The sequence below is a fragment of the Micromonospora sp. NPDC005806 genome (assembly GCF_042871425.1).
In the GTDB taxonomy this organism is placed as follows: Bacteria; Actinomycetota; Actinomycetes; order Mycobacteriales; family Micromonosporaceae; genus Micromonospora.
The window spans coordinates 1-41,902 of the sequence record NZ_JBIAIL010000051.1 but is presented as its reverse complement, the minus strand read 5'-3'; the positions used below and the strand labels follow the sequence as shown (position 1 = coordinate 41,902).

Here is a 41,902-nt window from a genome sequence, read left to right as displayed (position 1 = left end):
CACCAGGGGCCTCCTTCGTCGTAGACGTGAGCACTCCCAGCATCCCGCCGGGAGGTCACGAGGAGCGGAGGCCCCGCTCCTTCATCGCATCAGAGCCGGTGCAGCGTCCTGCTTCACACCGAAGAGGTCACTGGTTCGATCCCAGTATCGCCCACGCAGGTCAAAGGCCACTTCCCGGGCTCGGGAGGTGGCCTTTCTGCTTGCGTACAGCAGCTAAGTACAGCAACGGCTCAGCCGAGCGAATCGCCGAGGCGCTTGAGGCTGGACGAGACCTGGGTGTAGATCTCCATGGTCACGGAGAAGCGAGCGTGCCTCAGCACCTGCATGGCGACTCTCGGATGGACGTCGAGGTCAGCGAGCAGGGTGGCGCAGGTGCGCCTGGCGTCATGGACGGTGATTGGGCGGACCCCTGCTCGGTCGCACCGGGTTTGCCAGGAACGTTGAAAGTTGCGCGGCTCGATGGGTGTGCCATAGCGGGTGGTGAATACGAGGTCGGTTTCCTGCCAGGCGTTGCCGGCGGCTGCTCGTGCCTTGTCGCGTTGTTCTTGTCTGACCTTGATCGCGGTCAGGCAGATGTCGGGCAGGGGAAGGGTGGCGTCGGACGCCTGGGTCTTGGTGTCGCGGTGGAGGAGCTGCCCGCGCACGCGTTGCAGTTGGCGGCCGATGGTGAGCTCTCCGGCGTCGAGGTCGACGTCCTCCCATGTCAGTCCGAGGGCCTCGCCCTTGCGTAAGCCGGTGACGAGGACCAGGGCGTAGGCGGCGTAGAGCAGGTCCTCGTCGGCGCGGGCGGACTCCAGGAACTTGCGTGCCTCATCGCTAGACCACGACTTGCCCCGCCGCCGGCGGACAATGGCGAGGGTGACCGCGACGGCTGGGTTCTTGGCGATGAGGTCTTCGGCCTGGGCGTGAGTGAGGGCGGCCCGCAGCGCCGCCCGGATGTCGCTGACCGTCCGCGTCGACGGGACCGCCTGGCAGCAGCGACCGACCGCACAGCAGCGCCGGCACTGGCCCCTGTTTCGCCTGCTGGTGCAACTTGATCCACTTGTCGTGAACGGCCTCGCGGGTCTTGCCGTAGACGTACTTGCGGGTACGCCGGCCGTCGGGCTTGGTGACCCAGACGTAGGCGGCGAAGCCGTTGCGGTAGGGGAAGATGGAGCCTTCGCCGTTGGCTCGTGCTCGTCCGGGCATCAGGCGGCCTCCTGGCGTTCGACCTGTTCGCGGATGTAGTCGTCGACCCATTCGGGGAGGATGCGGCGGTACTTGCCGTCCTTGATGGAGCGCAGCTCGCCGGTGGCGATTTTCATCTTGACCTTGGAGATGCCGAAGCCGAGCAGCACGGCGACCTCGGCAGGTGAGTACCAGCGAGGAGTGAAGTCATGGCTCATGCGGCGGCTCCGAGAAGCCAGGCTTCGTGGGCGAGCTCTTCTCGGCCGATGCGTCTGCTCTCGCGTTGCTGCCGGGCGGCGGTGTTGGCGAGCAGGGCGTCTCCCTCGGAGAGCCAGCCGGAGCCGATGTAGGTGAGGGTGCCGACGCTGATCGTGTCGGCCGGTTCGTCGTCTTCTTCCCGGCGGTAGGTGGCGCGGGTGTCGCGGAGCAGGGCGAAGGTGACGGAGTAGCGGCGGGCTTTAGTGAGGAAGTTCCGCCGAAGCCGAGCATGTGCGCCCAGCGGCGCAAGCCGCCGTAGATGTTGGGTTTGGCGTCAAGGCTGGCTTGACGGTCGTCGGCTGTTGCGGCGCCGCTGGCGGTGTCGGTGGGGGTGGGGCGACCGAGGTGCCAGCAGGCGTCGATGAGGCGGGCGGTGTGGTCGCCTTCGGGGTCGGCGTAGTCGTCGATGGTGGCGGCGGTGAGTCGACTGGAGCAGTGGCCGGTGACTTCAGTGGCCTTGGTGGCGTACTTGGCGAGGTAGGCCGCGACCTTGCCGTCGGTCAGCTCGCCGCCGGCGGTGTTGATGCGTCGGACATCGACCTGCTCGCCCCAGGCGATCAGCCAGCCTTCGGGCCGGTCGGGGTGCGGAGGTGTGGTGACGGTGATCTGCCGAGCAGCCGCGTGGACGGCATCCTCCAGGTCGTCGACGGTGATGCCCGCGGGTGGCGGCACGAGGGCGTCTGGGTCGTCCGGGTCGACGCCGTCGAGGCGTAGCAGGACGTGGAAGTGCACGGCTGCGCGGCGTTGCATCTCGGCGACCTTGCCGTGGGACACCCGCACGGGCGGCACCCAGCGGACATTGCTGGAGGCGGTGACGACCCGAACGAGGGGGATGCCGCGCTTGCGGCAGAGGGCGGCGAGGCGGCGTTCGATGGCCTGCTTGGTGCGCCGCCACAGCTCGCCGGAGAAGTAGTTCCAGACGACCTGGTGGTCGTGGTCGTAGCAGTCGAGGCACAACGGCCGCCCGAGCCGCGGATCGTCGGCGTCATGGCGAGCGAAGCACGCCGCGGGCTGCCCGTGCGGGCAGATGCCAGCGTTGCTGCGGGCGTAGCAGGGGGCGGGTCGGCAGTCGCAGCGTTGCCGGTTGCGGCAGGTGTGGCGGGGGACGTGCCGGTGGTGGACCGGGCCGAAGGACGGCGCGGTGAAGGTGGCGAAGACGACTGGGTGCCGGGCGACCGAGTCGGGGATGCCCTTGCCGCCGGTCAAGCCGCGACAGACGACTTGGTAGGCGTCGCCCCGGTAGACCCAGGCGCAGTCCGGGCAGACCGATTCGCGGCGGTTGCCGCACGCCTTGTAGAGCGTGCGGTCGGGCAGCTCGTCGGTGTGCGGCTGGCGGGTGATGCGGCCGGTGTTCCGGTCGACGGCGGCGATGGTGCCGGTGAGGCGGATCGGGCGGGAGCAGCCGCCGGCGGGGCGGGTGTGCTCCAGCCAGCCGGAGAACTCCGGCGTGGCAGCGCGGTGCAGGACTTGGGCGTCACGGCCGACCGCGAGGCCGGGCCGGTAGATGGTGAGCGGGGTGGTGGACACGACTGTCTCCTCAACAGGGGGTGGCAGGGACGGGAGACGAAGCACCACCAGCCGTGGACGCCTGTCCGCTGGTGGTGTTCGTCGTGTCTCCTGGCACCGCCGAGAGGGCGGCTGACGCCGGAGGGCGGAATCGTGGTCGTGCCACTTCCCGCCGATGGGTCATGTCCTTTCGCGCTCGTGGACTCGGTGATGCGGGCCGGCACGGGTGGGGAGCCTGGGATATCGGCATCCGGAGGGTTGCCGCAGGCTGCCCCCACCCGTGGAGATGTGTGAGTCCGGGTCATCGTCGACGGAAGGGAAGACCGTGCTGGGCCGCTCAGTGGATTCGGGGAACCGGCACGGGGCCGGTGCGATCGAGAGCCGGCGGGATGTGGCCCGCCTCTGCGGCAGGAAGGCCGCTCGGCATCTCCGAAATCGAGTCCAGCGATCCGGCGGGAAGGCCGCGCTGGTGTGCTCGACGAGGGCCAGAGTAGCACCGGGTACCGACACGTCAACGTGCCGTGAAACTGCTGTCGAGCCAATCAGGCCTCGGCGCTGCCTACAGAGCGATGCGGTTGACGACCGATCGCTGAACCGGACCGGTGTACTCGATGAGGCTGAAGCGGCGATGCCCGTCGGCGGGATGCACGGTGACGGCGACAGCGCTCTCGTCTTCGAATCGCAGCGTGAAGACCGGATCGAGTTCGCACAGGAATGCAAACGCGTCGCGGTCCTCGTCGCTGTCGCTGACCAGGCGACCATCGGCCTCCCAGCCGCCGGTGGCGGCGGCAATCACGACGACCACCTCGACGCTGCCGAGCAGAGTGGACGAGTTCGCCCACCAGTCCACCCAGCACCGGCCCTCGAAGCGGTCCATGCCGTCATCCTTTCAGGGTGAGGCCAGGCCGGCTGCCAGCCGGCTGCCAGCCTGTCGGGCTCCACTTGATGCGTTACGGATTGGTGTCAGATGTTGGGTGACACGTCCGGCTAGACGATCTTGTTCTCTTTAGTGTTTGCGTGTGGCCTTAGCAGGGCGGCTTGAGCCGGGTCTGGATGGCGGCGAGGGCCTCGGCGGGGCTAGAGGCGTCAACGCGGTCTTCTGCTTCGATGACGAACGGTGGTTGTCCATCCGGGCCAGTGTCAACCTGCACGATGTTGGCGACGTGGCCGAGGCCGAGGAAGTAGACGTTGTCGTCGTCGGCGGGATGGGTTTTGCCGAGCCGCTCCACGGCGAGGTCCGGGTGTTGTTGCCGAAGCGCGTCGAGCAGGTCATCCAACGGGCCACCGGTTCGGTCGCTGGCCTTCCAGGCGCGGCTATGCAGCGGTTGATCGGGCACGGAGTCAGCATGGCATCAGCCGAGTGGGAGAACTTTCCTTACATCCATCAAGGCGGCCCTGGACGGGCCGCACGCGCCGCCGCCTGGGCGCGCGCCGGCCGCTGCCGCTCTGGTCCATCCGCCGACGCCGTCACCAAGCCCGAGCCAAGACCAGCCACTACACCCGACGAGCCCTCATCGAGCCATGATCACGATCCCCGGCTGGAGTACTAGGATCGCTCGTGAGAGCAAATCGACTTCCGCCTGGTCAGGCGGCGAAAATCCGAGGTCCACCAGCCAAGGTGCTGGTCGCTCTGGGTACGAGGCGAGCGCTCTAGCGACGGACTGAGGCAGGAGGCCGAACTCTGGGGCCCGGTCCCTAACGAGGCCTTGTGCATCGGGTACCTGCTCGACCAGCCGATCAAGGCTTGTGAGCCTCCCGTCGAGTCCATCAGCTAGAACCTTGGGTTCCGCCCGTCCTGAAAGGTCACGCGCTGTACCGCCCCCTGCCACCGAACGAATTTGAGTGCCGCAGATGATCCGAGCTCGGCCAGTGTCAGGACTGGCCACAACAGATCGGGGAGATCGTCCCGCACCCAGTCGCCGAGATGCAGTACGCCGGTCGCGGCGAGCGGTGAGAGGTACCGGCGGCCCTTCCGTACATGACCCGAAAGGGGGCCGGAGGTCTCGGTACGTTGCTGGCGCTTCACCCGCATCACAGTAAAGACGGCCTCCGACAGACCGGGACAGACGACATGGCAACCCATGTTTTGTGACCGCCGGCTGTGTCGGGTCTCAGGACCTCGCTGCTGGGCATCCATTGGCAGCTCGTTGTAGCCCTCCCCGAGCTCATCCCAAGGCCAGCGTTCGAGGCGCGGGTTCAGGCGTCTGGCCACCACGGTGCAGACCTGGTGGCCGCAGATCCTCGTGTTCATCCGTACCGGGATCACCAGTGCCGGCTCGGAGGCACCAACCGCGTGATCAAGACTGTGGCCCGCGACGCCTACGGGTTCCGTAACCCCGCCAACCAGCAACTACGCAGCCGCTGCGCCACGTCGCGGCGCCATCGCGGCCAGCTCAACCCCCGCTGACTTCACGTTGAGCCGCCAGCCACTCATCGAAGGTCGTGGGGGCTATCTCGGCGTCGGCCGCGGGCAGCAGGGCGTCGCCGGCCGCGGTCTCGTCGAAGATGCCGCCATGCCAGGTCGGCACGAGCCGGATGCTTCTGCCTTGGACAGCGAGCGTGCGGTGAGCCATGTCGATCAGGTCCTGCGGCTCGGGTCCGGCGATGTCGCGGTGGCGGCCCTGGGGGGCACCCACGGCGACCCGGGCAAGGATGTCGGCGACGTCGGCGGGGGCGATCGGCTGCATCAACAGCGGCGGCAGCTGCGCGACCCCGTCGTGTTCGACCCACCCGGCGGCCATCGCGGGGAAGTCGTAGAACTGCGTCGCGGGGACGATGGTGTACGGGATCGGCCCGGCCTCGACGGCGGCCTCCTGGGCGCGCTTGCCCGCCATGTGGGGGTTGCCGGGCACCGTGCGCACCCGGACGATGGACAGCACGACATGGTGGACGACCCCGGCGCGCTGTTCGGCGGCGAACAGGTTGGCGGTGGCGGTGGTGAAGAAGCCGACGGCCTCGGCGTCGGTCGCGGCGTTGATGCTGGTGGTGTCGATGACCGCATCTACCCCGGCCAGGGCTTCGTCGAGTCCGGTGCCGGCGACGACGTCCACGCCGTGAGTCCGACTTATGGGCACGACGTCGTGTCCATCGCGCTGCAGAGCGGCGACGGTCAGAGATCCGATCCGCCCGGTGGCCCCGACCACGGCTACTCGCATGCTGGCATCTCCTCGCACATTGCGGACAACAGAGTCCATTCCGGCAGCAGTCAGCCTGGCAGGCCTCATCGACCCGCCGCCCGCCGCCAACCCGCCGCCTGTCCCCGCATGTAAGCACACGCCATTAGCCGCAGCTCACCGGACGTCTCGTCCGCGTTGAGTGACTACGCCTAGGCAGGCGACCGATACCGCTGAAGTTAGTCGCGGAGACCGAGCCGTGTCAGCGGGTGCCCGGAATGTCCTGCGTCCGTTCGAAGCCACGCAGACGGGGTAACCGCCGACGGCTCCCGAGTGGGTCGGGGCTTTGAAACGAAAGGGCGGTAATGACCAGAATCGGCATCATCATCGGCAGCAGCCGTCCCGGCCGTAACGGGGAGGCGGTGGCCCGCTGGGTGTACGACGTCGCCAGCAAGCGCGGCGACGCGGAGTACGAACTCGTTGACATCAAGGACTTCAACCTGCCGCACCTCGACGAGATGGCGCCTCCGTCGATGGGGCAGTACGCGCAGCCGCACACACTCCGGTGGGCCGAAAAGATCGCCTCGTTTGACGGGTACGTCTTTGTTACGCCGGAGTACAACCACTCCACGTCTGGGGCGCTGAAGAACGCGATCGACTTCATCTACGCCGAGTGGAACAACAAGGCGGCCGGGTTCGTCAGCTATGGCAGCGTCGGCGGCACCCGGGCGGTGGAGCACCTGCGCCTCGTGGTGGCCGAGTTGCAGATGGCGGATGTACGGGCGCAGGTAGCGCTCTCGCTCTTCACCGACTTCGAGAACTTCAGCGTCTTCAAGCCGGGCGCCCATCAGGAGGGTGCGGTGAACACGATGCTCGACCAGTTGGCGGCCTGGAGTGGTGCGTTGGCAACCCTGCGGGCTGGCACGACGATGGCGACAGCCCAGTCCGGTACGTAGCTGAGTGCGGCACTGCCGACGGCGGGATCCTCGGTGGTGGCGGTGGTAATCATCTTCAGCGTCGAAGCGAGGCGCAGGATGACGGTGGACCTCGCGCCGCGCGCCGACGGTGTCTGGCGGTCCGCACCCCCGTCGTCACCGTGCTTCGCGAGTTGCCCGATCGGTTCGCGATCGGCACGGCCGCCGCCGACGGCGGGCTGGCGACCTGGTGCCTGATCACCGCGTTCAGCGTCTCCTTCGGCCCCCTCCGCGCAGGGGATCCCGCAGGCTCCGATGATCCTCGTGGCCTGTGCGACGGCCTTCACGCAGATGGTGCTCGTCCCCCCGGCGGCTCTGATCGCCGAGCGCTTCGGGCGGCGCATCCCCATGCTCGTCGGCGCCGCAGGTGTCGCGGTCTGCGTCGTGCCCGCGTTCGCGCTGCTCGAGACCGGCAACGCGCTGCTCGTGGGCGTCGGCTTCCCGCCCACCGCGCCGTGCTGATCAGGTGGAACGGGTGAGGTCGGTCCTGTCGCCCGCGTACACCTTTGGTGATGCCGAGGAAGCCGACCACGTCAATCCCCGGAGTGCGCGCTACGCCATGCTCGACGCCGGCCTGGTGGGAAGGGACACCGATGGTGGGACTGCCTGACGAGATGCTGGCGGCGTACCTCAGCGAACTCGGGGGCCATGATCGTCCGGTTGCTGGATAGCGCAGCTATGAGGCCAGACACGAAGCTATGAGACCGAGCCGGGCCAGTGCGCCGTGATCTGAGGGAAGTGTGATGATATGGGCGCGATGTTCCGGTTGACGGGCAAGCCCGCGGCCGACATTCTGCTGGTCTTCCTGTGGTGGCCGATAGCGGCGTCGATTCTCATCGTGGTCGGGCTGTTCCGTCTGATCTCTGAGGCGAACCAACGAGTGGACGAGACCGACCGCCGCCGGGCGGAGGAACGGTCCCACTTGCCGATGGACGACGGCGAAGAGTCATCCGACGCAGGTGCGGCTCGTGAGAACACCGAGCGGCTTCCGGTCACGGATGATGACCGGAGAGCCGCAGTTGCCGTGCTAACGCAGCCCCTGTCCTCCGACGGCGGGATCACGAACGACAAGCTGGACCATCTTGTCGACCTGACGCTCGCAATGGGCGCGGCGACGACGCGAGGCGAACTTGCCGCCATCGCCAACGTCCCGTTGGAGACCTTCGGTCCAGTCAAGGCCGCTACCGGGCTCATCCTGATGCGGTTGAAGCGCGCTGGTCCACTCGTTGCGGCCACGCTCGGCGTTCTGCTGGTGGTCGCCGGCGGCATTGCCGGGGAGTTCGGCATAGCGTTCGCCGGCTGCCTATTGCTCGTCGCAGTTGCCGCATCGTGGACGTGGCGGCAGGCGCAGGGCTCGAGGGTGTGGAAAACCGTGGGGACCGGGTTCCTCGTATGGACTATCAGCGTGCCCATCGCCGCAGTCGTTGCGCCGCCGCCGCAGACCGGGCCGAAGGTCGCCGCCCTGGCCACCTCCATGCCGGACCCCGTGAGAACAACCATGCCCGATGCCGTGAGAACAACAGAGCCGGCCAGACAGACGGCCGTGCCGAACGTGGTGGGGATGGACCTCCTCAGCGCCCGCATTTCGATTGACGCTGTTGACCTACGTCCGGAGCAGGCGGACGTGTCGCCCCTTTGCAGGAGCATCCTGGTCGAAAGCGACTGGACTGTCATCGGGACAGACCCACCCGCGGGCACCATCACGCCGTCGGGCCGGAGTGTTTCCCTGCAGGTGCTGAAGAGTGCGGAGGCCGCTTGGTTCGCCGCCCACCCGAAGATGCCGAAGCTCCCAAAGCGCCCCACGGCGCGGAACTTGACCGACGACGGTGGCCCGCTCGCCGGCCTGCAGGAACTGGTCTTGCTCCGCTATGCCAAGCGCATGGCACCACAGCATGCGCTGACCGCTGACGAACCATCCTGCTCCAAGTACAGAATCGAGCCGTCAGAGGAGGTGGCGGCGCGGGACGGACTGAAGCAGGCCTACTCCATCTCCATCGTCGCGGGCAGCATCCCGGCGGCAGGGCAACCGGTACGACGGGGGCGACTCATCGTCGTACTGGTGCGCGACGAGGAGCAGCGGCAGAGGCCGACAGGCTCCGACGGCGGCAATTTGCCCGTCCCACCGCGCCCCGACAACGACGATGACGACGTCAACATTCCCGGCTGGCTTTGCCCCACCCGGTTCTGCTGACCGGCAAGCGCGGACCGGCCGGTAGCCCCAAAACCAGCTACACCGCTAGACAGGCGACCGGCGTGGGCTGCTGGTCTCAGTTGTGGTCTCTTTCATCAACATACGAGGCGGTCCGTCGGAGGCCGGAGTGAGTTTCCCGCCCTGCTCATGGCCCCTGTCGGTTGAGGCTGAACGTTAGGTCGCAGACCTCGAAAGCATGTGAGGGCTGCAGTCGTCTCATTTGTCGTCTCGTTCGGCCGCGTTCAAGCTCATCCGGCAAAGTCCCACGGGCGGTCAGCCCTGCTGCTCCGTACGGCTACAGGTCCCGATGAACACCAGACGACAGACTTGGAAAGCGTGCCTGGTCGCTGTCACGCGGCCCTGGCTCTGCTGTCCTCAGTTGCCGGCCCCATGCCAAGCGGGTGAATATGCCCTAACCGACACTTTTGTCGCGCAGAACCGGCTCAGTATTGTGCTCGCTACTTTGGGGGGCGGGACGCGGACTCACAGCCTCATCCCCACTCGCGCGAAGCTTGATCCACTCTTGCATGTTGTCGGCGAGAATTGCCCCGAACTCGTTGAAGTAGAGGGCTGCGTTGGAGACGCTCAAGTCATGGTCGTCAAGCCCGGTAGAATAAAACACGATCCTTCGCTTAAGGTCTTGCAGGCGTGCGATGAAGATCGTGCGACGCACCCATAATCCGCGATAATTGAAGAATGCGTCGTATGCCCCGAAGAAGACGATTAAGGCGCTTAACGTCAGCGCAGCGTTCGTTAGAAGTTCGTTGGTCTCGGCAGCAACCCGCAACCCAAGTAAGACTGTGACCGTTGCTGACAACGTGACAGCGGACAGGCGGAGTAGCAGAGCCATCCGTTTGTCATGCCTTCGCAGCGGCTCCTCTCTGGCAAGCACGGCATCGATTTCATCGACAAGTAGCTTGAGCTTTGCAGCCGCCTCCATGCCATAACACGATCGCATAGAGCAGCTTGCTCGGCCAGCCCCGTCCATCCCACCTGGCCAGTTGCCTAGCCGCAGTGACGCAGCAATAGGCCAGTGTGATCCTCGATCAATGGCGACTCCAGACGTCAGGGGCTTAGGTGCACCAGGTTCATCGCGACCCGGTCCAGCGAGCCGCGGCAGTGGTTGACAGCGTGCGTCCACATCCCGGCGCGGAGGTGGTTGCCGAAGCCGGAACCTGGACGGCGAGGGATGGACTGGCGAGATCATCGGGCACAAGCCGGGCACAACTGACGCCGACAAGAGCTGTCAACCGTCGTAAGGCAGCGGAAGAACTCGCCCGGGTCAGGCGGCCGATCCGCCCGATTGGAGTTGGTCGGGAGCACGCAGGAGGGGTTCAGGGTTCGAGTCCCAAGGGCTCACCTGGCGGCTGAGTGATCTACTGCCCTGGTGGGCAGCTCGGACATGGACTGCCGCGGATCTGGTTTCTGGGTCAGAAGGTAGCGGCGCTCCTGGGGCGGAGGGATGGTCGGCAATAGGCAGGCGTGCTTCCATGACTGACCGGGTCGTCCTCGGTTGCCCGCGGCACATCGTGCCGTCCCAGACATTGGCGCATTCACTATGTAAGCCACCGCCAAAGTGGATCAGACGCCCAGTTCACGAGGAATCCTGTCAGGACGCCCACGGTGAGGAACGTCAGATCGCGACGTACTGCCTTCTTGCCTTCCTTAGCAAACTGAGCCGCGACCATGCGTTCGATAGCTTCGCGCTGCTCGGGCGTGAGCGACGCAACCTGCTCGTACTCCTCAAGTTGCTCTTGGCGCTCCTGAAGCAGCTGCATTCGAACTGCCAAGTCCCGTTCAAGATCCCCGAGAATGCTTCCGACGTGTGCAAGCGAAGTCCGAACCTCACCGAGTCGCGCCCTAAGTGTCGGTGGCCTGGCCAGCCAGCGTCGCCATGAACCAGTAAGCGGGAGCACTACCAGGGACGTAATGCATGCGAACACCAAGCCCATCGCCCGCGCTGCATCCTTATGGAGGCCCGCAGCCTGCAACCCGGATATGACGAGTGCGAGGAAGAGTAGCTCAGTTCCCCCGATGATCATCGCCCCGCCAACGATCCTGCTTGCTGCTCGCAGGTCGAGTCTTGTGCCCTCGGTCTGTTGCATCGCAACAGTGCACTCGATGCTTCTGCGGCTGTCCATCGGACACGTTGGCAGATCCTGGGCTCCGCCCCGGGCCCCCCTCGCGGAGGAGAGGACGGCCGGCAGCTCGGCCGCTGGCCCCGGCGCAACGCCACCGGCCGCTATCGCAGCAACGTCGGCCACGACCTGGCGCGAGGCAAGCCGGGTGCCAGTGGAAACCGGACGCTCTCACGGATCAGAAGGGAGCGATTGACGGGCTGGCCCGGCGTAAGCCGCTCGCCTGTGCCGAGGAGCGAGAGGCAGCCGAGGCAGCAAGGAGGCAGCGAAAGGCGTAGGAATGACGGCAGCCAGGTGTCACCGAACGCTCGATAGCCCGTGCCCATCGGCATTGGCTGACACCGAACCGCAGCCGTTGGTAGGCCGAACCCGGCTCCCCCCGACGGGGTTATGCACGGATCGCAGGCGAGGTAGGGCGGTGCGAGGGCACGGGGCCGGCACCGCCCTTTCCTGTGAGTGCTAGAAGGCGCGGACGACGGTGATGGTGACGTTGGAGCATGAGTTCGCCCAGCTGGTCAGGGCGTTCTTCTCGGCGGTGTCGACGGTGAGCCGCCAGCGGATCTTGGTGGCCACCCATTCGTTGATGTAGCGGCAGCGGGCCGAGCTGTACGGGGGCATCCAGGTGGCGGGGTCCTGGTCGCCCTTGGCCTGGTTGACGTTGTCGGTGACGGCGACAAGGGGCCGGGAGTCACCGAGGTCGTTGGCGTAGGACTGGCGCCGGCTGGTGGTCCAGTTCCGGGCGCCGGAATCCCACGCCTCGGCGAGGGGCACCATGTGGTCGATGTCCAGGTCGCTGGTGATCGTCCAGTAGGCATTGTCGTAGTAGGAGTACCAGCGGCCGCCGGAGAGGGAGCAGCTGGAGCCGATGGTGGGTTTGGTGGTGGCTTCGGCGATGAGGACCTCGTTGCGGGTGTTGCAGCCGTCGCCGTCGGCGTCAATCCAGTGGGGGGAACAGGCTGCGGTCGTAGCCGGTGCGGACTTCGGTGGCGACGGACAGGTTCGCCACGGCGGTGCGCAGGGCGGCGGAGTAGGTGTCCGCGTGGGCGGGGGCGGCGGTCAGGGCGGTGGTGGCGGTGACGGCGGCCAGCAGGGTGGCGGCCCAGCGCAGGGTACGGGTCACGGTCGGCTCTCCCGATCATCGAAGATAGCGGTACTTCGATATACGCAGGGACCGAGCGACATTGCAATGGTCTGCAAGCAAACAGCGGCAGAACAGCCACCCGAGGCGGTAGCGGTTAGTCTCCCGCCTCCGACGGAGCTCGATGGCGAGGATCGGCGTCATTACCCAAAACTGATCAATATAAGCACCCACATCGGTTTCCCGCTTCCACTGTCAGATACATGACAGTCATCGTCCGATCGACGACGATGATGATCGAATGCACGCGGGACCGAGCGATGCCCTAGGAGATGGGCTTACGGGATGGAGGAGGATAAATGAAGGCGACTCGACTGATGGCTGCATCTGTGGTGCTGGTGACCACAGTAGGAGCTGGACTCGTAGCATCGGCGACCCCCGCGCTGGCGACACCAAGTGGTTGCCAGTTGGTCAAGCACTTTAGCGTCCCCGGCCAGGTGATGACCTACTGCAGCAGTGGGAGTGGCTATTTCCGTTCTGTTGCGTACTGCTCAAGTACTCCCGGAGGTTGGGGTGTATACAAGTGGGGTAACTGGGAAGGCGCCGGCTACAACACTTGGTCTACCGCCTTTTGCGATTACACCTATCCTTATCTTGTGGATGGCGGAATCGAGAAAAAGTAGACGCGGCTAGCCTCAAATAGTGGCGGCGCCCTCACTGCTGCCAGGTTTCCGGGGCCACCATCACGTCAGAGAAGATGGCGCCGGGGAGGGTGTTGCCGCATGGCAAGTAACAGCCAAACTTGAGGTGCTCCACCGATCGACGTTACGCCCGGCCCTCGGCTGCGCCAGCGGGCCGGGCGTTGTCGTGTCTGTCGGTCTTGGCGCCGCTGACTCTGTGCGCGCCGGGGGCTCGCCTGCCTCCGGAGGCGCCTGCTCCGGGGCGACAGACGAGAGCAGACTGAGGTCGTCTCAGTTCCCGTCTCGTTCATGACCGGCCGGTGGCAGCCAGCAGTGTCCACCCCCTTGTTCGCGCCTGCGACACGAACGCTTTCGACCGGACACGCACCTCACCGGGCAGACTTGGAAAGCGTGCCTGGCGGAACGGCTGTCGACAGCAACGCCGACAGCGACCGCGCCGGACGGCAGCGTACTGACGAGCACGCGCACGGATGGCGCCCCGAGCGTGCAGCCGTTGCCGGACGAGTGCGGACGCGACGCACAGAGCTTGTAAGCGAGACGCCCGTGCCAGGCGCAGTCAGTTGCGGTGGCACAGCCAGCAGGCACCGCCGGTGATGGGCCTGGTCGCCACCTCCAACGCGGCGAACAAGGTGATCGCACGATACAACGGTGAGTCCGCCGTTCGACCGAGCCAAATGGATCTATCTGGGATTTCCCCATGCCGTACACGGCCCTACCCACACGACGTGACAACACAGCGACTGTCCTCGGAGGACGTCATCGGCCTCCAACTGCAGCAATCCTATGAGTCGATCCGCTTTGTCTTCGGGTTGGCAGTGCAAGGTGTCGGCATCCTGGTTGCGGCGGATTCAGTCTTACTCGGCTATGGCCTTGCCCAGCGTCAGGCTGAATTCTTGCTGGCCGCAGCCATCATGCCGATCTTGATCGTGCTTGTAGGACGAGTCACGATCACCAACGCCGTCCCGCTAGCCTACGTCGCATTGCGCCTCGAACGACAGAGCGGCGACGCTGACACGCCAACACTCGGGGCGACCTACTTGAGGTCGAAGAGCCCGCAGCTTCTCCACCTGTTGGAAGAGCACCTTGCAGCCGAGCATGCCAATGAGGCACCGAACCTCGCTAGAGATCCTCTCGGTCATCGTTGGTATCGCTGGCACACCATGCCAAACGTCATCCTCGTAGTTGGATCTCTTGCGCAGGTGGGGATCTTCGTGGTTGCGCTAACGGTCTTCCGATACCCGTTCATGTAGGTGCCCGACCACATCCGGGGTGACGTAATGAGCGCGTCCTGGACAAACACAGCGGTGGCGGCTGCGCCAGCACGCGAGCCGGCTTCGCCCTGAAGAGATCGCCGACGCCGAGGGCGCGTGGATCCTCGGGCTCGTCGACTTCATCGTTACCACTCTGCTTTGCCTGCTGGCCGGGCGACCCATTCGCCTGACGTCCGCAGCCGACATCAACGAAGCCGAACGCCGGCGGAAACCAGCGCTCCGACCACTCGCTGAAGCAGCAAGGAGGCAGCGAACCTGCCACCTCCGGTCGGCACGTCACGACAACAGGCGTGGCCATAGCCGAGCTGAGAGGCACGGGATGCTAACCGATGGCAACAGGCGATGCACCGCTGCCGCGTTCACACCGAAGAGGTCCACGAGATCCGGCACCGCCGCGATGGCTTTACACGGAACGCGCCACACAAGGTAGGTTTCCCGCCATGCAGGAGAGGCCCGAGCCAGTCCGTGAAGCTGCCGTCGTTCACGCCGACGCGATCAACGCGCTGGGAAGTCGCGCGTTCGGGGTCACCTGGAACACTGCGTTCCCCCGCCCAGGGAACTTGCACAGGACGATCACACCGTCTCCAGGCCGTCCGACGTAGACCCGTGGCGACTACGGATGACAACCGTTGACGTGTCTCGGCCCAGGTCATAGGGCGGCTCGCCCGGTTTAAGCGACAACCTCGAGGCCTGCGATCAATACAACGCCAAGTGGCGACCACATGGGAGAATGCGGCTACCTCGCAGGCGTACCTGAGGGAGGCATCGTGTCGAGATGGCAAATGCTGCGGTTCGAAATTGTTCGCCTCATTTGTCAGCCATGGAGGCTGGCAGCTGTCGCAGGAGTCGTTGTATATGCGACCTGGCTGGATGGGCAGATTCCAGAGCATGGGTTAGGCCGATTCGTCCTCCAGTTACTGCTTGAAGTTCCGGCGATGATTCTCGCCGGCGCGTTCATATTGTTGCCTCCAGTTCAGGCCAGTTCGACCGAGCAGAATCCGAACCTTGAACACGGTGGCGCGTCGGCGGACCGATCGTCGGGCAAGTGACTGCCCGAGTGACAATCGCCCCGGACGCTGGCAGACAGAGGACGCCGGCCGGAGGGTTGCACCACAGCTTCCTCGGCTGGACCAGGCAGGCCGAGCAATCGAAGGCGGAAGACTCGCCATCGTCTGACCTCCGGATCGAACCCGCCACAAGTGCCTCCGGCGGGGCGCTCGTGGGGACCACCGGGGGACCACACGCCATCAGCGCGGGCGCACCGGCTGCGGGCTCTTGAACGGTCCAAGACAACCCGAAGCGCGCTTGACGTGCAGGAACACCTGACCCCATGTCCTGGGGGTCAAGGGGTCGTCGGTTCAAATCCGGCCGTCCCGACGCAGCTCAGAGGGCACATCCAATAGATGGATGTGCCCTCTTGTCGTAGCTGGGTGTCTAACTGAGTGACTACGCCTCAGCGCCGAAGATCCGATCCATGGCGACCGCGCCGCCCAGGAGCACCGGCCGGAGCTGGTGCCGGTAGACGGTCTCGGTGACGGTCGTGCCGGAGTGGCCGCAGAGGTCGGCGATCTGCTCGATGCTCATGCCGCTGTCGGACAGCAGGGATACGAAGCTGTGCCGCAGCTCGCGGGGGGTCCAGTCGCGCGGGTCAAGGCCCGCCTTGGCGACGACCGGGCGGAAGGCCCGCAGCACGTTGTGCCGGTCGAGGGCCGTGCCGGCCGTGGAGGGGAAGACGAGGCGGTCGGCGGCAGGCCGGCCCTGGCGCTCGCGGTGGACGGTGAGCGCGGTGACGGCACCGGGCCGGCAGGGCCAGGGTGCGACGCGACTTCTTGGTCTTGGTGTCCCCTCGGCGCGGACCGAGCACCAGACCTGGATGGACGGTGGCACGGGTGGGTCGTGGTCCGGCCAGGACCGGTCGGTCGCCGCGTCAGCGACGGCCGCGCGGGTGCTGCGGCGGCTTTGGATCCTCCGGTGGTGGCGGTGGTAACTCGTGGCCCACCTTGTTTGCCGGCGTCGGCTGCTTCGGGCCGCGCCCGTAACGCACTACCCAAAACGCGATGAACGCCACAATCACGACAACAAAAAAGAAGCATGCTATCCCCCCGGTGATGCCCATGTCGCGAAATTATCGTGTTGTGCACAGCGGGGACTCGGTTTCGAGGATGCTCGATCAGGTGGGCGGCCGCCTCGACCAAAGGGCGACGACCCGGCCACCGGCGGCCGGCCCAGGAGGCGAGTGCCCGACAACCGGGTCCGCGCCCGTTGCGTGCCCGATGTTGAGGTCTCCCCGGCAGCTGGGTGACTATTTGGTTGACGATCGGGACGGACGCCAGCGGACCGTCGCGGACACTGGGGGATCGTCCTGGCAGCTCAGCGGCTTCGGAGCCGCAGGTCAGCGTCCGGTGTTGGTTGCCTGGGGGTCAAGGAGTCGGGCCATCCTGAAGCCCGTCGCCGTAAGCGGATAGCCGCTCAGGCTGGATGGTCGCGAAGAAACGACTGCGCCGTCGCCTTCATGGCCGCTACCGCCGCTTCCGCCTGGTCATACATTGCGCCCCAGCCGGCGTACAGCTCTAAGAAGCGATCGCCCACCGCTCGCAGCTCCGGCAGTCCGGAGTAGCACGCCTGCCAGTAAATCTGGTGTGCCAGGTCTTCGGGGTCGCCCTTTCCAGCAACGAGGTTCGCCGCCGCCTTACGCATGAGGTGTAGCCGGGCGCCGCTCTTGTCCGGGACCGGACAGCCGAGCTCATCCATTGCCTGCCGGAACAGGTCGACGGCTTCCCGCGATTGGCCTTTCGAAAGGCCGGCGAGCTCACGCAAGCTCGGAGAGTCGACGCCTCGGGTCAGAGCGTGAGCAGCCGCCATCGACAGGTCATCGCCGACCGGCTCGTCCATCGCCAGCCGGATGGCAAGGTCGCGCAGCTGCTCCATGCTGGAGAGGCTAGGCGGTGCGCGGATCGCCGGCCAAGGTGTCAACGATGGATCGCAGGTTCGGGGACGCGGGCAAGGGTGGACAGCCCTCGACGAATGGTCTGGGGCACAGGCGGGGCACAAGACACCGTGAAATGTCGTCAACCAGCGCCGAACCGTGGCAGTCCGAGACGCCGCATGAGCAGGCGTCGAGGGCCGATCCCGCTGGTTGCGCGCTAGCGGCTCTTAGTTCCGCTTCAACTCCTCGACGTAGCCTGACACGGTGCTGATCAAGGTGATGGACGACTACGGATGCTGGCCCCTGTGGGTCCGCCACGAGCACAGTGACGTCTACGAGTCGTGCGATCCTGCCACGCTCGGCCTGTCCGCCAGCCTCGTCGGGCGGTTGGCGTCCTGGCGGCAATGGTCCGAGTCCATGGTCAACATCGCCGTTCCAAATGACAGCAGACCCATCAGGCGGAGGAGGACGCAGCCTTCGCCGCAGAGGGACGGCTGCTGGCGGCGCGCGTTGCGGAAGAGCTACCCAAGGTGGTGGTCAGGTTTTACCAGGAGCAGCCAACGGAGCAACCAAAGCGGCGAGCGTGAGCGGACGACCGCGAACAAGGACGCCATCTCGCGAGCTAGGACCAGGTGGTGGACCTGCGGCCGGGAACGGACACGTAATGCGTCGATCAGCGGCCGACGCGGATGTGGTCGGCTGGGTACAGCTCGCGGGAGCCGTCGGCGCGGAAGACCACCAGGACGGGGACGCCTTCGCCGATGTCCAGCTCCTTTCGCTCGGCGGGGGTGGGCATCCGGGCTGAGGCGGTGTCGCCCTTGCGTAGGGTCACCGTCTCGGTCGGCTCCATGCTGCGAACGAAGGTGCCGCGCGGGGGTTGGACGATCACGAGGCCTTCCGACCGGAGTAGCGAGATGGCCTGCCGGACGCTTGTCCGGCTCATTCCATACTCCTGAGCCAGTCGCAGCTCGCTGGGCAGCGACGCGCCGGGCGCGAGGTCGCCGGACGTGATCCGGTCACGCAGTAGGTCGGCGAGCTGCCGAAACACTGCGCGATCCGCGCTGGGGTCGATCACGAATGTGACGCTACGTGTCCAACAGCTCTACGGTTTATTGTATCTACAGTCCTACGTATGTACGGTGGGCTTGCAGGTGCGGCGGTCGGGTGAACCAGCCAAGGCCCGGCCGCCGTGCCGTCGACCAGTCCCGAGGGGAGATCCCGTGCGGCGTGTCTCGTACGAGGAGTACCTGCTCGCCGCCGCGATGACCCTCGCGAGGCGGCATCGGCCGGTCTGGTGTTGGCGGCGGTGGCGGCGGGTCTGCCGGTGCGGAGCCGACCTGCCGTGCCGCGCCCGGCATCGGATTCCGATCAATCGTGGCCACTGGCCGGGGGAGGGGGAGCAGTGAAGGAGGAGCAGGCGCAGATGATCCTCGCGGCGCACGTCCGAGGACTCGACGGCATGTGCGCCGGCTGCCGCGCCTGGTGGTCGCGGCTGACGCCGTACCCGTGCTGGCAGGTGGAGTGGGCGACCAGCCGGCAGGCCCGCACGATCACCGCCCGATTCCTCGGCGGTGTGCGGTGACCACCCACGGCCCGGTGATGCCGATCTGGAGCTGCGGAGGCTGCGACCTGCCCTGGCCCTGCCCGACGCGGAAGCAGGAGTTGCGAGCGGAGTACGTTGATGCTCCGGTGTCGCTGGCCCTCTACCTCGGCAGCTATCTTGTCCAGGCCACCGAGGATATGCCCTGGACACCGGCCGGTGTGCTGCACCGCCGCTTCCTCGGCTGGACCAGGGCGGCCGACCAGGCCATGTCAGCAGTACAGCAGTGAAGTACAGCAACCGTGCCAGCCAAACCGAGCCGAGAAGCGCCTCAGCAGGCCGTTTGACCTCGCATCAAGCCCGATCCGACCCGCTCGCCGAGAGTTCACACCGAAGAGGTCACTGGTTCGATCCCAGTATCGCCCACCGTAAATATTTGCAGGTAAGAAGCCCGTTGCCGGAGTTGCCGGTAACGGGCTTCGTCGCTTGTACCCCTTATTTGGGAGCAGTTTGGGAGCACCGGTTGTGGTGCTACGTGTGCCGGCTCGGAATGTGGTGGGTAGGCGCGCTGCCGCGCACGTCCGGTCGGCCCAGCCTCGCGCGCCGCCCTCGGACGCGCTCAAGGGGTCTGTTGCGTTCAGCGTGAGCATCATCGGAGAAGGCTTGACCGGCATGGTCAGGCTGGACCTGTGAGGTCACCATCTCATGCCCCGTCCTGGTCGCCACCGAGGTCGGCGTTCGCGTCTGCCGATCTGTCAACGCAATAGCGCCGCGGCTACTCCACTGCGCAGCTGATTCAACGGCTGTCGACGTGGTGAAGGGGCAGCAGGCTCGCACAGCGAACGTCGCCGCCCCTTCACCAGCCACCGCCACCGACCCGGGTGGTCCCACATGGCACCGTTTGCACGGCCGCGGCGGACGATCACTGTGGCGCGATGGCCACGCCGTCACGTGCCCACATCTGACTGCCGTCCGGCCAAACGACTGCCGGTTCGCGGTCGGCATGGAGCTGGCCGTCCGCGCTGACCCGCAGGAGGGTGGGTCGTCCGCTCATGACGGCCACGTCTTCGAACGGCCACCACAGCCCCGCCGCCAACGCCACATCCCGGCGCCGCTCCCGGGCGAGATCAGGCGTGGTTCCGAGCACCTCTCGGTACGTGTCGATGGTGGCGAGCAGGACCCAGTCGGGGTGGTAGCACCAGGCCGGCGCGAAGAACCGGTCGTCGTGATCCAGGCAGTAACAGAGGACAGCATGTCCCTCGTCGTCCTGATCCACGAAGCTGCGCTCGGCGTCCCAGGACCAGGCGGGCTGCATGGTGTAGCGAGCGGTGATGCTGGGGTCCATGGTCGCGCAGATCGGGCAGTGCACGAGGTCGTACACGTTTCGTCCGGACCATGATCGCGTTCGACGCCAGCCGCTTCGACCTGAAGTACGGTATGGGGCCGATGGCCGCACGGCGTCCTCATGGAGAACATCCGACTCTTCAGCACCGAGGTCGCACTGCGGGTGCGTGAGCAGCTCAAGGGGGCGGGCGTTGGTTGGACGGGCGAAAATCGATGCCGGTCAACGTCCAACGCTTTCCGTGCCGCGGTTCGTTGGGCGGGACCGGGAGGTCGCTGCGCTCGGCGAGGCGCTCGGGCAACCGCCTGCCGTGGTCCTCATCGACGGTGAGGCGGGCATCGGCAAGACCCGGCTGTTGCGGGAGTTCCTGGCGTCTGGGGCCGAGCATGGGCGTCGCGCCCTGGTCGGGGCCTGCCCGCCGTTGCGCGTGCCGTACACGCTCGGCGCGGTGGTGGACGCGGTGCGCGAGGGCGTCGGCAGCGTGTCCGGGCTGCGACTCAGCGGTCTGGGCGGCGCGCTACGGCCGCTGTTTCCCGAATGGGCAGCCGACCTGCCTCCCGCGCCGGAGCCGCTGGAAGACGCGACCGCGGCCCGGCACCGGCTGTTCCGCGCCTTCGTCGAGGTGCTCAGCCGACTCGACGTGGGGGTGCTGGTGCTTGAGGACGTGCACTGGGCGGACGAGGCGACTCTGGAGTTCCTGCTGTTCCTGGTCTCCCGCCGGCCCCAGCCGGTGAGCGTGGTGGTGACGTACCGGCGGGAGGAGTTGCCACCCAATTCGCTGCTGTTGCGGCTCTCCTCCCGGCTGCCTGCCGACGCGCACCTGGTCAGGCTGACACTGAAGCGGCTGGGGATCGGCGAAACCGCCGCGGTCGTCTCCTCGATGCTGGCCGACGAGCATGTCTCGGCCGAGTTCGCGGCCTTCCTGCATGCACGAACGGAAGGCATACCGCTGGCGGTGGAGGAGTCGGTGCGGTTGATGCACGACCGGGCCGACCTGATCCGCCAGGCCGGCGGGTGGGCGCGCCGCCGGTTGGACCACATCGAGGTGCCGCCCACGATCCGCGACGCCGTGCTGGAACGCGTCGGGCGGCTCCGGCCCGATACACGGACGATCCTGTACGCGGTGTCGGTGCTCGCCGTCCCGGCTGACGACGTGACTCTGAACGCGGTCACCGGGCTGCCGGAAGACCGGTTCACTGCGCAGGTGGCCGACGCGCTGGGTTGCGGCCTGCTGGGTGAGGACGGGCGCGGCCACTGGTCGTTCCGTCATGCCCTGGCGTGTCACGCCGTGTATGAGGCCATCCCGGCCCAGGAGCGGCGTGCCATGCATCTGCGCGCCGGTCGGGCGTTGGAGGATTCGCCGCTGCCGCCGGTGGCGCAGTTGGCCCGGCACTTCCGGCTGGCCGGCGACGTCGAGGCATCGTGCCGGTATACCGAGCAGGCGGCCGACCTCTCCGCGCAGTCCGGTGACGTGGCCACCTCGGCACTGCTGCTACACAGCCTGGTGACTACCGTCGCCCTGCCGGTGGAGCCGCTGGTACGGCTGGTGATGAAGATCCAGTTTCACTCGCTGCCCGGCGCCGACCCGTACTCGAAGATCATCGAGTCGTTGCGGTCGGCCCTCCAGACGCAGGCGCTGACGCCGAAACAGGAGGCACTGGTCCGCTTCCAGGTCGGCCGGGTGCTCATGGTGGCGGGAGCCATGGAGGCGGGCCGGACTGAGATATTGAGAGCGGTGCCCCACCTCGCGCCGGACTCGCTGGAGGCGGCACGAGCCCGAAACCTCCTCGCCATACCTCTCGGGGACGCGCGGCCGGCCTCGGAGCATCTGCGGTGGCTGCGCGAGGCACCTGCGGTGGCGCCGTCGATCGCGTCCTACGAGCGACTGCGCCTGTTCCTGGACCGCGCCTTTGCGCTGCTCATGCTCGGTGAGGAGGCGGGGTGGGCCGAAGCCCGGCAGATCCCGGACGACAGGGCCAACCCGCGGGAGGCCGCGCTCGTCGCGCTAGGCCACATCAACGTCGGCGAAGCAGCGATGCGGTGGGGACGGTACGACGAGGCCAGGGCGCGACTGGCCAAGGCCCGGGCACTCGCCGAGCGCTACGAGTTGCTCGGTGCCCTCGACGGCATCGCCTCGACCCGGGCCCACCTCGACTGGTTTACCGGCGCCTGGGCGGGACTCGCGGATCGGGCGGTGCGGCTGGTCGACGATGACGATGGGGTGCGGCTGCAGGACCGGTGCGAGGTGGCCCTCGTGGCGGGCCTGATCCAGGCCGCCGCCGGAGACCGGGAAGGAGCGGAGCAGCGTCTGCGCTTCGCCGGGCTCGACGACCAGCAACGCATCGAGGCCGCGGCGGCGCTGGCGCAGCTGTGCCTGCGCGACGGCAACGTCGACGAGGCGCTCCGCCTCACCGACGAGCCGGTTGAGATCACCGTCGGCAGTGGAATCTGGCCCCGGGCCACCGAGGTTGCCCCGGTACGGGTCGCCGCCCTGGCGGCCGCCGGTCAGCCCGGCCACGCCGCCGACCTGGTGACCACATTCGAACGGGCCTTGGGCGGCAAGGACGCTCCGGCGCCGCAGGCGTCCCTGGTCCTGTGCCGCGCGATCTTGGCCGAAGCCGACGGCCAGCTCGCCCGCGCCGCGGCGCTGTTCGCCCAGGCGGCCGCCGCATGGCAGGCACTGCCGCGCCCGTACGACGCCCTGCTCGCCCGGGAGCGTCACGCCCGCTGCCTGCTCGCCGCTGGCCAGCACGAGGCTGGCCTGCCGATACTGTCCGAAGTCACGCGGGCGTTGTCGGACCTCGGCGCCCACCACGACGCCGATCGGGTGGCACGGTCCCTGAAGGAGCGCGGGTGGGACACCCGCGTGGCGCGGGGCCGGGGCCGGCCCAGCTACGGCAACCAACTCTCCCCGCGTGAGCTGGAGGTGGCTCGCCTGCTGGTCGGCGGCCGGACGAACCGGCAGATCGCCGACGCGCTGGTGGTGTCGACGCAGACCGTGGCCAGCCAGCTGAAGTCAGCCATGCGCAAACTGCGCGTGACGTCGCGGACCGCGCTCGCGATCAGAGTCGTGGAGTTGGGCCTCGTCGACGAGCAGGGGCAACCGTCGGCGGGCGACGAGTAAATTCACCGCCGTCGCCGGGCACGAAGAAAAGCGCATGAGCGAGCGGCGGGTTTAAATCCCGCATCTGACCAATCGAGCCGGGGCCGGGCTCGATCGCACACTCGTCACCATGCACTCCGCAGAACCGCCGATGCCCGAGGTGGCAGGTAACCCGACCGAGCCGGCACGCCGTGCCAAGGACGAACCGGTGCCGGCAGGACCGCCAGCCAACCCGGCAGCTGCCCCGACCGCGCAGAGCACAGGCGGTGCCGACGGTGCCGGCGAGTACGAACCGCTCTAGCGAGGAGGCCCATGGTCGGACCGTGATCGCCAGTGGCGAGAGGCGCCGTCCCGCCCCCCTCCGGACTGCGCCGCCCAAAGCGCCATACCCCGACATGTTTGTAGTCATCAATCTGGCAGGAGGCCGATAGATGAGGCGAAGCCCGGCAATGAAGCGTCTCGGGCGACGCTTGGGCGCGGTGACCGTTGGTCTGACCATCTTCGGGATGGTTGTGTCGACCACGGCGGCACACGCTACCGAGCCAACCCAGCAGGCGCCACGTCCCGATGTCGCACAGACAAAGAACGTGACCGTGACCCCCAACGACGACCTGCGGCGGGTCATCGCCGCGTCCGGCGGGTCCGTCCCGGTGACGCTGATCACCGGCGACAAGGTGTACGTCGGTATCAACGCCGACGGCAAGCCGGTCGCCCGCGACTTCGAGAGCGCGGCGCGGCCCGATGGATCCTCCGTCGTGTTCCAGACCATCACTCGCAAGGGCAACGTGTACGTCGTGCCGAACGACGCCCTCTCGCTGCTCGGCAACGGACTGCTCGACTGGGGGCTGTTCGACCTGACCCAGCTGGTGACGCTCGTCGCGGCGGGCAAGGTCGGCGAGGTGCCGGTGCTCGTCACCTACACCGAGAACGCCGCGGTGCAGAGGGTGCCGAAGGTTGCCGGGGCTTCCGTCGGCAGGGAACTCCCGAGCATCAACGGCCGCTCGATGGACATCGCCGACGGCGGCCGGTGGTGGCAGGAGGTACGGGGCAAGAGGGACTCTGGCTCCGCCGCCCGGTCCGCCGGTTCCCTGGCCGGGGTCAAGAAGGTGTGGCTCGACGAGCTGGCCAAGGCGAGCCTGGATTCCTCCGTACCGCAGATCGGCGCGAATGTCGCCTGGGACCGCGGCTACGACGGCGCCGGCGTGTCCGTGGCGGTGCTGGACACCGGCATCGACCCCAACCACCCGGACGTGGCCGGAAACCTCGTCGAGCAGGTCGACTTCACCGGCAATCCCAGGGGCGCCCGGGACGGGCACGGACACGGCACTCACGTGGCGGCCACGATCCTGGGCACCGGAGCCGCGTCCAACGGGCTGCGCAAGGGCGTCGCGCCCGGCGCCAAGCTGCGCGTCGGCAAGGTGCTCGACGACGGTGGCTCCGGCTCCAACTCGTCCATCATCGCGGGCATGGAGTGGGCCGCCCACTCCGGCGCGAAGGTCGTCAACATGAGCCTCGGTGGTGGCGCCACCGACGGGACCGATCCGCTGAGCCAATCGCTCAACCAGCTCAGCCGCACCACCGGGGCCCTCTTCGTGGTCGCGGCGGGCAACAGCGGCCCGCAGAGCGGGACGGTCGGAACCCCGGGCGCCGCCGACGAGGCCCTGACCGTGGCGGCGGTCGACAAGCAAGACAAGATGGCCGACTTCTCCAGCCGCGGACCGCGGGTCGGGGATGGCGCCGCCAAGCCGGACATCGCGGCTCCGGGTGTCGCCATCGTCGCGGCACGCGCCGCCGGCACGGCGATGGGTAAGGTGGTGGACGAGCACTACACCAGTGCCAGCGGGACGTCGATGGCCACACCGCACGTGGCCGGCGCCGCAGCCCTCATCGCTCAGCAGCACCCGAACCTGACCGGCCACGAGATCAAGGCGTTGCTGATGAGCACCGCCACCGACCTGGGGCACGACACGTTCGCCCAGGGCGCCGGCCGGGTGAACCTTGCCACTGCGGTCGACCCGACGGTCACCACGAACGGGAACCTGTTCTTCGGCCGCCTGGCCTACCCGCACGCGCCGTTGACGAAGAAGGTCACCTACACCAACCACACCGACGAGGCGATCACGTTGAAGCTCACGACGTCGATCTCCCACGGTGAGAAGCCCGCTCCGGCCGGCCTGGTCACCCTCGGCGCGGATGAGGTGGTCGTGCCCGCCAACGCGTCGGCCGAGGTGCCGGTGACACTCGACGGCAGGGCGCTCGGCACCGACGGGCCCTTCGGCGACTACCACGGCCGGCTGAACGCCCGGGACTCCTCAGGTGTGCTGCGGGCGACCTCATCGGTCAGCACCTTCCTCGAGCCCCAGAAGTTCCCGGTGACCGTGAACGTCATCCGCCCGCCGGGCGCCAGCGACTTCCGGTACGACGAGTCTCTCTTCCTGCCGGTCGACGACAATGCGTTGCACGAAGGCCCGGTTGGCCCCGTAGCGGGTGGAGTCACCGTATCGCTCGTCCCCGGCACCTATTCGGTCAGTGGCAAGGTCGGTTGGGTGGACGAGGTCGGCGAGTGGAACAACGTCCTGCCGGTTGCGCCAGAGGTGAGTGTCACCAAGGCGACCACGGTCACGTTTGACCTGCGCAAGCTCAAGCCGCTGAAAGTGCAGGCTCCGGAGCCGACCGAAAACTACAACAGCCGACACGTCATCAATCGGGTCTCTGCTACTGGCGCGTGGGGGATGACGACACACCTCGCCAGCGGCTACTCGGCGACGAAGTGGTGGGCGATACCGACCGCCAAGGTGCGCACGGGCACCCTCACGCACGAACTCCACAGCGTGCTCACGACTCCTGTCGTCACCATGCAGGCCGTCGGCGGCGGTGCCCCCTTCCGCCTGTCCCCGCGCTACCACACCCCGGACGCCTCGGCTGGGTTCGGAGAACATAAATGGCAGGAGAACGGCAAGACGGTCAGGGGCCAGGTCAGGTTTTCGATTCCGCGACTGCCGATCAAGGGACACGTGCCGGTGGTCTACGCGGGCACCGGGTCCGCCGCCGAGTTCGCCAACGTGGACGCCCGCGGCAAGCTGGTGCTGTTGACGCCGACCGACATATGCAGCGGTTCCTACGTATGCGAGTTCCAGAAGCTCCGGGACGAGCGGGTGGCGGCCGCTCACGCCGCCGGCGCCGCCGGCGTGATGGTTGCGGTGCCGGGCCTCGTCTCGCTGGGCTCTCCAAGCGCGGGGATCACCGCATGTACGGGCGGGCTGGAGAGCTGCCCGGCGGTCAAGCCGTACGCCGCACTGCCAATCGTGCAGGTGCCCTATGGCGAGGCGGACCGCCTGATCAAGCGGATCAAGGCCGCCCCGTCGGAGGTTGAGATCATTCTCGGTGGCAGCGCCACACCGACGGTCTACGCCGCCAGGTACGCCTCCGACGGTCAGATCCCGTCGGACCTGCCGTACCAGCCCAAGAAGGAGGATTTCGACCGGGTCGACCACTACTTCCACGCCGACCGGCCCCAACAGGTCACCAACCTGACCTGGGAGCAGCATTCCGAGTCCGGTCCGACCACGGTATCCCTGAACCTGCCGCGCATCACCATGCAGCAGACGCTGACCACCTTCGTCAAGCGGCAGGACGACACCATCGACCGGTTCTCCACCGACTGGGCCGACTACGCCCAAGCCTCCGTCCTGGTTCGGGCTAGCGGCGAGAGGCAGGACGTGGTCCTCGGCAGCAGGAACCAACTCCACTGGAACCAGGGACCGACCGTACCGGGGGCCGTGCCGCAGGTGCGGACCAAGTCCGGCTTCACACTCGCGACCGGAACGCCGTGTGTGGGCTGCCGGCAGGGCAACACCTTCCACCCGAACTTCTTCCTGACCGGCAGCGGCGGTGCCCGCCAGGCGGCGGTCGGCGTCGTCACCGACTGGTCGTTCGCTGAGGTCCTCTTTGGGGCCCCGCCCTGCATGTCGCCTGCCTGCAACTTCAGGTTGTTCAACCAGTCCGGCGACGAAGTCGAACGTCGCACGGAATGGCTCGTCTTTCGCCCTACCGGCAAGTCTGACATTACGCCGGATCTCAGCCCCGGGAGCCCGCGATGACGGTCCAAACAGCTAAGGAGATCAACGCGATGAACACGAGCGTGCCATCGCCGCGGTGCCGAAAGGGGACCCTCGCGGCGTTCGTAACCGCAGCGGTGTTCGCTCTCTCCGGCTGCGGCGTCGAAGTCGCCGCCTACGACCTGCCGGCGGAATCGGCCCGGTACACGTTCGAGGCGGAGACCAACGGGGTCAAGACGGTGTGGCAGTACAACTCCGCCAAGCCGACCAACGGGGATGCTCCGGAGCACCAGCCCTGCATAGGCGCGGCGGCCGGCAACAACCAGGCGGCCTGCCGGCCAGAGCCGCTGATCTTCCTGCGGTACGACCTCGGTCTGGCCTTGGACAACACTGCCAAGGCCGGGGGCACCCACGAGATCACGGTCGTCGGCTATTACCAGGAGCGCCTCACCGCCCTGCCCACGGTGACCTCACTGCAGGCCGAGGTCAGCTTCGACGGGGGCAAGACCTGGCACCCGGCGACCACTGAGGCCGCCGGGACGAACACCTTCACTGCGGAGATCAAGCACCCGAACCGGGACCAGGCCGCCGAGGGCGTCGGGCTCCGGATCAGCGCGACCGACAGCGAGGGCAACACCGTCAAGCAAACCCTTCCCACGGCGTACAAGCTGAGCTGACGGGTGCCGCTGCAACGGTGAACTGACCTGGAGGTCGCGGCCGGGGCGAGGCTGAGCTCTCGCCCCGGCCGTCCGCGGTCGCCTCGACAACCATGTCGATCCTGCCAGGCGGTGTCGTTCATCTTTGTGCTTCGCCGTCCAGACGGCAGACGCCGGCTCGAGGAGTCGGCGGGCGGTAAACCGGGTTGTCTGTCGGTAACTCGGTCGTGGCTGCGGCCTGGAGGAATCGGCTCATGAGACGACACCTCCTCGCCGCTGCCGCCCCCGTCGCGGTGGTGGCCGGCGGCAATCCCCGCCGCCGCGAGCGTCGCCCCCGCCGGCAGTGGTCCGGCCGGAACGGCCGCGTCGGTGACTTCGCCGTCCTCGGCGCGACACCCCGTGTGGCGATGCCCAGCGGGCGGCCTTCCCCGCCTTCCAACCCGGCTGAACACCCGACTATCGGAGCGCCCACCTAGCCGCGCCCGCCCCGCGTCCATCCGGCTGTCCCGTCAAGCCGAACCGCCGCAACGTTGAGCGCCGACGGCCAACCGACAGATGATGGGGGAGCGGATTGGGAGCAACGGGCCGCGCTGAACGGCGCCGAACAGCACCCAACGGCGCCCCGCTGCACTCAACGGCACCCCCACCCACCTGCGGCTCCACGTTACCGCAGCCCAGAGGCGATGCGGCGTCCCGTTTCACACCGAAGAGGTCACTGGTTCGATCGTTGACTGGTTCTCCAAGTGGGTAGAGGGCACGCTGTACCAGCCGTGGCTGGTCCAGGACTCGACGACCGGCGAGTGGCGCGGCGCAACCGACGCCGAGTACGCGGAGATGCTCGAGGAGGCGTTTGGCTCCATCGGTCGGATGACTGACCGCCGGACGCTGAGGGCCACAGCGTGCCCGTGTGCCGAGGCCCAATACCGGGCACGGTTCGATCCCGGGCCGCACGCACGCTCAGGCCGTTGATCGGGCGTTGGCGAGCCACGTGGAAGACGTCCGACTGTGCCGATGACAGGGCGTTGGGGAGAGATGGTCATGGATTGGTTGGCGGATGCGCCTGTAGTGATATGTCGGGCACAGAGTGCTTATTCGAAGCGCGCGGTGTGCGGTGCGGTGAGCTTGGTCATGAGTGGGATGGTGGTGAGGAGTGCGACGGCGAGGGATGTTGCGACGCCGCCGGCGAGGGTCCACCAGTAGCTGGCCGGCGGGGGACGCCAGGGCGTGTGGCTGGCGTGGGTGATGTCGGCGGCCACGGCGAAACCGATGCCGGCGCTGATGACGGTGGCTGCGATCATCGGCAATGCGGTTTCGATGATCATGACTCGGTGAAGGTCCGTCGGGCGGGTGCCGGCGAGGCGTAGCAGGGCGAAGGGGCGTTTGCGTTCGAGGAGGCCACCGGCGGTCGAGACGGCGAGGCTGAACCCGGCGACGAACAGGGTGACCAGCAGGACGGCCGTGCTGATCCGATTGACTTGCGCGGCCTGCTTATCGGCGTGGAGTTTGGTCTCGTCAGTGGTCCATGGCAGCCAGGCGGTCTGGTCGGCGAACGACTCGATGGCCGTCCGCACCGTTTCCATCGTGGATGGTCGGGCATCGGTGGCGACCAGCAATGCCAGCATGGGCAGGTCACCGGTCGGCACATCGGTGGCTGGCTGGCCGATGTTCTGAACGAGGCCGTTGCCCAGCATTCGGGCGTCAAGTTCGACGGGTGCATCCGGGTTGGGACAGGTGCCAAGGCCAGTGGCGCGCAGGGCGGCGCAGCGGGCGAGAACCGGTACCTTGGTCGCGCCGGTGTCGGGTGGGGCGGGTGCGGCCCAGCGCAGGTCGAGTACTGCATGCACGCCGGGGATGGCACGCACGCGTTGAGCGAGTGCGGTGGCTTGAGCGGCGGGCAGCGGTGGCGTGTCGCGGGAGAGGAACTCGGCTCCGACGGTGCCGGCCGGGATGAGGACCTGTCCCCGGTCGGTCACCGGTACTGCGGCGCTCGCGGTGGCTTGGGCGGCCACGGTGACAAGGAGGACGGCCAGCACCAGGCCGCTGATGGACCGGAACCCGGCGGTCGGGTTGGCCGCCAGCCGATGTCCGGCGAGCAGGGTCGAGGCCCGGCGCGAGATGCGGACGAGGAGCCGTCCCACGCCTATGGTCAGCCATGGCCCGGCAACGACGATGCCGAGGATGACCGCGCTCATCACGGCGGCTAGGAGCCACAGCGGCCCCTGCCCCTTGGTGGTGGCCACGGTGGGCAGCGCGACCGCGAGGCTGCCCAGTCCGGCGATGAGCAGGATCAACCGCCGCCAGGTCGGCCGGCCAGGCTGTGCCTGCCGGGTGACGCCGAGCGGCGAGATCTGCACCCGGCGCAGTGCGACCACGGCGGCGGAGACGGCCAGCACCGGCACGCCGATGACAACCAGCAGCGCGGACGCCCACGATAGGCGCAGGTCTGCCGGGAAGAACGGGGAGCCGTCGATGCTCCACCGTGCCGCGTAGGGCCGGACCAGGGCGAAGCCGCCGAAGCCCAGGACGGTGCCGGCGACCGCCGCGAGGGCGGCTTCCACCGCGGCCGCCGTACGAACCTGTCGGGGGGTGCCACCAACCAGGCGGATGGCGGCCAGCCGCTGCTCACGGCGGACGGCGGACAGCCGGGTGGCGGTACCGACGAGCACCAGAATCGGCACGAGCAGCGCCGCCGCGGCGATGCCGACGATGACCCGACCGAACCGCGTCAGCGACACGCTGCTCGGGTACGTCTCAATGCTGTGCACCTGCTCCACGGCCGGCTGACCACGCAGATCCGCCGGGGCGTATCCCACGACGACCACCAGTTCATCCGGGTACCGCAACGCCGCATCGCCGACGGTGGCGACGGCCCGGCCGGGGTACCGGTCGGTCAACTGCTCGGGTGGCACCGCGGCCAGCAACCGCGCAAGCGCCGGGGACACCGCCTTCTCCCCGGGACCCGGTAGCCGCGACAGCCCGGGAGGCAGCGGCGCCCGCGGCCCGAGCGCGGCCACGTCCAGCCGCATGATGTCCTGACCGCGGTAGGTATCGACCCGGACGCGCCACAACAACGGGTCGGTGGCCGCCTCGTTCTGCGCCGGTCGCACATTGTGCGCGGCGGTTGTGGTCCAGGCGGCCCGGGCTTCGTGCGCGCGGATGGCGGGCAACGCCACCGCGGCGAGTAGCAACAGGCCGACGCCGAGCCCGACACCTGTAGCGGCGATGAGTAACCGGGCCAACTGCTCGCGTCCCCCGACCGCGAGCCAGAGCGCGACGCGCAAGATTGACAACCGTCCCCGACGCGTGCCTGCCGCGATGTTGCCGTTCACGCCGCGGCCAATGCCGAGGCGACACCATCACGGACCACGACCACCCGGTCGGCGAATGACGCCACCCGCGCGTCGTGGGTGACCAGCACGACGGAGGCGCCCTGGTCACGAGCCCGGTCGACGAGAAGGTCCATGACCATCTCCCCGGCCAGAGTGTCTAGCGATCCGGTGGGCTCATCCGCGAAGATGACCGTTGGTTGAGCCACCAGGGCTCGGGCAACCGCTATCCGCTGCGCCTGCCCACCGGACAATTCGCCGGGGCGCCGCCGCTGCAGGCCGGACATCTCCAGCCGGTCCAGCAGGGTGCTCGCCACCGCGCGAGCCGGGCGTATCCGATGACCGGCCAGCAGGAGCGGCAGCATGACGTTCTCCAGGGCGGGCAGTTCGGGCACCAGCTGTCCGAACTGGAACACGAATCCGAACCGGGCGCGGCGCAGTTGGCTGCGTGCCGGCTCCGGCAGGCTGTCGATCCGCTGGCCGTCGAACCAGACCTCTCCAGAGTCCGGGAGCAGGATTCCCGCGAGGCAGTGCAACAGCGTCGACTTGCCCGATCCGCTGGGGCCCATCACCGCCACTACCTCGCCTGCGGCGACCGTGATGTCCGCTCCCCGGAGAGCGGGGGTCGGACCAAACGACTTCATGACCGCCTTGCCGATCAGCAATGGTTGCGTCACCGCTTGACCTCCGTGGCGAGCTGGTCGAGCCGGGCCGCGGTCACGTCGATCCACCGCAGGTCCGCCTCCAGATGGAACAAGCCATAGTCGGCCAACAGCGCTTGACTGAGCGGGCCGCGCCGGCGCATGGCCGTCAACTCCTGCATCCGCGCCAGGTGCGCCGCCCGCTGCGCGTCGAGAAAGGCCGCGGCCGGCCGACCGGACAGCAACGCGATCACGACCTTGCCATACAGCACCGGCTGCAGGTGCGGCTCCGGCGACTCCGGCCGGCTCAGCCACCGCTCCAAATAGGTCATGCCCGAGTCGGTGATCCTGTAGCACTTCCGGTCTGGACCGCCACCGGGCACCGGCCCCTCCACCAGCACATGACCGTCGCGCTGCAGCCGGGTCAGCGTCTGGTACATCTGCCCGAACGGCAACGGGCGCTCGTGGCCGAACAACGCGTCGTACTCCCGCTTGAGCCGATAACCGTGGCTCGGCTCCGGCTCGATCAACCCGAGCAACGTCTGAGGCACACCCACGACGACACTATAACCTGAGGGTGTAACCCGAGGGTATAGCTGTTCGATACGGATTCACTTCCTCCTGTTGCTGCCAAGGCACGAATCTGTTCGCACTTCGGCGCGTCCGCTCACTGCCGCGATCCGCGCGCCACGCAGCGTCACCACACAGATCAAGTCAGCGCCCGGTCATGTCGAGTACAGGATGTGTGGGGGATCCCGGGTCAGGGCCCACGACAAGGCGATTCGCGAGCTCGTGCTCGACGACCAGCGGTTACGGAACGACATCTGCTGGTCGGTGTTTGACTGCTGAGCGGGCTGCGAGCCCACCCCAGCGCTCGTCCGAATCTGCCGCTGGCCAGCGCGGCGTGCGCGAGGGGTTCGCACCGTCCGTACCCACTGCCGGATCGCTCGCGTCGTGCCGCGGGCCCCGCGTTAGGCAGACTGACCCGGCCAACCGTGGGTCCAGGTGCGGCCGCGATCGGGGGAGCACCTTTGGAGCAGTCGGGTGCGCTGAACGGCATTGAACTGCATTCAACGGCACCGAACGGAGCCGAACGGCATAGACCCCGACCTGCGGTCTTGTGTTCCCGCGGGTCAACGTCGGTGCAGCGTCCTGCTTCACACCGAAGAGGTCACTGGTTCGATCCCAGTATCGCCTACCATCGATATAGCGCAGAAGAGCCACCCTCGGGAGAGGGTGACTCTTGCTGATTCCATCGTCAGTTGTCGTTGGGCGTCAGCGAATCGTCAGCGAACGCGTCGCGGATGCGTTGATCCCTCCCGTCCGATCGGTGGGTGTAGAGGTTCAACGTGGTCGACGGTTTCTCGTGGCCCATCACGGCCTGGACGTCGTTGACGGGCACACCGCGCGACACCAGCTCGGTGGCGTAGGAGTGCCGCAGATCGTGGAACCGCAGCCCGCCGGGCGCCATCTTCGCCACGTGGGCGACGGCTTCCCGCTCGGTGGTGAACTCCGCGGAATGCTTGGTGCCGTCCAGGTCGACCCAGGCGGCGCGCCACTTGAAGTGGCCCAGTCGGCTCACGTCTCCGAGCAGACCGGCGCGGACGAGCGATGGCCGCCAGACGCGAGCCCGGAACAGCGTCCGCCGCAGCGGACCTGCGGATGAGTTGGTGAATACCTCGCCGCGCGGACCGGCCGCAACCGCCTCCCGATGGGCTGCCAGGAGGTCAGCCGCGAATTCTGGCACCGGGACGGCACGCCGACCTGCCCGAGACTTCGGGAGGGCTTGATCGTGACCGTGCCCGCAACCTCGACGGCGACCCGGACAACCTCGACCGTCTTCGTGGTCAGGTTGAGCGATTCCCAGCGAAGACCCGTGCACTCGCCCCACCGCAAGCCAGTACCGCCGGCCAACGCGACCAGGGCGCGGTACCGATCTGGGACCGCCGGTAGGAGCCGGCCGATCAGGTCAGCGCGGGGCAGGACATGACCATCGGAGTCCTTCTTCCGGCGGGATGGCACCTTCACGCCCTCGCATGGGTTGACGCCTATCAGCCGGTCGAGGACGGCCGCGCGAAGAATCGCGGAGAACAGGCGGAAGCATTCCGCCACGGTGGCGGGCGAACGCCGGGCGCCCAGCTCGGTCACCCAGGACTGAACCGCCAGGTGATCGATGCGGAACAGCGGCACATCCGACCAGCGCGGAAGCACATGGGTCCGAAGGATCGAGGCATCCCGCGCCCGTGTGGTGAGTTCATCGTTGCGCGACTCCCGCCACCGCTGCGCGTACTTCCCGAACAGCAGCCGGCCGGCGTGTGGATCGACATAGCCACCGCGGGCGACGGCCGTCTCCGTCTCGGCCAGAAAGGACGCCGCCTGCCTGCGCGTCGGAAACGTCTTGGCCTTCTGGCGCCCAGTGGCGTCGCGCGAGTTGGCCCGGAAGGTACCGGCAGGGGTCTTGACGATGTGTCCCATCAGGCCCAGCCCTTCGCGTCGTCAGTGGCCGTTTCGGTGCATTCGTCGAGCCAGGCGCGGAATCGCTTCTTGGGGATGACCCAGCGTCCGCCGAGCTTGCGGGCGGGTATCTCGCCGTCGCGGACCAGCGCGTAGGTGCTGCCAAGGGAGAGCGAGAGCAGCCGGGCGACCTCGCGGACCGAGTAGACGGCCCGGTTGTCGGTCCTCCGCAGGATCCGACGAGGCGCGTCAGGCTCGGCGGTGGTGGTGCTGGGCTGAGTAGTGAGGGTGAAGCCCGTGGCCGTCCTCGATGCGGGCGTCCGGTCGCAGGTCCGGGTGGGGTGGTTCCAGGTCCGTGCGGGGTGAGCGCATGAGGATCGCGGCGCCGGCGCCGGCACGCCGGGCGCAGGCGATGTCGCGGTGCGGGCTGTCTCCGACGAACCAGCACTCTGCGATCGGTACGCCGATGGCGTCGGCGGCCAGCTGGGCGAGGCGGGGGTTGGGTTTGCGGGGTCCGGCTTCGTCGCTGTGAACTCGGCGGCGAACAGGTGCGACAGGCCGGCGGCGGCGAGGAAGCCCCGGTGGGCGGCGCCGCAGAGGGTGTTGCTGACCACGGCCATCGGCAGGCCTGCGTCGGCGGCGGCGTGCAGCGCCTCGGGGATGCCGGGGCGGACCTCCCACTCCGGGCGCCAGGTCCAGGCGTACACCAGCGGGGTTGCCTCGCGCTCGATGGCGTCGCGGGCGGGTTGTGGCCAGGTGGGGGTGACGAAGTCCGCCCATACCTGGGCGTGTGTCAGCTCGACCGGATCACGGGTCTGGCCGACGTCATCGCGCCAGCGCGCATAGGCGCGCGCGCCCTCGGTCAGGTCGGCAGCGATTCGCTCGGCCGGCACCGAGCCGCCGGTCAGTTGGGACAGCCGACGGACGAGGTCCGGGGGAGCGGGGGGTTGTCGCGGGGCGTCGGCCAGGACGTGTCGGCGCTCACGTAATTCCGCTTGAGGTCGTGTTCCGCTCACGTAATTCCTCTGGTGTGCGCTCGTCGTGGACCATTCGGCCGCTCGTGGCGTTCGTGTGAGGATGGCGAGCGTTCAGCTGTAGTTGTCAAGATCCTTATCGGCTCCACCCGCCGCGTACGTCAGCGCCGCACCCGCCGCACGCCAGCCATCCGCGCTCGTCCTCTCACAGCCCGGCGCCGTACCCCGACGTACAACAGAACCCTCACGCTGTGCTACCCATTGACGCAGGCGGGACGGATTCGGGAAGCTGTCTCGATGCCTGCTGCGTACACCCAGAGTGACCAGTTCCGTGGTGCCCGCATCCACCTATGCGATCTTGCCGGCCTTGAGATTCGCGATTGCGAGGTCAGCGGCCTGAAGATCGTGGACTGCTATGGGGGCGACGTCTACCTCGGTGGCGCCTTCGAGCGTCTCGTTGTTAACGACGTCGACGTGACTGCCTACGTCGAGGCCGAGCTCGACCGGCAGCATCCCACGCGGGTGCTGGCGCGTGACGCCGCGTCCTCCGTCGACTACCGGGCTGCTTGGGATGCCATCGAGACGCAATGGGAGGCGACGCTCGACCGCGCCAGGCTCCTGCCCGAGGCCAAGCTGCACGAGCAGGTCAACGGCGAGTGGTCGTTCGTCGAGACCCAACGGCACCTGCTGATGGCCGGCGATGCCTGGCTTGGTAATGCCGTGCTCGAGGAGGATGCGCCGTATCACCCGTTGGGCCTTCCTTACGGCGGGATGCCGCCCGACGCAGCGGCGAAGCTCGGGCTCACCCTCGAAGCCACCCCGACGCTCGACGAGGTACTCGCGCCGCGGCTCGCTCGCATGGCCACGATGCGGCGTGTCGTCGACGGGCTCACCGAGGCCGAGCTCGATCGGGTGTGTGGTCGCAAGCCGGCGGGCCCATATCCAGACCGGGAGTACGTCGTGCGCCGCTGCCTCAAGGTGGTGCTCAAGGAAGAGGCCGAGCATCACCGTTACGCGGTACGCGACCTCGCCGTGCTCGAGGCCGGTGCCTGAACCGGGTGAAGGCGCCCATCGAGCAGGAGCGCTGACCGGTCGGGCGACTTCCAGCCGCAGTGCTACTGCTACTCCCGGCTCCTCAGCTCCCGTCCCTGGCAGTTGGCAGTGGGCGAATCGTTGCTCCTTTGCTGCCAGGCCGGCGGACCACGTACGCCGGGAACTCGCCTGCCAGCAGCGTGCGGCCCTTATACCGCCAGTTTTCGCAAGATCGTCACTCAAGGGCCAGGCCCACCGGAGACCTGGCTGCGACCCTCGCGGACGCCCGCCCGAGATCAGCATGAGTATCCCGAGCGAGCGCCACGCCAGAGCCTCCGACCTGCATGTTCGAAGATGGCGAAGACTCAATCTGGCCTCGTGTCGGTGTCCATCTCGCGCCATTGGCCGCCGTCGGCTTGCACGAGGCGCTTCACCATCTGCCGTGCTTCGTCTTCAGTGTCGAACTCCCAGCGGAGCACGTTGCCTGTCTCGGAGTCGCCTGCTCTGGCGACAACTTGCCACCGGACTTCGCGGGCGAGCCACACGTCACGCCGGGTCAGCCGTCCGCAGCTGCTATTCCACCAGCGCGTCACCAGCTCCCTGCCCACGCCGTCATCGTACAAGCGTTCTAACTCGACGGACCTCCAGCGATCTGGCCAGCGGTGCCCGACCTACTTTCCCTGCTTGAGCGCTCTTTTCAACCAGGTCAGCCCTAGCTCTCCAGCCGTGGCGGAGGCCGCTGAAAGCAGCGCGTCGCGCTCAGGCCCGTCGGAGAGTTCATCGGCCAGGGTCGCTTGGGCGGCGGCCACCTGGGGCCGATACCCCAGCGCCGAACGCAGGTAGAGCGAGCGCCGGAGCAGCAGCACGGCCATTTCCCTGTCACCGGCGTGCGCGAGGTGCCCCGCCTGATGCCGTAGCACGTAGGACTCCAGCAGCAAGTCGCCTGCGCAGAGCTCTGCAGCGCGGGCATAGTGCTTCTTGGCTGCGACTGGGTCGCGGCGGAGGTTGTCGCTGAACACCCCAAGGTGGAACTCGCCCCATCCGGCGAAACTCGGGTGCTCAGCGGCGGCCCGGTAGCCCGCTTCGATGAGTTGGCCGTCGTCTGGCTCTGGATCCTGGCTGAACAGGACCCGGACGTAGGCGACGCGAGCTGCTAGATAGCGGAAGGCGATAGACGCAGAGTCGAGTGCGGCGACTGCGCGCCGTGCCGGATCCGGGTCACCGCCCTGCCAGAAGTAGCGGTCGATCAGAATCTCTGCGCGCAGCTCAGCGTGCTGCCCGCTCGGTTCGAGTTCGGCGAGGGCGGCATCCCACTCGCCTGCTCGATGCAAGGCGCGTACGGCAGGCAGACCGATGTAGTGGTCGGGTGTGCGCATGCTGCCCACGCTAGGGAAGGGGTCCTTGCTTCGTCACCTCCGATTGGACCCCACCTCTCTAGGCAGCGCCCGGGCGTGGCGTGTCGACACGCTTCTTTCGCGTCTGGGGAGTCCAACCGAGTGGGTGACGAACTGGGTGACGACGGACGAGCGGTGCCGGACGGCCGTGGACGCTGCTGAACCGTTCCGGCAGGCCGTACCCACTGCTCGTGCAGCTCAGGGACTGGTGATCGTTCCTCCGGAACGAACGGGTCACGCTCCGCCGGCGAGGCCGGCGACGGAGCTTGACGTCCATAGGAGCATCGGGATGGCGTAGGCTTCCTGGTCGCGCAAGGCTCACTCGTATTCGGCCGCGCTGTCATACCTCACCCTGAACGCCCTGGCGCTTGGCCGTGTACCGCTCCTGGACAGATTGCATCGCGCACCACAGTCGACAAGGGATCGCGTCGTTTGGGCTATTTCCGCGGCTTCGGACACAATTTGAACCTCGGGCCTGGCGTTGCAAGATCGTCGTCGGATTCGTGTCGGCGAGCTACGAACCACGGCGCTGTGAGGTCCAGGGGTGCTCCGCTCGCCGTCGGATGGCAAGATCGCGTCTCGTGATCGATGATTTCGCTAAGGACGATCTGCACGGCCAGCTCAGGTCGATACATCAGGCGCTGATCTGGAAGCGCGGTGGGGACGCCGTGAGAAATCCGGATCTCGTGGAGGTTCGCCCGTGAGGGCGGTCATCGTCGCGGCCGCGGTCGCGTTCATCATCTCCCTGTTCGGCACGCCGGTGGCGATTCGCGTCTTCACCGCGCTCAAGGCCGGCCAGCCGATCCGATCGATCGGGCTCGCCAGCAACCAGGGCAAGAAGGGCACGCCCACGATGGGCGGTGTCGTCTTCATCGTGGCGACCATCTTCGCCTACGTCGCCGGGCACATCGCCCTGACCACCCTGCCCGAACGGCAGATCGCGCAGGAGGGCCCGACCATGACGGCCCTGGTGCTGCTCGGGCTGTTCGTCTTCTGCGGCGCGGTCGGCTTCTTCGACGACTTCCTCAAGGTGCTCCGGCGCAACTCCGACGGACTGTCCGCCAAAGGCAAGCTGCTCGGCCAGGCGATCGTCGGCGGCGGGTTCGGCATCGCCGCACTCTACGTGCCGAGCACCAACGGCCAGACCGTGGCCAGCGAGCACATCTCGCTCATCCGCGACATCAGCTGGCTGAACGTCGGCAAGGTCGGCGCGGTTATGGTCATCGTCTTCGTGATCACGGCGATGTCGAACGGCGTGAACCTCACCGACGGCCTCGACGGCCTGGCCACCGGCGCGTCGATCCTGGTGCTCGGCGCGTACGCGCTGATCGGCTTCTGGCAGTACCGGCACTGGTGCGCCGACGACGCCTACGCCCGCGTGAACGACTACTGCTACCAGGTCCGGGATCCCCTGGAGATCGCCATGATCGCGGCGGCGGCGGCCGGCGCCTGCGTGGGCTTCCTGTGGTGGAACACGTCCCCGGCGCGGATCTTCATGGGTGACGTGGGCTCGCTCGGGCTCGGCGCCCTGATCGGCGGGCTCGCGGTGGCAACCCGCACCACGCTGCTTTCGATCATGATCGGCGGGCTCTTCGTCATCATCACGACGACCTGGGTGATCCAGATCGTCTCGTTCCGGACCACCGGTAGACGTGTCTTCCGGATGGTGCCGTTGCACCACCACTTCGAGCTGGCCGGATGGAGCGAGGTCAATATCGTGATCCGGTTCTGGATCGTGGCCGGCGTCTGCGTGGCGGTCGGCCTGGGCCTGTTCTACTCGGATTTCTTGGCGGTCGTTGGATAAAGGCCACGCGACAAGCCTGTGTCGTGCCACCGACGGTGATCCGCCGGGCAGCCTAATTCCTCACCGGGGTACCAGCGTCTGGCAGCAGCATTGCCTAAGCCGGGTGTCGGCGTACTGGTTGTTGTGCAGAGCCGCGTACGACTGATCTTGCAGAGCCAGCACTGGCCGAACCATTGGGGGTTCCGCCTCCGCCGGTCGGGGCAGGGCGGGGACTCAGGGAGGGAACACCAGGGCCACGTCGTTGTGACGTGATCGGTGAGCTCACATCGCACCGTAACCGCATGCGGCCTGTCCGTGGCATTCGGCCACGGAGCCTGCGCAGAAACACGTTTGGCGGATCACGGCGGCCGCTGCTAGTTTTCCCGAGGCCGTGCGAGAGACCGAGGAGGTGGTACCCGTGAACGTTTCGACATGGGTGCTCCCCTCTGGGGTCACGGTCGGGCGATAGATCGTCCGGGAGCGCCGTTCACGAGCACTCCCGAAAGGCACGACCATGCGATTCACTTCTGAACAGCGCCTCGATGACGGCGTCCTCGAACGCGAATTCACCCTCGGCGAGATCCCCGGCATCCTGTGGACGCCCGCATCCGCATCCGCACCGGTCCCGCTGATCCTGCTCGGCCACCCCCCGCTCGGATTGCACAAGATGTACCCCCGCCTGGTGGCGCGGGCCCGGCACGCCGCGGCGGATGGCTTCGCTGCGGCTACCATCGAGCTCCCCGGGAGCGGTGACCGGCCCCGTTGGGCCGTCGCCGAACGGGCCCGCGCCGACCTGCGCCGGGCTATGGAGGCCGGCGAGCCGGTCAGCGACGAGATCATCGACGCCCTCATCCTCCCGCTCGTCGACAAGGCGGTCCCGGAATCGCAGGCCGCCTTGGACGCCCTCCTGTCGCTGCCCGAGATCGGTGGCCCGGTCGGGTACTCGGGGGGAGTGATTTCCGTCGGCATCCGGCTTGCGGTGGTCGAGCCGCGTATCGTGGCCGCCGGCTTCTTCGCCGGGAGTTTCGTGCCTCGCATCATGTTCGAGGAGGCCCGGCAGGTCACCATTCCGCTGCATGTCCTGCTGCAGTGGGATGACGAAGGGAACGACCGGCAGGCGGCCTTGGACCTGTTCGACGCCTTCGGCTCCAAGGAGAAAACGCTGCACGCCAACATGGGCGGACACACCGGTGTCCCGCAGTTCGCAGGGGAGGACGCGGCCGGGTTCTTCGCCCGACATCTGCGCTAGCCTCGATCATTCACCGCTGATGTCGGCCGCTTCGGTCCCGCGCCTGTGATCACTGGTGTTCGATGCGATCTGGTCGGGGCATGGTGACGGGCCGTCTGTCGCGGCGGTGGGCGTGGTCTCCTTGGGTCCTCCGGTCGTCGGGACAGGGCTGAGCTGGTCAGCCGGGGGCGGGGATTGCCGCGATCCGGTGGAAAGCGGCGGTGATCTGGTTGGCCCAGGGCCAGGTCGATGGGATGCGTAGCCGGCGGCGGCGTTGGCCGCGGACCAGGCGGGCGGCGGTGTGTAGCAGGCGGTAGCGCAGCCGTTTCGGTTCGGCTTTGGCCAGCTCGCCGTCGAGGGTGAGCAGTTGCAGCCAGGCGATGAGGTCGCAGGCCATGGCGGCGATGGTGCACCAGGCGGCGTTGATGGCGAACTCGCGTGACGGTAGCCGGCGCAGGCCGGTGTCCTTGGCGCAGCGGATTCGGTCTTCGACGCGGGCGTGGGCGCGGTGGCGGGCTTCCAGCCACTGCAAGGCGCCGACGGTGGTGTTGGTGACGAACGCGGTGTAGCGCCAGCCGTCGCGTTCCTCGAACAGCGACAACTGGGCGCCGGGGTGTGGTGTTTCTCGACGCACGATCACCCGCATGCCGGGCGGCCAGCCGGCCAGGGTGAGCAGGCCGGTCAGTTCGGCGACCTGTGCGCCGTCGCGGATGCCGCCGTCGGCGCCCAGGGCCGGTGACCATGCCGCGGTCGGCAGCGCGCTGATGGCGGCGCGTTCCGCCTCGCCGATCGACCAGCCGATCGAGTACTCGACGCGTCGGTTGCGCTTGGCGTCCTGTGCGGTCAGCCATCCGATCACGGCGTGGGTGGCGGCGGCCGAGTCGCCGCGGATGAGCAGGTTCCTGCGGTGCGCGGCCGGGACCTGCGCGAACGCCTCGGCCAGCACGGTGAGGTGGTCGGCGGCGGTGTTGGCCCCGGCGTTGCCCGGCCGCAGTTTGATCGTCAGCAGTTCGCCGGTGTTGTCGCAGGTCACCAGGATCGGATGGAA

Annotated in this window: 33 protein-coding genes and 4 pseudogenes; 13 read left to right on the top strand and 24 right to left on the bottom strand. The window is 67.7% G+C overall.

Features of this window, described 5'->3' with window-relative positions:
- Nucleotides 1-230: 230 nt before the first annotated feature.
- The 6 genes and pseudogenes from ACFYOS_RS32450 to ACFYOS_RS32425 all read right to left on the bottom strand — a co-directional run bounded on the left by ACFYOS_RS32450 (nucleotide 231) and on the right by ACFYOS_RS32425 (nucleotide 6,086).
- Nucleotides 231-1,188 (bottom strand): annotated as a pseudogene (locus ACFYOS_RS32450) (tyrosine-type recombinase/integrase).
- Nucleotides 1,188-1,385 carry an excisionase family DNA-binding protein gene (locus tag ACFYOS_RS32445; protein WP_387149866.1) on the bottom strand — a complete coding sequence of 66 codons (198 nt, stop codon included), beginning with the start codon at nucleotides 1,383-1,385 and terminating at the stop codon, nucleotides 1,188-1,190. The pseudogene ACFYOS_RS32450 and the gene ACFYOS_RS32445 overlap by 1 nt, the downstream one beginning before the upstream one ends.
- Nucleotides 1,382-2,931 (bottom strand): annotated as a pseudogene (locus ACFYOS_RS32440) (replication initiator). The gene ACFYOS_RS32445 and the pseudogene ACFYOS_RS32440 overlap by 4 nt, the downstream one beginning before the upstream one ends.
- Nucleotides 2,932-3,490: 559 nt before the next feature.
- Nucleotides 3,491-3,808 (bottom strand): hypothetical protein, encoded by a 318-nt coding sequence (locus ACFYOS_RS32435; RefSeq protein ID WP_387149863.1) that lies wholly within the window; start codon nucleotides 3,806-3,808, stop codon nucleotides 3,491-3,493.
- Nucleotides 3,809-3,956: 148 nt separating this feature from the next.
- A complete protein-coding gene (locus ACFYOS_RS32430) occupies nucleotides 3,957-4,268 on the bottom strand; it encodes a hypothetical protein (RefSeq protein WP_387149860.1) in 312 nt (103 codons plus the stop codon).
- 1,056 nt (nucleotides 4,269-5,324) lie between these two features.
- Nucleotides 5,325-6,086 carry an SDR family oxidoreductase gene (locus ACFYOS_RS32425; protein ID WP_387149858.1) on the bottom strand — a complete coding sequence of 254 codons (762 nt, stop codon included), beginning with the start codon at nucleotides 6,084-6,086 and terminating at the stop codon, nucleotides 5,325-5,327.
- Nucleotides 6,087-6,409: 323 nt separating this feature from the next.
- On the opposite strand from ACFYOS_RS32425, the gene ACFYOS_RS32420 reads away from it, so the two are divergent.
- The 3 genes from ACFYOS_RS32420 (at nucleotide 6,410) to ACFYOS_RS32410 (ending at nucleotide 9,209) form a co-directional block, all read left to right on the top strand.
- Complete coding sequence (locus ACFYOS_RS32420; protein ID WP_387149856.1) at nucleotides 6,410-7,000, top strand: NADPH-dependent FMN reductase; 591 nt, start codon at nucleotides 6,410-6,412, stop codon at nucleotides 6,998-7,000.
- Between the two features lie 273 nt (nucleotides 7,001-7,273).
- Entirely contained in the window at nucleotides 7,274-7,480 is a 207-nt protein-coding gene (locus tag ACFYOS_RS32415) for a hypothetical protein (protein ID WP_387149853.1), read from the top strand.
- Between the two features lie 286 nt (nucleotides 7,481-7,766).
- A complete protein-coding gene (locus ACFYOS_RS32410) occupies nucleotides 7,767-9,209 on the top strand; it encodes a hypothetical protein (protein ID WP_387149850.1) in 1,443 nt (480 codons plus the stop codon).
- A 412-nt stretch (nucleotides 9,210-9,621) separates the two neighbouring features.
- On the opposite strand, the gene ACFYOS_RS32405 is transcribed toward ACFYOS_RS32410, so the two are convergent.
- The 4 genes from ACFYOS_RS32405 to ACFYOS_RS32390 form a co-directional block, all read right to left on the bottom strand.
- On the bottom strand, nucleotides 9,622-10,149 hold the full coding sequence (locus tag ACFYOS_RS32405; RefSeq protein ID WP_387149847.1) for an SLATT domain-containing protein: 528 nt from the start codon (nucleotides 10,147-10,149) through the stop codon (nucleotides 9,622-9,624).
- A 616-nt stretch (nucleotides 10,150-10,765) separates the two neighbouring features.
- Nucleotides 10,766-11,314 carry a hypothetical protein gene (locus ACFYOS_RS32400; RefSeq protein ID WP_387149844.1) on the bottom strand — a complete coding sequence of 183 codons (549 nt, stop codon included), beginning with the start codon at nucleotides 11,312-11,314 and terminating at the stop codon, nucleotides 10,766-10,768.
- Nucleotides 11,315-11,806: 492 nt separating this feature from the next.
- A complete protein-coding gene (locus ACFYOS_RS32395) occupies nucleotides 11,807-12,148 on the bottom strand; it encodes an HNH endonuclease family protein (RefSeq protein WP_387149874.1) in 342 nt (113 codons plus the stop codon).
- Nucleotides 12,149-12,281: 133 nt separating this feature from the next.
- Nucleotides 12,282-12,467 (bottom strand): hypothetical protein, encoded by a 186-nt coding sequence (locus tag ACFYOS_RS32390; protein ID WP_387149841.1) that lies wholly within the window; start codon nucleotides 12,465-12,467, stop codon nucleotides 12,282-12,284.
- 1,384 nt (nucleotides 12,468-13,851) lie between these two features.
- Between ACFYOS_RS32390 and ACFYOS_RS32385 the strand changes: the two genes are divergently transcribed.
- A complete protein-coding gene (locus ACFYOS_RS32385) occupies nucleotides 13,852-14,376 on the top strand; it encodes a hypothetical protein (RefSeq protein ID WP_387149838.1) in 525 nt (174 codons plus the stop codon).
- 788 nt (nucleotides 14,377-15,164) lie between these two features.
- The gene (locus ACFYOS_RS32380) at nucleotides 15,165-15,446 is read left to right on the top strand and encodes a hypothetical protein (RefSeq protein ID WP_387149836.1); all 282 of its coding nucleotides are present in this window, start codon (nucleotides 15,165-15,167) and stop codon (nucleotides 15,444-15,446) included.
- Nucleotides 15,447-15,843: 397 nt separating this feature from the next.
- Here ACFYOS_RS32380 and ACFYOS_RS32375 read toward each other — a convergent pair.
- From ACFYOS_RS32375 to ACFYOS_RS32365, 3 genes and pseudogenes are all read right to left on the bottom strand, one after another.
- Nucleotides 15,844-16,365, bottom strand: a pseudogene (locus tag ACFYOS_RS32375) (tyrosine-type recombinase/integrase); the annotation flags it as partial.
- 501 nt (nucleotides 16,366-16,866) lie between these two features.
- Nucleotides 16,867-17,325 carry a hypothetical protein gene (locus tag ACFYOS_RS32370; protein WP_387149833.1) on the bottom strand — a complete coding sequence of 153 codons (459 nt, stop codon included), beginning with the start codon at nucleotides 17,323-17,325 and terminating at the stop codon, nucleotides 16,867-16,869.
- A gap of 671 nt (nucleotides 17,326-17,996) precedes the next feature.
- A complete protein-coding gene (locus ACFYOS_RS32365; protein WP_387149831.1) occupies nucleotides 17,997-18,398 on the bottom strand; it encodes a GntR family transcriptional regulator in 402 nt (133 codons plus the stop codon).
- A 114-nt stretch (nucleotides 18,399-18,512) separates the two neighbouring features.
- Between ACFYOS_RS32365 and ACFYOS_RS32360 the strand changes: the two genes are divergently transcribed.
- Nucleotides 18,513-18,905 carry a hypothetical protein gene (locus ACFYOS_RS32360; protein WP_387149828.1) on the top strand — a complete coding sequence of 131 codons (393 nt, stop codon included), beginning with the start codon at nucleotides 18,513-18,515 and terminating at the stop codon, nucleotides 18,903-18,905.
- Entirely contained in the window at nucleotides 18,902-19,153 is a 252-nt protein-coding gene (locus ACFYOS_RS32355; protein ID WP_387149826.1) for a hypothetical protein, read from the top strand. Before ACFYOS_RS32360 ends, ACFYOS_RS32355 begins: the two co-directional genes overlap by 4 nt.
- 632 nt (nucleotides 19,154-19,785) lie before the next feature.
- Here the strand turns inward: ACFYOS_RS32355 and ACFYOS_RS32350 are convergent.
- The gene (locus tag ACFYOS_RS32350) at nucleotides 19,786-20,244 is read right to left on the bottom strand and encodes a DUF6745 domain-containing protein (protein WP_387149824.1); all 459 of its coding nucleotides are present in this window, start codon (nucleotides 20,242-20,244) and stop codon (nucleotides 19,786-19,788) included.
- Nucleotides 20,245-20,446: 202 nt separating this feature from the next.
- On the opposite strand from ACFYOS_RS32350, the gene ACFYOS_RS32345 reads away from it, so the two are divergent.
- From ACFYOS_RS32345 to ACFYOS_RS32335, 3 genes are all read left to right on the top strand, one after another.
- Nucleotides 20,447-23,329, top strand: coding sequence for a helix-turn-helix transcriptional regulator (locus tag ACFYOS_RS32345; RefSeq protein WP_387149821.1), 2,883 nt, complete (start codon nucleotides 20,447-20,449; stop codon nucleotides 23,327-23,329).
- A gap of 566 nt (nucleotides 23,330-23,895) precedes the next feature.
- Complete coding sequence (locus ACFYOS_RS32340; protein ID WP_387149818.1) at nucleotides 23,896-27,408, top strand: S8 family serine peptidase; 3,513 nt, start codon at nucleotides 23,896-23,898, stop codon at nucleotides 27,406-27,408.
- A 29-nt stretch (nucleotides 27,409-27,437) separates the two neighbouring features.
- Nucleotides 27,438-28,043, top strand: a complete 606-nt coding sequence (locus ACFYOS_RS32335; protein ID WP_387149815.1) for a hypothetical protein — start codon at nucleotides 27,438-27,440, stop codon at nucleotides 28,041-28,043.
- Nucleotides 28,044-29,110: 1,067 nt separating this feature from the next.
- Here ACFYOS_RS32335 and ACFYOS_RS32330 read toward each other — a convergent pair.
- The 7 genes and pseudogenes from ACFYOS_RS32330 to ACFYOS_RS32300 form a co-directional block, all read right to left on the bottom strand.
- On the bottom strand, nucleotides 29,111-31,303 hold the full coding sequence (locus ACFYOS_RS32330) for an FtsX-like permease family protein (protein WP_387149812.1): 2,193 nt from the start codon (nucleotides 31,301-31,303) through the stop codon (nucleotides 29,111-29,113).
- A 44-nt stretch (nucleotides 31,304-31,347) separates the two neighbouring features.
- On the bottom strand, nucleotides 31,348-31,992 hold the full coding sequence (locus tag ACFYOS_RS32325) for an ABC transporter ATP-binding protein (RefSeq protein WP_387149872.1): 645 nt from the start codon (nucleotides 31,990-31,992) through the stop codon (nucleotides 31,348-31,350).
- A gap of 29 nt (nucleotides 31,993-32,021) precedes the next feature.
- On the bottom strand, nucleotides 32,022-32,546 hold the full coding sequence (locus tag ACFYOS_RS32320; protein WP_387149809.1) for a PadR family transcriptional regulator: 525 nt from the start codon (nucleotides 32,544-32,546) through the stop codon (nucleotides 32,022-32,024).
- Between the two features lie 701 nt (nucleotides 32,547-33,247).
- Nucleotides 33,248-33,571, bottom strand: coding sequence for a tyrosine-type recombinase/integrase (locus tag ACFYOS_RS32315; RefSeq protein ID WP_387149807.1), 324 nt, complete (start codon nucleotides 33,569-33,571; stop codon nucleotides 33,248-33,250).
- A complete protein-coding gene (gene xerC / locus ACFYOS_RS32310) occupies nucleotides 33,568-34,464 on the bottom strand; it encodes a tyrosine recombinase XerC (protein ID WP_387149804.1) in 897 nt (298 codons plus the stop codon). Before xerC ends, ACFYOS_RS32315 begins: the two co-directional genes overlap by 4 nt.
- On the bottom strand, nucleotides 34,464-34,676 hold the full coding sequence (locus ACFYOS_RS32305; protein WP_387149869.1) for a helix-turn-helix domain-containing protein: 213 nt from the start codon (nucleotides 34,674-34,676) through the stop codon (nucleotides 34,464-34,466). Before ACFYOS_RS32305 ends, xerC begins: the two co-directional genes overlap by 1 nt.
- A gap of 16 nt (nucleotides 34,677-34,692) precedes the next feature.
- Nucleotides 34,693-35,459 (bottom strand): annotated as a pseudogene (locus ACFYOS_RS32300) (HAD family hydrolase).
- 255 nt (nucleotides 35,460-35,714) lie between these two features.
- Between ACFYOS_RS32300 and ACFYOS_RS32295 the strand changes: the two are divergent.
- Nucleotides 35,715-36,470: a DinB family protein gene (locus ACFYOS_RS32295; protein WP_387149802.1), complete on the top strand. Its 756-nt coding sequence runs from the start codon at nucleotides 35,715-35,717 to the stop codon at nucleotides 36,468-36,470.
- Nucleotides 36,471-36,814: 344 nt separating this feature from the next.
- Here the strand turns inward: ACFYOS_RS32295 and ACFYOS_RS32290 are convergent, their stop codons facing one another.
- The gene (locus ACFYOS_RS32290) at nucleotides 36,815-37,057 is read right to left on the bottom strand and encodes a hypothetical protein (protein ID WP_387149800.1); all 243 of its coding nucleotides are present in this window, start codon (nucleotides 37,055-37,057) and stop codon (nucleotides 36,815-36,817) included.
- Between the two features lie 63 nt (nucleotides 37,058-37,120).
- Nucleotides 37,121-37,825, bottom strand: coding sequence for a hypothetical protein (locus ACFYOS_RS32285; protein WP_387149798.1), 705 nt, complete (start codon nucleotides 37,823-37,825; stop codon nucleotides 37,121-37,123).
- A gap of 718 nt (nucleotides 37,826-38,543) precedes the next feature.
- Here ACFYOS_RS32285 and mraY point away from each other — a divergent pair.
- Both mraY and ACFYOS_RS32275 read left to right on the top strand, forming a co-directional pair.
- Nucleotides 38,544-39,647 carry a phospho-N-acetylmuramoyl-pentapeptide-transferase gene (mraY, locus tag ACFYOS_RS32280; RefSeq protein ID WP_387149795.1) on the top strand — a complete coding sequence of 368 codons (1,104 nt, stop codon included), beginning with the start codon at nucleotides 38,544-38,546 and terminating at the stop codon, nucleotides 39,645-39,647.
- Between the two features lie 493 nt (nucleotides 39,648-40,140).
- Nucleotides 40,141-40,875, top strand: a complete 735-nt coding sequence (locus ACFYOS_RS32275) for an alpha/beta hydrolase (RefSeq protein WP_387149792.1) — start codon at nucleotides 40,141-40,143, stop codon at nucleotides 40,873-40,875.
- 157 nt (nucleotides 40,876-41,032) lie between these two features.
- Here ACFYOS_RS32275 and ACFYOS_RS32270 read toward each other — a convergent pair.
- The coding region (locus tag ACFYOS_RS32270; RefSeq protein ID WP_387149789.1) for an IS1380 family transposase at nucleotides 41,033-41,902 on the bottom strand (870 nt) is incomplete at its 5' end.

Bases quoted from the DNA above. Each gene is read 5' to 3' on its own strand.
- ACFYOS_RS32285 (WP_387149798.1), bottom strand. From the start codon at position 37,825: ATGCGCACACCCGACCACTACATCGGTCTGCCTGCCGTACGCGCCTTG.
- xerC (WP_387149804.1), bottom strand. From the start codon at position 34,464: ATGGGACACATCGTCAAGACCCCTGCCGGTACCTTCCGGGCCAACTCG.
- ACFYOS_RS32400 (WP_387149844.1), bottom strand. From the start codon at position 11,314: ATGCAACAGACCGAGGGCACAAGACTCGACCTGCGAGCAGCAAGCAGG.
- ACFYOS_RS32370 (WP_387149833.1), bottom strand. From the start codon at position 17,325: ATGGAGCAGCTGCGCGACCTTGCCATCCGGCTGGCGATGGACGAGCCG.
- ACFYOS_RS32425 (WP_387149858.1), bottom strand. From the start codon at position 6,086: ATGCGAGTAGCCGTGGTCGGGGCCACCGGGCGGATCGGATCTCTGACC.
- ACFYOS_RS32420 (WP_387149856.1), top strand. From the start codon at position 6,410: ATGACCAGAATCGGCATCATCATCGGCAGCAGCCGTCCCGGCCGTAAC.
- ACFYOS_RS32335 (WP_387149815.1), top strand. From the start codon at position 27,438: ATGAACACGAGCGTGCCATCGCCGCGGTGCCGAAAGGGGACCCTCGCG.
- ACFYOS_RS32405 (WP_387149847.1), bottom strand. From the start codon at position 10,149: ATGGAGGCGGCTGCAAAGCTCAAGCTACTTGTCGATGAAATCGATGCC.
- ACFYOS_RS32435 (WP_387149863.1), bottom strand. From the start codon at position 3,808: ATGGACCGCTTCGAGGGCCGGTGCTGGGTGGACTGGTGGGCGAACTCG.
- ACFYOS_RS32325 (WP_387149872.1), bottom strand. From the start codon at position 31,992: ATGAAGTCGTTTGGTCCGACCCCCGCTCTCCGGGGAGCGGACATCACG.
- ACFYOS_RS32410 (WP_387149850.1), top strand. From the start codon at position 7,767: ATGGGCGCGATGTTCCGGTTGACGGGCAAGCCCGCGGCCGACATTCTG.
- ACFYOS_RS32445 (WP_387149866.1), bottom strand. From the start codon at position 1,385: ATGAGCCATGACTTCACTCCTCGCTGGTACTCACCTGCCGAGGTCGCC.
- ACFYOS_RS32275 (WP_387149792.1), top strand. From the start codon at position 40,141: ATGCGATTCACTTCTGAACAGCGCCTCGATGACGGCGTCCTCGAACGC.
- ACFYOS_RS32295 (WP_387149802.1), top strand. From the start codon at position 35,715: ATGCCTGCTGCGTACACCCAGAGTGACCAGTTCCGTGGTGCCCGCATC.
- ACFYOS_RS32415 (WP_387149853.1), top strand. From the start codon at position 7,274: ATGATCCTCGTGGCCTGTGCGACGGCCTTCACGCAGATGGTGCTCGTC.